Consider the following 54,467-nt stretch of genomic DNA (forward strand, 5'->3'; position numbering starts at 1 on the left):
GACACCCGTCTCGGCGCCCGCCTCGCCGAGCTGCGCGCCGAGCGCGGCTGGTCCCTGGGGGAGCTGGCGGAGCGCAGCGGTGTCAGCCGGTCGACGCTCTCCCGCGCCGAGCGGGCCGAGATCAGCCCCACCGCGGCCGTGCTCAACCGCCTGTGCGCCGTCTACGGCCGCACGATGTCCCAGCTGCTCAGCGAGGTCGAGGCCGAACCCGCCCTGCTGCTGCGGGCCGCCGACCAGCCCGTGTGGGAGGACCGCGCCTCCGGGTTCGTCCGCCGGTCCGTGTCCCCGCCGCACGCCGGGCTGCGCGGCGAACTGGTCGAGGGACGGCTCACCGCGGGCGCCGACATCGCCTACGACCGTCCGCCCGTACCCGGCCTGGAACAGCACATCTGGGTCCTGGAAGGCGCCCTGTCGGTGACCGCGCGGGACATCACCCACGACCTCGGCACCGGGGACTGTCTGCGGCTGCGGGTGTGGGGACCGACCCGGTTCCGGTGCGCGGGGCCGGAGGACGTGCGGTACGCGCTGGCGGTGGTGCTGCCGTGAGGGCGGTCAGGATGGACGAGCGTGAACTACTGGCGATCACGGGCGAGTTGGCGGACCTGCTCACCGACACGGTGGACGGCGGCGCCTCCGTCGGCTTCATGCCGCCGTTCGGCCGCGCGGAGGCCGTCGCCTGGTGGCGGGGGCGCGCCGCGGACGTGGCCGCCGGGCGGCTCGCCGTCTGGGTGGCGCGGGAGGACGGCACCGGCCGCGTGGTGGGCACCGTCAGCCTCGCCTTCCCGGACAAGCCCAACAGCCGCCACCGCGCCGAACTGGTCAAGCTGATGGTGCACCGCACGGCCCGCGGGCAGGGCCTCGGCCGCGGGCTGCTCACCGTCGCGGAGACGGCGGCGGCCACGGCCGGGATCACCCTCCTGCACCTCGACACCGAGACCGGCAGCCCCGCCGAACGCCTCTACGGCTCCGCGGGCTGGACCCGCCTCGGCGCCATCCCCGACTACGCGGCGGGTCCGGACGGCGAGCTGCGCCCGACGACGATCTACTACAAGCGGCTGAGCGGCTGATTGTCAGTGGTGGCGGCTACGGTGCCTGTCATGCCGCACGCCGAAGACGTACGCCGTATCGCCCTGTCCCTGCCCGATACGACGGAGAAGACCGCCTGGAGCATGCCCACGTTCCGGGTCGCGGGGAAGATGTTCGTCACCCTGCCGGAGGACGAGACCTCCATCGCGGTGCGCTGCCCGAAGGAGGAGCGCGACGAACTGGTGCTCGCCGAGCCGGAGAAGTTCTGGATCGCCGACCACGAGGCGCAGTTCGCCTGGGTACGGGCCCGCCTCGCCGCCCTGGAGGACGAGGGCGAGCTGCGGGACATCCTCGCCGACTCCTGGCGCCAGGCGGCCCCGACCCGCCTACTGGACGCCCACCCGGACCTGGGGCGCCCCGAGGCGACCTGAGACGAACCCGGCGATCCGCTCCCGCAGCGACCCGGCGTCGAGCCCATGGGCGGCGACATGCTCGGCCACGGTCCCGTACCGCCGCAGCTCCCGCCGCCCGACGCCGAGCCCGAGCACCCGGTGGGGGACGTCGGCGAGCGCGTCGTTCACGGCGGCCGTGGAGGTGCCCGCGAGGTACGGCTCGACCAGCACGACGTCCGGCGTGGCCGCCCAGACGGCCCGCCGCAGCCCGGCCGCGTCGAAGGGCCGTACGGTCGTCGCGTACAGCACGGTGACATCGAGCCCCTCGGTCGCCGCGAGCACCGCGTCGAGCACCGGCCCCACGGCGACCACGACCCCGGAACGCCCTTCGCGGACGGTGCGGAGCCGCTTGCCGTCGACGGGGACGGCGGTCGTGTTCGACTGCACCGACAGCCGCACATAGACCTTGTCGTCCCCGGCGGCGACCGCGCGCCGCAACAGCGTCTCGGCCTCGTCGGGATGCCCCGGCACATGCACGGTCCAGCCGTCGAGGGTGTCGAGCAGGGCCACGTCCCCGGGCGCCATGTGCGTGTAGCCGCCCGCGGGCCAGTCGAACGACGCCGCGGCACTGACCAGCACCGCGCCCACCCCCTGATGCCCGAGATCCAGCTTGACCTGCTCGAACGGCCGCTCCACCAGGAAGCTGGCGAAGGTGTGCACGACCGGCCGCAGCCCGGTCAGCGCCAGCCCGGCCCCGGCGCCGATGAGCAACTGCTCACGGATGCCGACGTTGACCACCCGGTCGGGGTGGCGCCGCCGCGCCTCCTCGAACCCGTCGGTGCCGATCTCGGCGAGTACGACGGCGACCCGGGGGTCCTCGTCGAGCAGCCGGGAGACGACGGGCCCGAAACGTTCACGCATGGTGTCCATGAGGGGATACAACTCCTTGTCCTGAAGGTCTCGTTGACGTACCCGGCGCCTCAGCCGGACTTGGCCTCCACCCGGGCCACGACCACATGGGGGCGCCCCGGATGCGGCGCGGTGAAGGCGGCGTACAGCGCCTCGTGGTCCCGCCCGTCGACGGTCACCGCCGACCAGCCCGCCGCCTCGAAGCGGGCGGCGATGCCGCCGGGCCGCGCGTGGCTGGCGGAGGAGTTGTCGACGACGACGGTGTGCAGCCGCTCAAGACCCGCGGGCCCCGCGAAGGCGATGGCCTCGTGGTTGCTGCCCTCGTCCAGCTCCGCGTCGCCGACCAGCACCCACACCGCCGGATCGTCCAGCCCCTGCGCCCGCAGCCCCAGCGCGGTACCCACCGCGATCGGCAGCCCGTGCCCCAGCGACCCGCTGCCGATCTCGGCGCCCGGCACCAGCATCCGGTCCGGGTGGTGCCCGAGCGGCGAGTCGTACGCCCCGAACCCCGGCAGCCACTCCACGGGCACGAACCCCTTGGCGGCCAGCACCGCGTAGTACGCCATCGGCCCGTGCCCCTTGGACAACAGGAACCGGTCCCGCCCCTGGTCCGCCATCGTCTCCGGTCCGACCCGCAGTACCCGGTCGTAGAGCACCCACAGCACATCCAGCGTGGAGGTGGCCGCGGGCCCGTGCTTCTCGTCGCCCGTCATCAGCCCCATGAGCCCCGACAGGCGTTCCTTGATGCTTGCCTCGATGATCGCCATAACGCCGATCGTGCAACCTCAACCAAACTTCAGGTCAAGCGCACACCGCCGGAAAATGCCGCGCGCGACCACGGACCCGAGTGCGGTATTGTTTCCCTGCGCGTTTCACCCGGGGGAAACCCCAGGTCAGACGGCAACGGGACGTGGCGCAGCTTGGTAGCGCACTTGACTGGGGGTCAAGGGGTCGCAGGTTCAAATCCTGTCGTCCCGACTCGTGAGAGTCGTAGATGAGGGCCGGTTTCGGAGACATCCGAGACCGGCCCTCGGTCGTTCTCCTCCGTCGCGCGCCGCGGGGAACGCGTGAGCGACGAACGCGGAAGTGTTCGTAGGCAAAGGGTCGCGAACGGGGCGTAGGGCCGTTTTCGGTTGCCTGAGGCATATTGTGTGACGCTCGTCACGCGCTGGTCGGTGGGGAGTTGGTGGGGCTGGTCGCCGCGCAGGTGGGCGTGGCGGAGGGGGCGTCGGGTGGCCCGGAGTGGCGCTGGTGCGTAATCGAACGGATTCGGTGGGTGAGAATCCGGGCCCGGTGGATGCACGATGGCGCACTCCACCACGCCATCACAGGCAGAGGGCGCGAGCCGCGTCCTTCCGGGCCCGTGGGCCCGTTGGCTTATCGAAGGGGCGAAATCCCGTGTCTTTTTCCTTAGGTGGCGGTCAGCGTCGGGGCGATCGCAGGGACGGGCGGGTGTGAGACAGGACGTACTCGAAACGCGTACGGGCGTCACGACGATGACCAAGCTGCCCCTGGACTTCGAAGCCTTCCACCGGATGCACCGCCCGGCGTACGTGGCCTGGGCGAGGACGTACCTGCGACACCGGGCCGATGCCGAGGAGGCCGTCGACTGGGCGTTCGAGCAACTGCTCACGACCTGGCCGCAGGTGCTGGCGAAGGAGAGCCCGGCGGCCTACGCCTGGCAGGTGATGAAGCACCGTACTGTCGATGTCGCCCGGGCCCGCGGCCGACGCGAGTCGCTGATCGAGACCGCCGCCTTCGAGACCGCCGCGCTGCGTGAGGCGGTCGACCCCATAGGGCAACTGGAGGAAAGCCTGAACCTCTTCCAGGCGATCGAGGCCCTGCCCGAACGGCAGCGGGACGTCATCGTGCTGCTCTACAGTCACGGGCACTCCGTCCGCGAGACCGCCGAACACCTCGGCATCACCCCCGCGGCGGTCCGCTCCACCGCCCGCTACGCACGCCGCCGCCTGCAAGAGATCCTCGGCCTGGCCAAGAAGGAACGCGCCGATGACATCGCCCGTTGACCATCTGCTGGGCCGGGCCCGGCTGGTCATCGAGCCCTACACCCTCGCGGAGATCAACGCCGCGGCCGACCGCCTCGCCGCCCGGCGCTGCCCTGCCCTCGACCCGCACGACACGGAGCCCGCGGCCGAGCCGGGGGATGAACAGGACGCCGCGGCGCAGGACCTGCGCACCCTGTGCGAGACGGCCGTCATGAGCGACGGCGCCCTGTCCAGCCTGCGCCGCTTCGTGGCCCGCTGCCTGCCCGAACCGCCCGCGGCGCGCGTGCTGGGCTGCATCCTGCAACTCACCGAACGAGAGGACTCCGCGCGGCTCTGGTGGCAGTACGCGGCAGGCGCCGGAGACAGCGCCGCGACCTACTGCCTGTACCTGCACCACATGGCTCACGGCGAGCGACCCGAAGCGGAGTGGTGGTGGAACACCCAGGCCGCGGCCGTCACCCGCGACCACGGTGAACCGGACGGCGCACCAGCGGAGTCCACGACGACACCGCGTGTCCCGAGGAGGCTGAAAGCCCACGAGCAGGCCCCCGACCTGGCCCTCCGCACGGCACAGGTCAACGCCGTCCTCGACTACGTGCCCGCGGCCGTGGCCTACGTCGACGACGACCTGGACCTGCCGCTGCCCGACCCCGACTTCACCGACCGCATCACCTTGCTGACCACACCGGACCCGGGTCCGCGTCCACGCGGGCCGCAGCCTTCCCCCACCGTGACGGAACGCCGTACCCGCGAGGCGCGTGTCCGTCCCACGGCCGCGACACCGGCCCCCGGATGGCAGTGGCACGACAGCGGGGGTGCCTTCGGCTACCGGCAGCGCGTCGGAAGCATCGCCGCGGAGTGGCGTCGGCAGCAGGCGTTGCGGGCGTTCTGGCGGCACTGCGAGAAGTGCGCCGACTGCGACCCGTCGGGCATCCCCTGCCCGGCCCACCAAGCGCTGTGGTGAGGCCCGGTCAGTCGTGGACGCACAGCGCCCGCAACGCCCGCACGTGCTCCTGGAGCGGGCCCAGGCCGACGTCTCGGCGGCGCTCGTCGACGTGGTCGGGATCGTCGAGGGGATAGGGGCGCAGGGTCCGGGGGTCGATCCGGGTCCCGTAGGACTGCGGCTGCCCCTGCTCGACGGCGCAGTGGTCGGCGACGTAGGCGAGATGGATCGCCGGGCAGCGCCCGTCCGCCGTGGCCCGGGCGATCAGGTCGCGGCAGCTACGCCGGAAGCCGGGGCCGGGGGCGTGCAGCAGGATCATCAGGGCCGCGGTCGAGGCGTGCGGGCCCACCACATCGGCGGTCGGCCAGCCATGGCGGCGCACGATCGTCGCGAGGGCCTCGGCGTTGTCCCGGTGGCACTGGGCGATACGGCGTCGGAGCGCTGGTAGCGGGCTCGCTTCCGCCTGCCGCATCAGTTCCCGGTCCTCGTCGGCTCTGCGCGTCAGCTCGCTGGCGAGCGCGGAAGCGAGGCCGGAGGCCATGGGGGGCGGTGTGGGGGACGGTGTGGGGGGCGGTGTGCCCTTCATAAGGACACCCCGGGTCGTCCCAGGGTGAACCACACGCGCTTGCCGGGGTTCCCGGGCTCGGGCGCCGCCACGCCCCAGTCGTCGGCCAGCGCGGTCACGATGGTCAGTCCGCGCCCCGATTCGGCCGTCTCGTCCACCACCGCGGGTGACTGCGGCAGCGCGGGTGAGCTGTCGGCCACGGTCACGCGCAGGGCGTGCTCGGTGCAGTCGATGATGACGGTGACCGTGTCCGTGGGGCCGTGGCTCGCGTGTCGCACGGCGTTCACGAAGAGTTCGTCGGCCATCAGGACAGCGTTGTCGACCTGTTCGGGTGGCAGCCGGAGGCCCGCGAGGTGCTCGGTGACGGTGCGCCGTACCGTGGCGGCCCAGGACGGGTGGGCCGGGACGGTGGCGCGGTGGTGGAGAGGCTCCTCACCGTCGGCCGGTGAGGGTGACGGCCCCTGGTGCCGTGTCGTGAATGCCGCCATCGGTTCTCCTTTGTGCGCGGTGCGGTGCGGTGGTGGCTGCCCCGAGCCACCCGCCGTTCCGCTGTGCAGCCAGGCGTGTCGCAGGGATGCCTGGTTGTGCGCAGGTCGCTGAGGGGGGTGTGGGTGGCGACGTAGCCGGACGGGGACGGACCGGTGCTGCTCTCACGCACGCGCACACGCGCGTCCGGGCGCGCACCTGGCGCGCCATCAATTCCCTTGCTGGCAAACACAATTGGGTCCCGCTGCGTCCGTGTTGTGGGCCACGTCACGCTAGGCACTATGGCCGCCGGGAGGATCGATACGCAAGCGGCGTTCTGATAATTTCAGAACTACCCACATCGCTCTGTCTGTGTCGTCGACGGCGTGGCACACTTCACACTGTGGCGGCCGTTCCCGGAGGTTGGATGTGAGCGAGAACCGCTCAGGCGGCAGTGCACCCACCGTCCTGCGAATAGTTCTCGGCAAGCGCCTGCGGCAACTGCGCGAGCAGGCGGGACTGTCGTTCGAGGACGCGGCACGCGCCATCGAGGTGACGCCGCTGACGGTTCGCCGGATCGAGAAGGCCGAGGTCGGTCTGCGCATCCCGTACGTGCGGGAACTGCTGCGCGCCTACGGCGTCAGCGCGCTGGAGATCGACGACTTCCTCGCCATGGCCAGGCAGGCCAACCAGCCGGGGTGGTGGTACACGTACCGCGACGTGCTGCCCGACTGGTTCAAGGCCTACGTCAGCCTGGAGAGCGAAGCCAGCGTCATCCGCCTCTACGAACCCCACTACGTCCCCGGCCTGTTGCAGACGCACGACTACGCCACCGCGCTGTTCCGGGTCGGGTTCCCCAACGAGTCGAAGGAGGAGATCGCCCGCCGAGTGGACCTGCGCCTCAGGCGCCAGGACCTGCTCACCAAGCCGGAAGCCCCGGCCATCTGGGCCATCCTGGATGAGACGGTGCTGCGTCGGCCCGTCGGCGGGGCCGAGGTGATGCGGGTGCAGATCGACCGGATACTGGAGGCCCTGGAGCAGCCGAATGTCCGGATCCAGATCATGCCCGTCTCCGTGGGCGCGCACCCGGGTGCCTTCGGCCCCTTCCACCAATTCCGCTTCGGATTCTCCGAACTCCCCGACGTCGTCTACACCGAGAACCTCACCGGCGCGACCTATGTCGACCGGCCGGAGGACGTCGTCACCTATCTCGAAGTAATGGACCGGATGTCCGTGCAGGCGGAGCCGGTCGCGCGAACCAGGGACATCCTGGGCGAACTGCGTAAGGAGTTGTGATCCATGCGATCCGAGGACCCCATCTACAGTGGCATGCCCGCCGCCGACCTGGGAACCGAGGGCTGGCACAAGCCCTGGAGCGGCACGAACGGCGGCAGTTGCGTGGAGGCCAAGCGGCTGCCCGACGGCAGCGTGGCCTTCCGTCAGTCGAAGGACCCCGAAGGCCCCGCGCTGGTCTACTCCCGTGACGAGATGATCTCGTTCCTCAAGGGCGCGAAGGCAGGCCAGGCGGACTTCCTGATCGCCTGACACATCCCGCGGCACACGGAGGGCCTGCCGCCCGCACCGAGGAGGTTTCATCGCCGTGAAGGCAACGGGACGCACGTGCCACCGAGGCCGTGCACACCACCCATTCCTGCCGCTTGCCCTGTCGCAAGGCGCGGCGATGACCCCGCGTCGGCCCCGCAGGCCCTCCCCGTGCCGGACCGGGGCGACCGAGCACCACCACCAGACACCGGCGTTAAGCCGCTAATCCGCGTACGCATGGCAGGAGAGACCCCCATGGCAGACGGCCAGTCCACCCCCGCCCAGAAGGCGTTGTCCAAGATCGACACCACGGTGCCGCACTCGGCCCGCATCTGGAACTACTGGATGGGAGGCAGGGACAACTACGAGGTGGACCGCGTCGCGGGCGACGCCTACCGCGAGGTCGCCCCCACCATCGAGACCATGGCCCGCGCCTCCCGCCAGTACCTGATCCGCGCCGTGACCCTGGTGGCGGGCGAACTCGGCATCCGCCAGTTCCTCGACATCGGCACCGGCCTGCCGACGTACGACAACACCCACCAGGTCGCCCAGCGCATCGCGCCCGAGGCGCGCATCGTCTACGTCGACAACGACCCGCTGGTCCTCCGGCACGCCGAGGCCCTGCTCACCAGCACCCGCGACGGCGTGACGGAGTACATCGACGCCGACCTGCACGAACCCGAGAGGATCATCGACAACGCGCGGCGGATCCTGGACTTCGACAAGCCGATCGCCCTCATGCTCATGGGCATCCTCGGCCACATCCAGGACTACAAGGAGGCCATCTCCATCGTCCAACGCCTCCAGGCCGCCCTGCCCTCCGGCAGCTACTTCGTGCACTACGACAGCACCGACACCGACGAGTCCCTCAAGTCCGCCCAGCAGGGCTACGACGACACCGGCGCCATCCCCTACGTCCTGCGCAGCCCCGAGCAACTCGCCGCCTACTACGAGGGCCTCGAACTGCTGGAACCGGGCATCGTCTCCTGCCCCCTGTGGCGCCCCGAGCCCGGCACCACCCCCGAACCCACGGACATCTACGGCGGTGTGGCCCGCAAGTCCTGAGGGCCCACCATGGTGCGCATGACCTTGGCCACTCCCGTACTGCACACCGCTCGCCTGCGGCTGCGCCCCTTCACCGACGCCGACGCGGACTCCCTCTTCGCGCTGCACAGCAGCGCCCACGTGCTGCGCTACTGGGACTCCCCGCCGTGGGACGACCGGGCCCGCGCGGAGCGCTTCATCGCCATGTGCCGGACGATGGCGGACGACGGCACCGGGGCGCGGCTGGCCATCGACCGTGCCGCTGACGGCGCCTTCGTCGGCTGGTGCGGTCTGACCGGATGGAACCCGGACTACCGCAGCGCGTCGTTGGGTTACGTCCTCGGCGACGCGATGTGGGGCCACGGCTACGCGACCGAGGCCGCGCACGCCCTGCTGCGGTGGGCGTTCGACACACTGGACCTGAACCGGGTCCAGGCCGAGACCGATACGCGCAACCTGGCGTCCGCCCGGGTCCTGGAGAAGGTGGGGTTCGTGCGGGAAGGGACGTTGCGGGAGGACTGCGTCGTGAACGGCGAGGTGTCCGACTCCTGGGTGTTCGGGTTGCTCAGACGGGAGTGGCTTCCGCGCCGCTGAGGCGACGGGCGCCGCCGGGGACCAGGTGTCCGCCGCCTCCCCCTCGGGACAGTGCGCGGTCCGTCCAGACGGGGCTGTGCACGGCCGTTCGGCGGTGCCTGGCACGCGAGACCGGGAACGTCCGCCTGCCGCTGGTCATCGGCCCGTTCGAGGAGCTTGTCAACCCGGCGGCGTGTGGCCGGGCCCGGCGACACGCCGTCGGCGCCCGGCGCGTCCAAGTGACATGCGGGCACCCTGGTCTCACTCACCCCCGACGGGCGACTGCGTCCCGGGTGACCGCGCCGCCCCTCAGGTCGCCAGGCCCGCGTGGGACAGCGCCTGTCGCAGCAGCACCCCGTGGCCGCCCGGCATCTCGCTCTGCAGCGCGGGGGACAGCGCCTCCTGCGGACTGAACCAGACCAGGTCCAGGGCGTCCTGGCGGGGGCGGCAGTCGCCGCTCACCGGGACGATGTAGCACAGCGACACCGCGTGCTGGCGCGGGTCGTGGTACGGCGTGATGCCCTGGGTCGGGAAGTACTCCGCGACCGTGAAGGGCTGCAGGGACGGCGGGACCCGGGGCAGGGCGACCGGTCCGAGGTCCTTCTCCAGGTGGCGCAGCAGGGCGTCCCGGACGCGTTCGTGGTGCAGTACGCGGCCGGAGACCAGGGTGCGGCTGACCGTGCCGTCCGGCCCGATGCGCAGCAGCAGCCCGATGCTGGTGACCTCGCCGCTGTCGTCGACGCGCACCGGCACCGCCTCGACGTACAGGATCGGCATCCGGGCGCGTGCCATCTCGAGTTCGTCCGGGGACAGCCAGCCGGGCGTGGTCTCGGTCATGTCAGACATTGGGTGATCATACTTTCAGGAGGCGTCGCGGGGGGTCGGTCAGGGTTTCACGGCCACCGCGCCGAACTGCGGCACCACGGCGGGGTCCTGGAGACCCGAGCGCCAGGCCGAGCACGACACCAGGCCGGGTGCGAGGAGTTCCAGTCCGTCGAAGAAGGCGGCGACGTCGGCGCTTCCCCGGGCCGTGATCGGTGGCGTGGCGTTCTCGTTCCAGAACGCCATCGCCGCCCGCTGGCCCGCGCCGCCCAGCTCCGGCTCGTACGTGGGATGGGTGAGGGCGAGGTGGCTGCCGGAGGGGAGCGGGGCCATGATCCGGCGGACGATCTCGCGGGCCTCGCCGGTGTCCAGGACGAAGTTCAGGATGCCCAGCATCATCACCGCCACCGGGCGGGTGAGGTCGAGGGTGGCCGCCGCGCGCTCCAGGATGGTGTCCGGGTCGTGCACGTCGGCGTCGACGTAGGCGGTGGCACCCTCGGGCGTGCCGGTCAGCAGGGCGCGGGCGTGCAGCAGCACGATCGGGTCGTTGTCGACGTACACGATCCGGGACTCGGGCGCGGCGCGCTGGGCGATCTCGTGGGTGTTGTCCGCCGTGGGCAGTCCGGTCCCGATGTCGAGGTACTGCCGGATGCCGCGCTCCTCGGCCAGGAACCGCACCGCCCGGCCCAGGAAGCCCCGGTCCGCCCGGGCGACATCCCTGATCAGCGGGAACATCGAGGCGACATGGTCGCCCACCTGCTGGTCGACCGCGTAGTTGTCCTTGCCGCCGATCCAGTAGTTCCAGACGCGCGCGTTGTGCGCCACGGTGGTGTTCAGCCGTGGTGTGCCCTCGACGGGGGTGTGGCTCTCGCTCATGCCGGTCGGTCGCCCTCCTCGGGTCCGTGGCGTTCGTGGTGCCGCCCTCATGATCACCGCGTGGCGCCCACGGCGCAACGGGCCCGGCGGCGGGAGCGCGGGCGGGCCCGGTTAGGGTGAGCGGTCATGCCGTACTCCGAACCGTCGCTGCTCACCTCCTCCGATGCCGCCCATGGCGCCCCCGACATCAGGCTGATCGTCACCGACATGGACGGCACCCTCCTCGACGACGACAAGCGCGCCCCGCGCGAGCTGTGGACCGTACTGGAGCAACTGCGCGAGCGCGGTGTGCTGTTCAGCCCGGCCAGCGGACGCCAGTACGCCACCCTCGCGCGCGAGTTCGAGCGGGCCGCGCGGGGGATGGTGTTCATCGCGGAGAACGGCACCTACGTCGTCCGGGACGGGGCCGAGCTGAGTTCCGACCCGCTCGCCCCGGCCGTCGTCTCGCGGGTCGTCGAGGCCGTACGACGGCTCGGTGCCGAGGGCACCGACGTCGGCGCCGTCGTCTGCGGCAAGCGGTCCGCCTATGTCGAGCGGACCGACGAGGCGTTCCTGGCCGAGGTGCGCAAGTACTACGTCGAGCACCGCGTCGTCGAGGACGTCACGGCCGTCGACGACGACATCCTGAAAGTCGCCCTCTACGACTTCGGGCCCGCCGAGCGGACCACCGCGCCCGCGCTCGCGCCCTTCGCCGACACCCACCAGGTCGTCGTCTCCGGCGAGCACTGGGTCGACGTCATGAACCGCACCGCCAACAAGGGCGCCGCCATACGCCAGCTCCAGCGCGACCTCGGCATCACCCCCGCGCAGACCCTGGTCTTCGGCGACTACCTCAACGACCTGGAGATGCTGGACACCGCCGAGTGGTCCTTCGCCATGGCCAACGCCCACCCGGACGTCATCAGCCGGGCCCGCCACCTCGCCCCCGCCAACACCGACAACGGCGTCCTGCGCACCATCGCCCGCCTGCTGCGGCTGCCCGATCCCGGCCCGCGCTGACGCCGTACCGGGCAGGATGTGCGCAGCACGCCCGCCGAGCACCGCGCCGGACGCCACCGGAAGGAAGCAGCCATGAGCGAGCCCGCCGCCGTCGCCCGCCGCACCCGCGACATCACCTCCGGCCTCGACCCCGCCGACCTGGAGGGCTTCTACCAGGACCTGCACCGGCACCCCGAACTGGCGTTCGCCGAGCACCGTACGGCCGCGCGGCTCGCCATGCGGCTGCGGGCGGCGGGATACGAGGTGACCGAGGGCGTCGGCGGTACCGGTGTGGTCGGTGTGCTCCGCAACGGCGACGGGCCGGTGGTGTGGCTGCGCGCCGACATGGACGCGCTGCCGGTGCCGGAGGCGACCGGGCTGGAGTACGCCTCCACGGTCGACGGGGTGATGCACGCCTGCGGCCACGATCTGCACCTCACCTGGCTGGTGGCGGCGGCCGAGGCGCTCGCCGCCGCCCGGGAGACCTGGTCGGGGACGCTGGTGCTGGTCGGGCAGCCCGCCGAGGAGCACGGCGGGGGAGCGGCGGCCATGGTCGCGGACGGCATCCACGAGCGGTTCCCGCGCCCCGACGCGCTGTTCGGGCAGCACGCGGTGCCGGGGCGGGCCGGGCTGCTGTCGCACACCCCCGGCCCGATCATGTCGTCCTGCGACGACATCGAGGTGGTCGTGCACGGCCTCGGCGGCCATGGCTCGCGGCCCGAGTCGACCGTCGACCCGCTGGTGACGGCCGCGTACATCGTCACCCGGCTGCAGAGCGTGGTCTCGCGCGAGATCGCGGCCAAGGACTCGGCGGTGCTCACGGTGGGGCGGTTCCACGCCGGGTCGCAGGCCAACATCATCCCCGCCGAGGCGCGCCTCGCGCTGAGCCTGCGCACCCGGGACGCCGTCGTGCGGGCGCGGATGCTGACGGCCGTGCGGCGGATCGTCACCGGCGAGTGCCAGACGGCGGGCTGCCCGGCCCCGCCGGAGATCACGGTCCTGGACGCGTACCCCACCACCGTCAACGACGCCGCCCTGGACGCCGAGATCGCCACCGTCCACCGGGAGCTGTTCGGCGCGGACGCCGTCGTCGACTTCGGCCCGGCGATGGGCAGCGAGGACTTCTCGCTGCTGGCGCCGCCAGGGGTGCCGTACGACTACTGGTTCGTGACCTCGACGCCGCCCGCGGTGTGGGACGCGGTGCCCGGCGTGGAGCTGGCGGAGAAGATCGGCCGGGTGCCGAGCAATCACAGCCCGCTGTTCGCGCCGGATCCGGCGGTGCTGGTGCCGGGGGCGCGGACGCTGGTGTCGGCCGCTCTCAGCAGGCTGACGGTCTGAGCACGCCTGACGTCCCCGGCGGACTGACGGCTGGATCACGCCGCCCGGCGCAGGCTGTCCTCCGCGACCTCCTTGTCCAGGGACGCCCGGACCAGCGCGGCGGCGAGCGTCGCCGGTTCGGTGTCACCGGCGAGCTTCGCGACGCGCTCGGGGTCCTTCGGCAGGCCGAGCCGCTCGGCGCCCGAGAGGGCCTTGCCGCCCAGGTAGGGGGCGAACTCCGGCCAGGCGCGCTGGACTTCGCGCAGGAAGATGTCGGCGCCCGCCGGGCCCATCCCCGGCACCTCCCGGAGCAGCCGACGCAGCGCGTCCGGGTCGCCGTCGGCCTCCTCGCGCATCCGGCGCAGGTCACCGCCCCAGCGCTCGGTGAGCAGTTCGGCGCCGTCGCCGAGCTGGGTGGCCGTGCGCTCGTCGTAGCGCCGGTAGCCGCCCCGGCCCAGCGCGTCGACCCGCTCCTGCCAGTCCGCCCGGGCCATCCGCCCAGGATCGCGCAGCCCCGCCTCGTACAGCTCCCGCGCGGCGGCGATGGCGACCGAGGCGCGGATACGGGCGCTCAGCAGGTGGGACAGCACCAGCAGCCGGTACAGCGGCTGCGGGGCGTCCCGCAGCCGGATGCCCGCCTCCTCGGCGTACGTCTCCCCGTGCGCGGGCACCAGCTCGCGCAGCACGCGCCTGTCGTCGGTCACGGCTTCAGGGGGTCGTGGCCGAGGGACATCAGATGGTGCCTGCGGCGGGTCTGCTCGGCCTCGGGCTCGTTCTCGAGGTCCGCCTCGGCGCTGATGGTGTCCACGACCTCGTACATCACCTCGATGTCGTCGTCCGTGAGGTCCATGCGCCGTTTCTGGAGGATGGCGAGGACGTGCTGCCCCACGGGCTCGCCCGCGTGGTCCGGCAGGGGCTCGGTGTCCTCGTCGGCGTCGCTGACCCGCAGCCAGGACGCCAGTTCGTTCGAGGTCATGTTCACCACGCGGTGGAAGTTCTCCCACAGCGTGTCGAGTTCGAGGGCGTCGGTCATCCCATGCCCCTCTCTCTCCGGCGTGCGGTCAGTGCTCGCGGGGCCAGTTCTCCGCGTCGAACATCCAGCGCTGCTTCTCCAGCTCGGCCGTGATGCCGATCAGCAGGTCCTGGGTGACCGGGTCGGGCTTGTCGGTGGCCTCGATCCGCTCCCGCAGGCGGCCGATCGCCGCCCCCAGGGACTCCACCATCACCTCCACGACCTCGTTGTCGCGCACCCAGCCCTCCTTCGGGCCGGGCAGCGTGAAGGCGCTGGCGATGGTCTCCGGGCGGCCGTCCGGCGGCACGCCGAGCGCGGAACAGCGCTCCGCGACGGTGTCGGCGTACTCGCGGGCCGTCGAGACCACCTCGTCCAGCTGGAGGTGGATGGAACGGAACCGCGGCCCCACGATGTTCCAGTGCGCCTGCTTCCCGATGAGGGACAGGCCGAGGAGGTCCACGAGGGTGCTCTGCAACGCGTCCCCGGCGACCTTGCGGGCGTCCTCGGGCAGCGTGCTCTTCACGACAGTCATACCGTGCTTCTCCTTGTGGCGTCGGCTCTGGCGGTACGAAGCAGTTCGCCGCGCTCCTCCTCGCAGGTTCCTCCCCAGACACCCGAGGTCTGTCCGCTGTCCAGCGCGTAGACCAGACAGTCGGTGATCACCGGGCAACGGGCACACACGCGCTTCGCGGCCGCGATGTCCCGCAGCGCCGGTCCGCTGGTGCCCACGGGGAAGAACAGCTCGGGGTCCTCACCCACGCAGGCCGCACTGCGCAACCACTCCATGGGGGCGCGGGTGCCCAGGGCCAAAAAGGGCAAACGCCACGCTGTGCCGTCTCGTCAGGCGAGCACGCCGTCCAGGAAGCGGACCAAGTCGTCGTACACCTCGGCCTTGTTCGTCTCCAGGAACACCTCGTGCCGGGCGCCGGGATAGATCCGCTCGGTCAGCGGGCCGTCCCCGCTCAGCCGTCGCACGCCGTCGCGGCTGCCGGGCAGCGGGACGAGGCGGTCGTCGTCGCCGTGCAGCCAGAGCACCGGCAGCGGGGCCACGGTGCCGCCCTCGTCGACGGTCCGCAGGGTGCGGACGAAGGCCTCCAGCGTCGGCCGCTTCATCGGACCGTGCCAGACCAGGGGGTCCGCCGCGTACGACGGTCCGACCTCCGGGGCGCGGGAGAGCGCGGACGGGCTGACCGGGATGTCGGGGACGTCGCCGTGCCGCTCCGCGTGCGCCAGCAACCGCCCCGGCGTCTCCCAGGCGCCGATCACCGGCCCGGACAGCACCAGCGCGGTGAGCGTGTCGCCGTACCGCTGGGCGTAGCGGGCCGCGATCAGGCCGCCCATCGAGTGCCCGACGAGCACCACGGGGAGGCCGGGGTGCGCGGCGCGGGCCAGCTCCGCGACGGCGCGCACATCGGTGACGACGTCCTCGAAGTCCTCGATCACCACCCGCTCGCCCGCCGAGCGGCCGTGGCCGACGTGGTCGGGCCCGAAGACGGCGGCGCCGTGGGCGGTGAGCACCTCGGCGACCGGCGCGTAGCGGCCGATGTGCTCGCCGTAGCCGTGCACGAGCAGCGCGAGGTACCGGGGCCGGGGGTGCGGCCACTCGCGGGCGGCGATCGTGCCACGGGTGCCGTCGAGGGTGTGGTCCCGGGTGTCGGTCATGTGCTGGCCTCCAGCGGCGTCGTGCGGGCCCCGGCGAACCGCCGGGACCTTCCCAGGTGCTGCCCGGAGGTCTATAGTCCAAAACTAGCAGTGCTAATTAAGGTGCTGGTCAGCGAAGACCGGCGTCGGTCAGGAGTCCCCTCGTGCGCACCGTCCACTTCGCGGCCGCCCGCCGCACCCCCCTCGGCAAACTGCGCGGCGCCCTGTCCGCCGTACGCCCCGACGACCTCGCCGCCGCGGTGATCCGTGGGCTGGTCGCCGAGGTGCCCGCGCTCGACCCGGCCCGCATCGACGACGTCTACTGGGGCGCCGCCAACCAGGCTGGTGAGGACAACCGCAACGTCGCCCGCATGGCCGCCCTGCTCGCCGGACTGCCCGACTCCGTCCCCGGCGCCACCGTCAACCGGCTGTGCGCCTCCGGCCTGGAGGCGGTCACCGCCGCCGCCCGCACCATCGCCGCGGGCGAGGCCGACGTCGTGCTCGCGGGCGGCTCCGAGTCGATGAGCCGCGCCCCCTTCGTACTGCCCCGCCCCGACGAGGCACTGCCGCACCGGATCGAGACCGCCGACACCCGCCTCGGCTGGCGGCTGGTCAACCCCCGGATGGCCGACCTGCACGGGCTGCTGGCCATGGGCGAGACCGCCGAGGAGGTCGCGGACCGCTACGGCGTCTCGCGCGCCCGGCAGGACGAGTTCGCGCTGCACAGCCACCGCCGGGCCGCCGACGCCCGCAAGAACGGCCACTTCGACGCCGAACTCCTGCCCGTCGAGCGCCCCGACGGCGTGCTGGTCGACAGCGACGAGTGCGTCCGCGAGGACACCTCGATCGAGAAGCTGGCGAAGCTGCGGCCCGTCTTCCGCGAGGGCGGCACCGTCACCGCGGGCAACGCCTCCCCGATGAACGACGGTGCCGCGGGCCTGCTGCTGGTCAGCGAGGAGGCGCTGAACGACCTCGGTCTGGAGTCGCTCGGGCGCTATGCCGCCGGGGCGTCCGCCGGGGTCCACCCCGACGTCATGGGCATCGGCCCCGTCCCCGCCACCCGCAAGGCCCTCGCCCGCGTGGGCTGGAGCGTGGGGGACATCGAGGAGGCCGAGTTCAACGAGGCCTTCGCCGCGCAGGCCCTCGCCTGCGTCGACCAGCTCGGGATCGATCCGGAGCGGGTCAATCCCAGCGGGGGCGCGATCGCGCTCGGGCATCCGCTGGGGTGTTCCGGGGCGCGGATCCTGACCACGCTGCTGCACCGGATGCGGCGGACGGGGGCGGGGCGGGGCCTCGCCACGATGTGCGTCGGGGTGGGGCAGGGGAGCGCGGTGCTGGTGGAGCGCCCGTAGTCCGTCCGTACCCGCCCCTTGCTGGCGGGGGTCGCCGTGGGTTCGTCGTGGCTGGCCGCGCAGTTCCCCGCGCCCCTTTGGACGTTGTCCCGCCGCCTTTGGAAAGACCCGCACGGCACCGCAAAGGCACCGCAAAGGCACCGCAAAGGCACCGCAACGAGCCGCTGATCCGAGAAACGGAGCACCCCGTACATGGCAACCCTCTCCGTCGCCGCCATCCTCGCCGAGAACGCCCGGCGCCGACCCGACAAGACCGCCCTGGTGGAGGGCGACCTGCGGCTGACCTTCGCCGAGATGTGGCAGCGGGCCCGCGCCCAGGCCGGGGCCCTGGCCGGACTCGGGGTACGGCCGGGCGACCGCGTCGCGCTGATGGCGCCCAACACCGCGGAGTTCCCGGCGGCGTACTACGCCATCGCCGCGGCCGGAGCCGTGGTCGTCCCCGTCCATCTGCTGCTGTCGCCCGCCGAGGTCGAGCACGTCCTCGAGGACAGCGGCGCGAGCCTGCTGCTCTGCCATCCCGCGCAGGCGGCGACCGGCACCGCCGCCGCCGAGGCCGTCGGGGTCCGGGTGGTCACCCTGGGCGCGGAGTTCGAGCGGCTCGCCGCCGACGCCGCACCCCTGCGCTCGTACGAGACCCGTGACGCGGACGACCCGGCCGTCGTCTTCTACACCAGCGGCACCACCGGCGTCCCCAAGGGCGCCGTGCTCAGCCACTTCAACCTCGTGATGAACGCCACCGTCAACGCCTTCGACGCCAACGACATCCGCCCCGACGACATCGCGCTGGGCGCGCTGCCGCTGTTCCACGCCTTCGGGCAGACGGTGTCCATGAACTCGGTGTGGCGGGCGGGCGCGACGCTGGTGCTGCTGCCGCGGTTCGACGCCGCCCGCGCGATCGAGCTGATGGTCAAGGAGGACGTCAACACCTTCCACGGCGTGCCCACCATGTTCGTCGCGCTGGCCGCCGCGGCGGGCGGTGCGGACGCCCTGCCGGAGCTGCGGGTGTGCGTCTCGGGCGGCGCCTCGCTGCCGGTGGCGGTCCTTGAGCGGTTCGAGGCGGCGTTCGGGGCGCGGATCTACGAGGGGTACGGGCTGTCGGAGACCTCGCCGACGGCGAGTGTGAACCAGCCCTGGTTCGGCGCCCGGCCCGGCACCATCGGGCATCCGCTGTGGGGCGTGGAGGTGGAGATCGCCCGCGCCGAGACCGAGGACCGCATCGAACTGCTGCCGGTCGACGAGCTGGGCGAGGTCGTCATCCGGGGGCACAACGTCTTCTCCGGCTACCTCGGCCGTCCCGAGGCCACGGCGGAGGCGATGGTGGACGGCTGGTTCCGCACCGGCGACCTCGGCACCAAGGACGAGGACGGTTTCCTGAGGATCGTCGACCGCAAGAAGGACGTCATCATCCGCGGCGGCTTCAACGTCTACCCGCGCGAGGTCGAGGAGGTGCTGATGCGCCACCCCGGCATCGCCCAGGTCGCGGTGATCGGCCTGCCGGACGAACTGCACGGCGAGGAGGTGTGCGCCGTGGTCGTCCCCGCGCCGGACGCCGGTGACCTCGACGCCGCCGCGCTCACCGAGTGGGCCAAGGAGCGGCTGGGCAGGCACAAGTACCCGCGGCGGGTGGAGTTCACCGAGGAACTGCCGCTGGGGCCGAGCATGAAGGTGCTGAAGCGGGAGCTGCGGGCGCGGTATGCCGGGGGGTGAGCGGGTGCGGGCTGCGGGGTGACCCGGTGTGGGCCGGAGGGGGTGAGCGGGTGCGGGCTGTGGGGTGACCCGATGGGGCCCGTGGGGTGAGCGGGCGGGCTGTGGGGTGACCCCCGTGAGGGACCGTCTGGCGAGACGGTCCTTACGTCGGCCACATGCATGGGCATAGCATCAGTGTCCGCATGGACACGATGACGCTCTGGCACATCACCGGCTGGGAGTTCGCGGCGCTGGCCGTGGCCGCCCTGCTCGTCGGCTTCTCCAAGACCGCCGTGAGCGGGGCCAACACGGTCAGCCTCGCCGTCTTCGCGGCGGTGCTGCCCGCCCGCGCATCGACCGGGGTCCTGCTGCCGGTGCTCATCTTCGGGGACGTGCTCGCCGTCCTCGTCTACCGGCGGCACGCCCACTGCCCGACCCTGGGGCGGCTGTTCCCGGCGGTGGGGGCGGGCGTGGTCCTCGGCACGCTGTTCCTGGTGTGGGCCGACGACGGGGTGGTGCGCAACTCGATCGGCGCGATCCTGCTGCTGATGGCCGGGGTCACGGTGTGGCGGCGGCGGATGGCCGAGCGGGCGGCGCCGGGACCGGACGCCGTGACCACCAGGGCGGGCCGGTGGAAGGCGCGTTCCTACGGCGTCCTGGGTGGCTTCACCACGATGGTGGCGAACGCGGGCGGCCCGGTGATGGCGATGTACCTGCTGTCGGCGGGCTTCCGGAAGCTGGGCTTCCTGGGCACGTCGGCGTTCTTCTTCCTGATCGTGAACGTCGCCAAGGTGCCCTTCAGCGCCGGGCTCGGGCTGATTGACGGCAACTCGCTGCTGCTTGACGCGGCGCTCGTGGGCTTCGTCGTGCCGGGGGCGTTGCTCGGCAAATGGGCTGTGAACCGGATCAACCAGCGCTTGTTTGAACAACTCGTGATCGCGGCGACGGTCGTGGGCGGACTGCAACTCCTGTTGCGCTAGTTGTCGGCGCTGTCACGCTGCGAGGCCCGGCCCAGCAGTGCGGGCAGGCCCGCGAACGAGTCGATGACATGGTCCGGCGTGCCGCTCGCCGCGCGCTCGGTCTCCGGCAGGTACTTGCCGGTCCGCACCAGCACCCCGGTGAGCCCGGCCCGCTGCGCGGCCAGTACGTCGGACTCGACGTCGTCACCGATCATCAGCGCCGCACCCGGCTCCACGCCCAGTCGCTCCAGCGCCGCCCCGAAGAACGCGGGCGACGGCTTCCCGGTGACCTCGGCCTCCGTCCGCGCCGCCACCTCCAGCCCCACGAGGAAGGCACCGCCGTCCAGCTCCAGGCCGTGCTCCGTGCGCCAGTACAGGTTCCGGTGCATGGCCACCAGCCGGGCGCCGCGCTGGAGGTGCCCGAAGGCCCGGTTCAGCGTGGCATAGCCGAACTCGGGCCCGGCGCCGCCGACGAGGACGACGTCCACGTCGTCGCCCGGGTCGGACACGACGGTCACCCCGGTCAGATCCTCCGCGACGTCGCCGTGGTTCAGCAGCAGACAGCGGGCGCCGGGCAACCGCCGGGCGAGGTGCGCGGCGGTCACGGCGGGTGCGGTCAGGATGTCCTCGGCGTCCACCGGGAACCCCGCGTCCGACAGGGTCCCGGCGATCGAGGCACGGGTACGGGACGTCGTGTTGGTGACCAGGGCCACGCCGAGCCCGGCGTCGCGGATCTCCCGCAACGCCCGCACCGTGCCCGGCAGCGGCTGCCAGGACACGGTGAGGACCCCGTCGATGTCGATCAGGACGGCACGTACTGACTCCATGCCTGGACCCTAGTCATGCGGTGGCCGTTCAGCGCGGTTCGTACGCCTTCGGCAGCCGCATGCCGCGGTCGGCCATGATCTGGCGCAGCCGGTCGGGGTAGTCGGTGATGATGCCGTCCACGCCGAGGTCGATGAGCGCCTCCATGGTGGCCGGGTCGTCACAGGTCCACGGCACGACCTTCAGGCCCCGGGCGTGCGCGGAGTCGATCATCTGGCGGTCGGGGTAGAAGCGGAAGCCGGGGTCGCCGATCTTGCCGTTCTGCGGGAAGCCGTAGTTGGGGGAGAGGGCCCGGACGCCCGGGATGGTGGCGGCGGCCTTCACGAAGTCGCCGTCGTAGTCGTCGGCGTCGATGCCGCCGAGCCACGGGGAGGCGCCGTCCTTGCCGACCTGGAGGAAGTCGTAGTTGGTCAGTGCCACCAGCGGCCACCGGGGCGCCAGCTCGTGCATCGCCTTCAGCGCGCCCCAGTCGAAGGACTGGATGGTGACCTGCCGCTCGATGCCGGAGGCGCGGATCTCCTCGAACACCCGGCGCACGAACAGTTCGCGCGGCGCGGTCTGCTCGGGGGCGCCCGCCTCGACCTTGGTCTCGACGTTCAGGGTGACCTGGTGGGCCCTGTACCGCTTGACCAGGTTCAGGACGTCCTTCAGCTCGACCATCCGGGCGCCCGCGATCCGCTCCTGCCGCGGGTGGCCGGGCAGCTGCTGGTAGCCGCAGTCCATGGTCTTGACCTGAGCCAGCGTCAGATCCTTGATGTACTTGCCGACGTACGGGTACATCGGGTCGCCCGGCGTCACCGGGGCCGTGTCCCGGCACTTCTGCGCGCTGACCTGGCGGTCGTGGGTGACGACGACCTTGCGGTCCTTGGTGACCTGGGTGTCCAGCTCCAGCGTGGAGACGCCGAGCCGCAATGCCTTGCCGAAGCCCTCCAGCGTGGACTCGGTGGTCAGGCCCAGGCCGCCGCGGTGGGCCTGGAGGTCGAAGTGCGTCTTGTGGGGCAGCACTGCCTCGGCGCCGGGGCCGCCCGCCGCCGAGGCGTGCGCGGTGGCCGGAAGCGCCAGCACCGGGACCAGGGCCAGGGCGGCGAGGGCATTTCGTGCGGACATCGCAACCTCACTCATCGGGGACGGGGGGCGACGCCGAGACGTTAGTTCGAGTCGGGCGGAGCCTGAAGACCCTGTGGGTGAGGGGACCATGAACGCTGGCGGAACGCGTGCGCGTAGGGTCCATGCCATGCCCGCGCACGTGCTGATCCTCGGCGGCACCACCGAGGCCCGCGAACTGGCCGCCGTCCTGGCGGCGCGCCCCGGTGTGCGGGTGACGACCTCGCTCGCGGGACGGGTGGCGCGGCCCGGCGCCGTCGCGGGCGAGGTGCGGATCGGCGGCTTCGGCGGGGCCGAGGGGCTGGCCGCCTGGCTGCGGGAGCGGCACGTGGACGCGCTGGTCGACGCCACCCACCCGTTCGCCGAGACCATCACCGCGAACGCGGCACGGGCCGCCGCCGCGACCGGCCTGCCCACGGTGGTACTACGCCGCCCGGGCTGGCGCCCGGGCCCGGGGGACCGCTGGCATCCGGTGCCCTCCCTCACGGCCGCCGCGCGGGCGCTGCCCGGCCTCGGCCGCCGGGTCCTCCTCACCACCGGACGCCTCGGCCTCGCCGCCTTCGCCCCTCTGACGGACCTGCACTTCGTCGTCCGCTCGGTGGAGCCGCCCGACCCACCACTGCCGCCGCACCTGGACGTCGTACTGGCACGCGGCCCGTTCACGTCGGCCGACGAGTCGGCGCTGCTGCGTGACCGCCGTATCGACGTGCTCGTGACCAAGGACAGCGGGGGGGTGGCGACCTCCGCCAAACTCACGGCGGCCCGGGAGCTGGGGTTGCCGGTGGTGGTCGTACGCCGTCCGCCGTTGCCGCGGGGTATGGGGGCGGTGGGGGATGTGGCGGCGGTGCTGGAGTGGCTGGAGGGGAGGGGGCTCGGCCGGACGTGACACCTCAGCCGGAGTTCCCGGCCGGTGCCCGCCCCGTGCTCAGCGCGTCCCGCTGGACGCCAGCGCCCCCACCCGCTCCGGCAGCCCGCTGCTGAGGTCCTCCGCCAGCAGGCGTTTGGCGATGGCGTCGATGGCGGCGTGCAGTTCGGTGTCGGACGGGCGGCCGACGTCCTCCCGTACCCGGTCCTCGAGCCAGGAGGTCCAGGACTGGGTGATGACCTCGGCCTCACGCGCCCCGGCGTCGGTGTGGGAGAGAAGGGTGCCGTCGCGGGTGAGGTAGCCCTCGTCGGTCATGCGGTCGAAGACCGGCAGCAGCACCTCCGGTGGCAGGCGGCGCCGGGCGGCGATCAGGCCGAGGCTGGCGTGTCCGACCAGCCGGTTCAGCAGATGTACCTGCATCACGGCCCAGGCACCGGCCGGATCGAGGCGGGTGTCGGAGTCGCTGACGACGCGGCGCAGGGTGGCCGGGTCGGTACCGCTGATGATCCTGGCGACGGCGGCCTCCAGCACCGGCTGGGAGTCGGCGGCCCGCGGGGAGCCGAAGCCCTCGCCCATGTCGGTGGAGACGAGCCGGGCGCTGTCGCGCAGCCGCACCTCCCTGAGGAACAGCGCGACGACGAACCCGATCGCCGCGACCGGCACGGTCCACAGGAAGACCGTCTGGAGCGTGTCGGCGTAGGCCTCGACGATCGGCGCGGCCACGTCGGAGGGCAGCCCGTGCACGCCCTCCGGGCTGGTCGCGGCCCGGGACACGGCCTCCGGGTCAGCCGCGCCGGTGCGGGCCGCCTCCTCGACCCCGTCGGCGAGGTTCGGGGTGAGGGCGTTGGTGTAGATGGTGCCGAAGACGGCGGTGCCGAAGGAACTGCCCAGCGTACGGAAGAAGGTGACGCCCGAGGTGGCGGTGCCTAGGTCGGCGTAGTCGACCGTGTTCTGCACGGCGATGGTCAGCACCTGCATGCACAGGCCGATCCCGCTGCCGAGCACGAACATGTACAGCGACTCCAGCCAGGTGCCGGTGCCGGTGCCCATGCGGGACATCAGGAACAGCCCGAGCCCCATGACGACCGTGCCGACGATCGGGAAGACGCGGTACCGCCCGGTCTTGCTGACCACGTTGCCGCTGAGGACGGAGGCGATGAGCAGCCCGATCACCATCGGCAGCGTCCGTACGCCCGAGATGGTGGCGGAGTCCCCGTCGACGTACTGCAGATAGGTGGGCAGATAGGTCAGCGCCCCCAGCATCGCGAAGCCGACGATGAAGCTGAGGACCGAGCAGACGGTGAACACGGGATTGCCGAACAGCCGCATCGGCAGCATCGGTTCGGCGGCCCGGAACTCCGCCCAGCAGAACAGCCCGAGGGCGAGCACCCCACCGACGAACAGCCCGATGACGACACCCGAACCCCACGCGTACTCGGTGCCGCCCCAACTGGTCGCCAGGATCAGCGCGCTCGCCCCGACCGCGACCAGCGCGATGCCCAGATAGTCGATGACCGGCCGGACCGCCGCCTTCACCACCGGGATGGTGCGGGCCGCCGCGAACACCACCACGATCGCGATGGGTACGTTGACGTAGAACGCCCAGCGCCATGACGCGTGGTCGGTGAACAGCCCGCCGAGCAGCGGCCCGATGACCGTCGCCACCCCGAACACCGCGCCGATGGCGCCCTGGTACTTGCCGCGCTCCCGCAGCGGGATCACATCGGCGATCAGCGCCATGGAGGTGACCATCAGCCCGCCCGCGCCGACGCCCTGCATGCCCCGCCAGACGATCAGCATCGTCATGTTGGAGGCGAGCCCGCACAGGAACGAGCCCACGATGAACACCACCGTGGACACCTGGAAGACCAGCTTCCGGCCGAACTGGTCGCCGAACTTGCCGACCAGCACCGTCGCCACCGTCTCCGCGAGGAGATACGAGGTGACCACCCAGGACATGTGCGAGGCGCCGCCGAGGTCCGACACGATCGTGGGCAGCGCCGTGCCGACGATCGTCTGGTCCAGGGCGGCCAGCAGCATGCCCAGCATGATCGTCACGAAGACGATGTTCCGGCGGCGCGCGTCCAGCACGGGTGGCTGCGCTGCGGGCGGGGCGGTGCTCTCGGCGACGGTCACGAGGTCACGATCACATCGCCGGACGACACCCGCACGCAGGGACGGGCCGCCCGGGTGCGCCCCCTCGGGCTCGGTCCCCCTGGCTCGGTCCCCCTGGCTCAGTCCCCCTGGCTGGGTCCCCCTGGCTCAGTCCTCCCTGGCTCGGTCCTCCAGGTTCAGTCCTCCCGGGCTCGGTCCTCCCGGGCTCAGTCCTCCGGCGTGTGGCGGCGCAGCAGATAGGTGTCCATGATCCAGCCCTTGCGCTCCCGAGCCTCGGCACGCAGCCGCTCGATCCGCGGGGCCGCCTCGGCGATCGGCCCGGAGACGAGGATCTCGTCCGGCGTCCCTATATAGGCACCCCAGTAGATGTCGATGTCCTCGTCCGCGTACTGCCGGAACGTCTGCCGGGCGTCCAGCATCACCACCACGTCGTCCACCCCCGCCGGGAACCCCTCGGCGAGCCGCCGCCCGGTGGTGATCTGCACGGGCCGCGCCACCCGGTTCAGCCCGGTGCGATGCCGTGCGACGAGCGCGGAGACACTGCTGATGCCGGGCACGACGTCGTACTCGAAGGCGACGCCACCACGCGCCAGCACCTCGTCGAGGATCCCGATCGTGCTGTCGTAGAGCGCCGGATCACCCCAGACCAGGAACGCCCCGCACTCGCCCTCGCCCAACTCCTCCCCGATGACCCGCTCGTAGATGTCCGCGCGGGCCGTGCGCCAGTCGCCCACCGCCGGTGAGTACGCCGCGCCGCCCGCGTCCCGGTCCCGCTCCGGGTCCCGCGCCTCGACCACGCGGTACGTCCCCTCGGGTAGGTGCGCCTCCAGCATGTCCCGGCGCAGCCCGGTGAGGTCGGACTTCGCCTCCCCCTTGTCGAGCAGGAAGAACACGTCGGTGCTCCGCAGCGCCCTGACCGCCTGGAGGGTCAGCTGGTCCGGGTCGCCCGCGCCGATGCCGATGACATGAATCTTTCGCACACCCCGAGTCTGCCGTACGCCACCGACAGTGCCACCACCGGCCAGTGGATCACCGGTCACCGCAGCCGGGGCGCGCGCTCCGCCGCGTCCACCGGGCGCCCCCCGCCCTCCACGTCGTCCGCGAGCCGCCGCGCCCAGCCGACCAGCCCCACGACATCCAGCCCGTACGGCGCCCGCTCCGCCGCCGCCCACTCCTCCACGGCCCCGGCACCCCGTCGCAGCAGCCGCGCCCCGCCGGTCGTGTTCCCCCGGGCCGCGTGCGTGAGCCCGACGGCCAGCTGGGCGAGCCCCCGCCACAGGGCCCGCTCCCGCTCCGGCCCCGACTTCCACGCGTCCTCGAACACCTCGTGCGCGTGGAACGGCTTGCCCGCGTCCAACAGCGCCTGCGCCTCGGCCACGGTCTGCTCCGGCCCGCGCACCACACCCTCGGGCTGCCGCTCCACCCCGTCCGCCCCGTACGGCAGTGGCCGCCCGAGCCCGTCCCGCGGCCTGGCGTTCCGCGCCCGCCCCGCACTGTCCCGATCCCGCGCGTCACTCGTCCGACGCCCCGATGCGCTACTCATACGACGATTGTCCCCCGCACCGACGCCCCTCACCGGTTCCGATGCGCTCCGCCACGTGCGGTAAAGTACCTCCCGCGCGATCACGCGGCTCACCGCGAGGCAGCGCACCGGGACGTGGCGCAGCTTGGTAGCGCACTTGACTGGGGGTCAAGGGGTCGCAGGTTCAAATCCTGTCGTCCCGACTGGAGACAGTCGCAGGTCAGGGCCGGGTTCGGAGACATCCGAACCCGGCCCTTGGTCGTGCGTGGGACCGGCTGAGGACCGGAGTCCTCGACCGGGGTCAGCGGGTCACGACGAAGGAACCGAGACGGGAGACGTCACCGACCCCCCTCACCCCGGGCCACACTCACACCGCACTCCTGTCGTCCCGCGGGGACTTGGTGGACGGCCGCGGGAGAACGCCACCCGAGATGTGAAGCGCCTTGGCCGGACGGCCTCCTTCGGCGAGGGCCCGGCCGAGCGGGGTCGCGGTGTGCCACACGGTGTTGGCCACCCGGCGGCTGACGATCAGACCGGCCTCCCGCAGGACGGCGGCGTGCTCGCTCGCCGAGGCGGCCGACATGCCGAGGTGACGGGCGATCCCCCCGCCCGTCGTACCGTCGGACGCCGCGACCTCCACCAGGACCGCGGCGCGGGTGCGCCCCAGGAGGCGGGCCAGGGCCGCGGGGTCCGACGCCGCGGGATCCTCCGTGAGCAACTGGAGGTCGCGGTTCGCGGGGTAGACCAGCACGGGGTCGAGATCGTCGTCGAGCAGCGTTACGGGCCTGCCCCAGCAGAAGTAGGAGGGGATCAGGAGCAGCCCCCGCCCCTTCAGCACCAGGTCCTGGCGCACGGGGTAGGCCACCTTGAGCACCGGCGGCTCCCAGCGCACCAGCGGATGGATGTTGTCCAGCAGCCGTTCGACGCCCCCCGCGAAGAAGTCCATCACGCGCATGGCGCGTTCGGCCTCGACGACGGCGCGGATGCGGTGCCACGAACGCGACAGGACGTTCTGGTGGTACCGGTACATCGCCGCGCCCAGCGCGCGCATCGCCTTCGCGTCGCCCCCGGCCACCCGCCGCATCCAGGGTGTCTCCCCGCGCTGGGCGGCCAGCAGGGCGAGTTCGGCGCGCAGCCGTGCGCGGTCGACGCTCATCACGGCCTCCAGCGTCGATTCCAGGTCGGCGCCCGCGGGCGGGGTGAGGAAGTCGGGCGAGTAGCCGCGCGGCGGCGCCAGTTGGAGCAGTAAGGAGATCGACGGATCGGGACCGGCGAGGGTCTCGGCCCGCCAGGGGCCGAACACGATGTGGTCCGGAGAGCCGCCGAGCGCGTGCAGGCTCAGCAGCATCTCCCAGACCGGGTCAGGTTGCGGAGCCAGGCGCACCCGGCCCAGATCCTCCGTGGAGAAGTGGATGTGCAGCACAGCGGAACCCCCGTGGTGACAGCTGTTGACGAAGTCTCTCACGCGGGTCTGACAGCCGTGCCTGCCGCGCGTCTGGCCCCCCGCTCGAGTTTTTCGGTCGAGCCCGAAAGTGCGTGCGGGGCGGGGGAGTCGTTGTCACGCTGAGGGCGACCAAGTCGACGGTCCGCGGGTGCGAGACGCCTTCGCGCACGGGGACCGGAAGAGACACCCACGGCACGCGCCACCGTCCTGGACCGGGACGTGGAACCCGGCGCGCTGCCGTCGTCCGTCGGGCCGGGGGGCGCCGCACACGCCCCCGTGCGCCCGCGGGAACTTCGGGGAACGGGTGAGGGGGAGCCGATGCGTGGATTCGGTGCGCCGTCAGGACGGCCGTCAGCGCCAACGGCAGCGCGGTCGTCCGTACGGGCGTCGACGCCAACGGCAGCGCGGGCGTCAGCGCCAACGGCAGCGCGGCCATCCGTACGGCCGTCAGCGCCAACGGCAACGCGGCCATCCGTACGGTCGTCAGCGCCAACGGCAGCGCGGTCGTCCGTACGGTCGTCGACGCTGTTGCCCGTACTGGCAGCGCTGTTGCTCGCCGCGCTCGCGGCGTGCGGGCCGGGACGGGGGACGGCCGGGCCGGACGCCGGTCCGGCACGGGCGCTGCCGCGCCAGGTCACGGCCGAGGAGTCGGCGACCCTGCGCCGGGCCGAACTGGTCCTGGAGCGGCGCTGCATGCGCCGGGCCGGGTTCCGCCTCCCGGCGGTGCCCGAACCGGCGCGGACCGGGCCACCGCCCCCGCCGATGCGCCTCGTCCTCGCCGACACCGCGTGGGCGCGTGCACACGGCTACGGCTCCCTGGTCCGCGCCTCCGGACGGGACGCGGCCCCCCGCGCGGAGGACCCCGTCGACACCTACGTCCGCGGCCTGACACCGCAGCGCCGGGCCGCGGCGCTACGCGCCTGGCAGGGCGGCGGCCGGGACACCGTCGAGGTCACGCTGCCCAGCGGCATGACCACCGGGCGGAGCACCCGCGGCTGCACCAGCGAGGCCCGCGGTGAGCTGTACGGCGACTTCCGCACCTGGTTCGGCGCCGACGCGGTGGACCGCGACATCGTCACGCTGGCCCTGAGCCGGGCGGAGACCGACCCGGCGTTCACCGGGGCGCTGCGCGGCTGGGCGGCGTGCATGGCCGGACGCGGGCTGCCGCACGCCTCGCCGCAGCACCTGCGGGCCGCGCTGGGCGCCTCGGCGACCGAGGCCGAGGAGGTCCGGTACGCCGTCGCCGAGGCCGAGTGCGCCGTCGCCTCCGGCCTCGCGGAGGCCGCCGCGGACGCCGAACGGCGGCATCTGGCCGCACTGCGCGCCCGGTACCGGGCCGACGTCACCAACGCCCGCGCCATGCGGCTGGCCGCCTTGGCGAAGGCGGCACTGATCCTCCGCGGCGAACACCCGCCGCGGCAGACCACCTGAAGGGACGACGTACGACATGAACAGCACGAAGAAGTACATGAGAACCGCCGTGGCCCTGACCGCGGCGGCCCTGATCGGACTCGTCGGCACGGGGGTCCCCGCAGCCGCCGCGCCGGACGCGGGCACCTCCGCGCCCAGGCCGGGAGCACCGACCCCGGTACGGTCCGGCGCCGACCTCAGCGCGGTGGCCGCGGCGGACGCGGACGGGTACCTCTACGCCTTCGACCTCCCGTACTTCGAGGGCGCCTCCTGCAAGTGGGACAGGGACGACCCGTGGTGGGGCGACGACTGCGGCGACTTCAACGACCGGGCCACGTCCGTGTGGAACAACGGATTCCCCGGCTACTACAGCGAGGTCGCGCTGAAGCGTGACATCAACATGGCCACGAACCTGGCGCGGTTCTGCATCGAGGCGGGCAACTACTACGCCGACCTGTCCCTGGGCTACGAGAAGTTCCTCGACGGCATCCACGCCGACAACGCGATCAGCGGCCACTACTGGTTCACCGACGACGCGGACTACATCCACGACCCGCACTACGGCTGCTGACACCCCGCCCGACCCCGGCCACGAACGGCCGGTGAAACGAGGAACCATGTCCATCACGATCAACCAGCGCGCCACCTGGGGGACGTACGCCAGCGCGGAGACCCGGGCGCACGCCACGGCACCCCCCGCGCCGTCCTCCTCGCCCTGGACGGCCCACATGGGAGTGTTCATCCACTACCTCGGGGCCGGAAGCACCAGCGACCTGGAGACGGAGGAGGACTGCCGGGAAGAGATCGCGAACATCTACGCGGACCATCGGCCCAAGTTCGACGACATCGCCTACAACTTCCTCGTCTGCCCGCACGGGCACGTCTACGAGGGCCGTGGATACGAACGCGGTGAGGGAAACGGCGACGCGTACGTCGACGGAGTGGGGCGCAACACCGGCTTCTACTCGATCGTGGGGATGGTGCGCTCCCACGACGCCGTGGGCGAGCCGATGCTGCGCGGCATCAGGAACCTCATCGACCACCTGCGCACCGAGGCCCCCAAGAAGACCGGCGCGATGATCCTCCCGCACGGTCACGACTTCGACACCGACTGCCCCGGCGACCTCGGCATGTACGCCCGCCAGGGCTCGACGATCGACCCGGCCGCGCCGTGGACGGGGGTGGGCGGCGACATCCACGTCTACCGGACGCAGAACTGGGTGAACAAGACCTACGGCGGCGCACCCGGATACATCAGGTGCCCGGAGACCGGCCGCATCAGCTGGTCCACGGTGCTGTCGCTGACCCAGGGGCTCCAGCACGAACTCGGCATCTCGCCCACGGTGCAGAACTTCGGCCCCGGCACCTTCGAGGCGGTGAAGAACCGCCGGAGCATGCCCATCGAAGAGGAGAACGAGAACCTCATACGCCTCTACAACGGCGCCCTGTGGTGCAAGGGCTACTGGGCCTCGACCGACCGGGAACGGTGGACCTCCGACTCCGAGGACTCCCTGGAACAGCTCTACGGCGACATGGGCCTGTCCTACTCGAACGCCGAGCAGGCGTACCGGATGTGGCCGTACGTCCTGCGAGCGCTGCTGCGGATGGACCAGTTCCGCAAGGTCCCCGGCGGCGACGACCACGTCCGCACGATCCAGCAGCGGCTGAACGCCCGCTATGTCGCCGAGATCGGCATCCCCGCGATGAACCCGGTGCCCTGCGACGGCATCTACTCCCGTGACGTCCAGCAGGGGCTCATGATGGGCATCCAGTACGAGCTGGGCATCGCCATGGGCTCCATCAACGGGTACTTCGGACCCGGCACGCAGGCCGCGCTGAAGGGGAAGGGCTCCGGGAACCTGACGGGGGACCTGCGCTACCTGTTCCGTTCCGCCTGCTACTTCAACTCGCCCACGTACACGGCGGGCGGAGAGCGGGGCTACCTCCCGCAGGACATCCCCATCGACGTCCAGACCGGCACCCACGTGGGCTGGCTGATGGCCTTCCAGCAGTTCTCCCAGATCCCCGTCACGGGCCACAACGACTACACCACCTGGGCCCAGCTCCTGGTCTCCTCCGGCGACGTCTCGCGGAACGCGACCGGCTGCGACTGCGTCACGGAGATCACCGCCGAACGCGGACGGCTGCTCAAGGCGAACGGCTACCAGATCGTCGGCCGCTACCTCGACGAGCACCTCGCCCCGGGCGACCCGTACTACCTCGGCAAGGCCCTCAAGCCCGGGGAGCCGCAAACCATCCTGAACGCCGGGCTGAGGTTCTTCCCGATCTTCCAGTACAACGGCACCCAGCTGGAGAACTTCACCTACGACAAGGGCTACGACCAGGGGAAGAAGGCCCACCAGAAGGCCGTCGAGCACGGCATCGGCGCCGGGACGTGCATCTACTTCGGGGTCGACTACGACGCGACGGACGAGGAGATCGGCTCCCACGTGGTGCCGTACTTCAACGGCGTCAAGGCGGGGCTCACCGAGCTGGGGGGCCGTTACACGTTCGGCGTCTACGGCTCCCGCAACGTCTGCATCCGCGTCTCGGAGGAGGCCGGGGCCCGCTGGTCGTTCGTCTCCGGGATGTCCTGGGGCTTCTCCGGGAACCTCGGCTTCCCCCTGCCGCGGAACTGGTCGTTCAACCAGATCAGGGAGTACGACTTCCAGCCGGGCTGGGGTCTGGACCACAACATCTGGCGTGAGGGGGGCGACCCCGGCGTCTCCACCGTCACGTCCTGACCGGACGAGTGAGGAACTCGAAATGATCACCAGACGCGATCTCCTGGGCGTCGCGGCGGGCGCCGGTGTGCTCGCCCTCGCCCCGAACACCCTGACCGCCGCCGCGGCGGGCACCGGGGAACCGGACACCGTCCGCTGGACCGGCACGAGGTCCGCCAACGGCTGGCCGATCGACCCCGACGCCATCGCCGCCTTCCCCGTCGAGGGCTCGGGGGTGTCGGCCCGCCTGCGAGAGGGCGCCGCCGCGGCGGTGCTGCTGCACGTCGCCCGCCGCTGGCACTACGAGATCGGCGCCCTCGACTCCGGTGTGGGCGGCGGCCTCACCGCCCACACCACCCGCCGCGACCTCGGTGCCGACTTCGAGTCGAACCACCTCTCCGGCACCGCCGTGGCCCTCCACCCCACCGCCTACCCGCTGGCCGGGAGCGAGGGGCTGTGGCCCCACCAGGAGGCGATCGTGCGGGACATCCTCGCGGACTGCGAGGGCACGGTCGTCTGGGGCGGCGACCTCACCCCGGTGAAGGTCTCGCACTTCCACCTCGCCGTCCGGCCCGGCGACCGGACGCTGGCCCGGGTCGCCGCCGCGCTGGACACCAGCAGACCCACCGGGGCGCCCCGCGCCCAGACCGCCGGAACGGTCGCCGACCCGGCGGCACCCGCACGCCGGGTCAAGGCCCGCCGCCTTGAGCGCGCCCAGAACCGCTGATCCACCGACCGCGCCCCCTCCGATACCAAGGAGCACGAGAACCCATGACGATGTTCCAGACCCTCCGCAAGGCCGCCGCGCTCGCGGCGACGGCCACTGCCGCGCTGCTGCTCACCTCGACCCAGGCCCAGGCCGCCACCACCCACGGCTGCCCCTCCGGCGCCTTCTGCGTCTACCCGCAGAACACGGGGTGGAACAACGACGTCCCCTCCCACATCTACTGGTCCGGCGTCTACAACCTCAGCAACCAGGTCGGGTCGCACACGGTCTTCAACAACCAGACCGACGGCTGGGTCGTCGATCTGTGCCGCGCCTACAACGGTGTCGACTGCCCCTGGTACATGGGCCCGGGCGCCGCCTCGACCCTCGACATCACGGTCATCAACTCCATCCGCCTCCGCCCCGGCGGCTGACATGGCCTCCGCTCCCCGGGGGCAAGGGGCCGCAGGTCACCGGAAGGGAGGCCCCTGACATCAACCGTGCCTCACCGAGGCAGCCATGGTCCGGCCGTCACGCCTTCCTGTGCGCGGCCGTACTGTCCCGGACCACGAGGGTGGTCGCCAACTCGACCCGGCGGCTCTCCGGTTCCTCACCGTCCATCAGTCTGAGCAGCGTACGCAGGGCGCTGCGGCCCATCTCCTTCAGCGGCTGGCGCACGGTCGTCAGGGCGGGATGGACCCAGCGGGCTTCGGGCAGGTCGTCGAAGCCGACCACGCTGACGTCGTCGGGCACGCGCAGACCGGCCTCGGCCAGCGCCTCGTACCCGCCGATGGCCAGGTGGTCGGAGCAGATGAAGAGGGCGGTCGGGGGTTCGGGCAGGGTGAGGAGCGCCCCGACCTGCTCGGCGCCGCTGGCCCGCTCATAGGTGCCGTGCCGCAGCAGTTCCGGCGACACCTCGACGCCCGCGGCGGCCAACGCCGAGCGGTAGCCCGCGAGCCGGGCTCGGGCATACAGATGGTCGGGCGGACCCGTCACCAGTCCGATGCGGCGGTGGCCCAGCTCCAGGAGGTGAGCGGTCCCCTCGTACGCGCCGGTCCAGTTCGTCGTGCCCACCGACATCACGTCGGGCGACGGGTCGCTCAGCGGGTCGATGACGACGCACGGTACCCGCGCCCGCCGCAGCCGTGTCAGCTGGTCCTCCGTCGGTTCGATCAGGCCCAGGACCACCCCGGCGCTGCCGCGTTCGATGATGCGGTCCACCCAGTCCGGACCCCGGTGCCTGCCGAGGGGCGCGGAGGTGCGCGCCACCGAGACCACCACGTGCACGCCGACCTCGTACGCCGCCGCCTCCATGCCGCTGGCGACGCTGGCGGGCCAGGATCCGTCGAGCCCGCTCATCACCAGGTCGACGGTCCGGACGGTCGGCCCTTCGGCGGGGATACCGCGACGGACGTACCGGTGCTCGCGCAGTGCCGAGTCCACCTTGGCGCGGGTGTCCTGGGAGACGTCGGTCCGGTCGTTGAGGACCTTGGAGACGGTGGAGACCGACACTCCCGCCGTCTTGGCGATCTGGGCCAGAGTGGGGCGCGGCAGCCGGTTGTCGGCTCTCAGAGCGCTACCCGTCGACGTGACGTCGTCATCCAGCACGGTTCAGTCCTTTCGGTGTGACGGCCAGCGCCTCGCCCACCGACGGCCAGGCACGCAGCCGTGCCGCTTCCGGTCCGACGGCGGCCGTGAGCGCTTCGGCCATCGCCTCGTCGAGGAGCGGCTCGATGTGCACGCGGCGATCCGTTCGTGCGGAGGCCACGGCGGCCGTCACCATGGCGAGGCTGAGCACGTTGCGGTGCACCTCCCCGGTGGGCGTGACGCCGGTGCGCAGTGCGTGGACGAACTCCGCGAGCGCGCCCGCGAGTCCTTCCGGAGGACAGTCGTCGTTCCCGGTCCCGCTCTCCGGCAGGAGTCCGCCCTCGGCCTCGTGAAGTGCGGCCTCGGGCGGGCGCTCGCCGTCCCAGACGGCCGACCCCAGCTCGGCGCTGAGCCGCCAGGCCCCGTTCCATGAGGTCTCCAGGCCACCGCTGCACCAACTGCCGTTGTAGACGTACCTGATGCCGTCGGCCATCTCGAAGACGGCCGTGGCGGCGGCGTCACCCGCGTACCAGCTCCATGAGGGGTTGTACTCCTCGCAGCGGACCGACACGGGATCGGCGTTCAGGAGCCAGCGGGCGGTGTCGAACGGGTGGATCGCCATGTCGAGCAGGAGCGGATGGGCCATGCTCTCGCGGAATCCGCCGAAGTGCGGCGCCCGGAAGAAGTCGGTGGTGAGAATGCCCGGTCGGCCGAGCCGTTGCGCGCGGTCCCGGAAGGCGGCGAGGTGCCGGTTGTACCGCCGCGACTGGCTGACCATGAACAGTTCGCCCGCCGCCTCGGACGCGGCGGCCAGCCGCAGCGCCTCGGGCACCGTGGCGGCCACGGGTTTCTCCCCCAAAACGGGCAGTCCGAGGGCGAGTGCTTGCAGGGTCACGGGCAGGTGGGCCTCGGGCACCGTCACGTCCACCACGGCGTGGGGCCGGGTTGCCGTGACGAGCGTGGCGAGGTCGTGACCGGTGGGCGTTCCCGGCACGCCCACCCGGTGCACGAGCGCCTCGGCATGGGCGGGCACGCGGTCGACGACGCCCGCGAGTTCGGTGTCCGGCGAGGCCAGGATCGCCCGGAGCCAGACACGGGCCATACGGCCAGCTCCCACGACCAGGAGGCGCAGCGGACCGCCGTCGGACGGGAGCGTTCTGAAGGCCTGGGATGTCACGCCTGTTCGCCGCCCGGTTCGAACCAGCCGGGTTCGCTGTGGACCAGCCTGGGGACCGACCGGTCGGCGTCGGGCGCCGACCAGCGCACCGCGTTGGCGATGACGCGGCGGACGTGGGGGTGGTGGTAGACGGGGTAGTCCTGGTCTCCGGGACTGAAGTAGAAGATCTTTCCGTGACCGCGCCGGAAGGCGCAGCCGCTGCGGAACACCTCGCCGCCGCTGAAGGAGCTGAGGAAGACCAGTTCGTCGGGGACGGGTATGTCGAAGTACTCCCCGTACATCTCCTGTTCGTCGATGACGAACGGGTGGGGCACTCCGGCCGCCACGGGATGTGTGGGGGCCACCGTCCAGACCACTTCGCGGTCGCGTCCGCTGCGCCAGCGCAGTGTGCAGGTCGTGCCCATGAGCCGGGTGAAGATCTTCGACCAGTGCCCGGAGTGCAGCACGACCAGGCCCATTCCGGCCAGCACCCGGCGGTGCACCCGCGTCACCACCTCGTCGGACACCTCGCGGTGCGCCAGGTTTCCCCACCACGTCAGTACGTCCGTCCGGGCCAGCACGTCCTGCGTCAGCCCGTGTTCCGGCTCGTCCAGCGTCGCGGTCCGCACCTCGGCCGTCTCGCCCAGATGCTCGGCGACGGCCCCCGCCACCGCACCGTGTATGCCCTCCGGGTACCGCGCGGCGACCTCGGGGTTGCGCTGCTCGTGCCGTCCTTCGTTCCAGACGGTGACCCGCAAGGGTCGAGGTGTGGCTGATGACATGGCTTCTCTTCCCCGGTGCGGTACGGGCCACGAGCGACGGCAGGCCTCGCGGAGGGTGCCGTCACCGACTGGATGCGCTGCACGCATACCGGCCGTCGAAGGCGGTGACTTCGACACAACCGGTAGGGGGGCCAGGAAATCACAGGGGGACGACATCAGGACATCGGAGGCGGCGCGGACGACCCGCCCGGCGTCCGACGGAACGAACCGCGGGCACGGGGTCGTTGGCGTTGCGGCCCCTGTCATGACGTCCGCCGCCTCACATGCGGCAGCGGCTGGCCCACAGCAACCCACGCTCGGTCAGCGCGCGCACCTGCGGGGTGTCGAAGTCGTCGGGTCCGCGGCCGAGGACCGAGGCGAAGATCCGGCCGCGTCCCCATGTCCTGGTCCATACCGCCGGTACGGACGAGACCCCGGGGCGGCTCTCATCGCCGTCGAAGGTGATGGTCGCCAGGATGTCGATCAGGGGATCGTTGAGCGGCCAGTACCGCTCGCAGGTGGCCTCGAAGTCGGACAACCCGCTGATCACCGGGTGGTCGGCGTGCTCCGCGGCCAGTCGCACCCAGTGGCGGTCGGACTCCGACGGGTCGAGCTGTAACCTCCCGCCGACGAGCAACTGGTAGTCGAAGTTCTCCCGGAAGGCGTCCACGAACCCGGTGTGCCAGCCCGCGAGTCCCATGCCGCCCCTGACGGCCGCCCGCAGCCCGGCGCTCTCCCTGGGCGTGATCTCGCCCCCGGGCCAGCACTGCACCACCAGATCCGTCTCGGCCAGGAACTTCTCGTCCTCGTAGACCTCGAGGCAGTCCTCGACGACCACCTCGAACCCGTGCCGGTCGAGGAACGGCAGGAAGAGGTCAGTGGTCTGGACGGGGCGGTAGCCCTCCGGACTGCCGCGCACGATCAACGCCCGTCGTCTGGCATAGCTCATAGCGCTCCATCGGTCCTCTCGACAGGGCCGGGAAAAACGGACTGCACGCCGCGCCGAAATGTTGCGCGAAAACCAGTAACACTCGGATGGACGGGACTGTAGGAACCGGCCGGTTCGCCGTCAAGAGATCCCGCACCGCCCATCCGGCGGGCCCGTGTTCCGGCTTGTCCCCGCGGTCGGCGCAGGGGAGGGTGCCCATCGGCGCACCCGAATCCGAGCGAAAAACGTTTCGAAACTTCGCTCTTGCGCTTCGTGCCCCCGCCCAGCAACCGTAGAGACGGCGAAGGGCGCCGTGGAAGGGCGGGCGGACCTGGTGGCACACCATGCCGGGGGGAGGAACCGTTCGTACGGCCCCTCCCCGGGACTACCTGAACCACCCCGTCGACGACGAACCGCCCGTCGCCGTGGGCGAGTTCGGCGACCAGCACAGCGACGGCGACCCGGACGAGGACGCGACCACGGCGACCGCGGAGTCCCTGGGAGTCGGCCAGGTCCAAGGCGGCACCGGCTTCCGCCCCCGGGGACGGTGCCGCCGTACGCGCGGCGCGACAGGGGCCCACGGCCGCCGCGTCCTCCGTCCGCCGCCCGGTCGGCACCGGCACGGGTCTTACCTGGCGGAACGGTGTGCGCCAGCCCTGCAGGGCGCGGCATCATGGCGGTCATGCTGATCGCTCATGAGGGTAGTTCGCCGACCGTCCACCCCACGGCCTATGTCGCTCCGACCGCCACGCTGTGCGGGGACGTGCGCGTGGGTGCCGGGTGCCGGGTGCTGTTCGGCGCGGTCCTCACCGCCGAGGGCGGTCCGGTGGAACTGGGCGAGGACAGCATCGTGATGGAGAACGCGGTCCTGCGGGGCACCCGACGGGATCCCCTGATCCTGGGACGGCAGGTCCTGGTGGGTCCCACCTCCTACCTGACCGGCTGCCGGGTCGAGGACGAGGTCTTCCTGGCCACGGGCAGCCGCGTCTTCAACGGAGCGCGGATCGGGACCCGCAGTGAGGTGCGGATCAACGGCGTCGTGCATCTGCGCACCGTGCTGCCCGCCGACTCGATGGTGCCGATCGGCTGGGTCGCCGTCGGTGACCCGGTCCGTATCCTTCCGGCGGGGGACCACGACGGGATCTGGGCCGTGCAGAAGGACCTGGACTTCCCCGGCTACGTCTTCGGCCTGGACCGCCCGGCCGACGGCGAGAGCCTGATGCCCGCCCTCTCCGAACGCTTCGGCCGCAGCCTCGGCCGCCACCGCGACGACCAGCAGCTCTGACCCCCGCCCGGTGAACTCACCGGACGGGGCCCCTCGGGCGCCAGTGAGTCGACGGGATCCGCACGACGTACGACAGCGGCTGTTCACGGCCGTGCGCCGATAGGGCTGCTCACCGAGGCCGCGGATGACCAGGCACTGCTCTGCGTCGTCGACGACGCACAGTGGCTCGACCAGGCGTCGGCGCGTGCCCTCGCGTTCGCCGCCCGCCGTCTGGACGCGGAGGGCATCGCCCTGGTGATGGTCATGCGTGAGGCCGACGAGGTCTTCGCGGGGCTGCGGGACATGCTCGTCGAAGGGCTGGGCCACGAGGACGCGCACGAACTGCTGCGCCTGGCCGTCCCCGGCGCTCTCGACCGGCGGGTACGGGACCAGCTGATTGCGGAGGCGGGTGAGGGCCCGGACGAGAGCGGACGTGGGCACGGACAGTGGGCACGCCCTTCCCGCCGAGCCCCCCAGGCACACCGCACCCCCCGTCCGGCACCCGGGCTCTCAGTCCGGCCCGCTCCACTCGAACGGGAAGTGCTTGCTCGACTTCCCCGAGCGCTCCCAGGAGAAGCCGTACGCGTCGGCGCGGTCGGTGGTGGCCCGCCCCCAGGTGGCGGTCTGGCCGGGGCCTACCTCGGCGCCGGGAGCGTGGAGGACCTGTACGCGGGCGCCCTCCGGAGTGGTCGGCCCGGTCAGCGCCTCGGCACTCGCCGACACCCGGCCGGGGATCTCGGCGCGCCAGGCGCCCAGGTCCTCGTCGATCTCGACCCGGACGGGAGCGAACTCCATGCCCCGCATCTCGGGGCCGAAGATCGCACCGAACTCAGCGGGCCACCCGCCCGCCGCACCGCCGAAGATGCTCTGCAGGGCGGCGCGCTGCTGGTCGTCGGCGCGCTCGTCGAAGAAGACCGCGGCGTACGCGTCGGTGTGCTCGCGGGCCCAGACGCTGCCCACGAAGGAGCCGAGCATCAGGACGTTGAGATCGTCCAGCCGCACGTCGCCGAAGTTGCCGCTGCGGATGTGCCAGGCCAGCACGCCCTCGCAGTCGCCGTAGGTGGGGGGCTGGGCGAAGGTGCAGGGGCACGGAATGGCGCACTTGCACACGTCGAACCAGTCGCCGGTCAAGTGCCAGCGCGTACCGGTGGTGGTCTGCTGTGTCATCTCGCTTCCCTCCTGACGAGCCCGGAGGGACTCCTCGGGGACGGCGAGACCGTGTGTCCCGAGTCCGTTCTCGGGATGGCGAGACGGCCTCCCTTCCAGCGTGCGCCTCACCGGCCCGGAATGCGAACGGCTACATCGAGGGCATCCGGAGGCCGGGCAGCAGCCAGTCCTGGAAGGGCACGAGTGCGGCCAGGACCAGGAAGGCGACCCCCACCGCCCAGGTGAGCCACGGGCCCCACCGCCACAGCTTCTCCAGGAAGACCACCCCTGCCAGGGCGGCCATGGCGGCCACGTTCATCACACCGAGCGGGACGAGGACGACCATCAGGCCCCAGCAGCAGCCCACGCAGTAGAGCCCGTGATGCGCCCCCACGCGCAGATCGCGGGCCCACGGCCGGAAGCGCGCGTACCGGACCAGGTGCGACAGCGGATTGCGGCAGTGCAGCAGACATACGCGCTTCAGCGGCCCGAACTGGTACAGCCCCGCGAGCAGGAACGCGGCGGCGCCCAGCCAGCGGCCCGCGTCGGGACGGCCGTCCACCAGTCTCGCGGTCGCCGCCAGTGCCCCGTACGCGACCAGGCCGAACGCCGCCCAGGCGAGCAGATAGCCACCGGCGAACTGGGCGATCCGAGCGGCGCGGGCGGCGCCGACCGACTGTCGGCCGATGGCCCGCGCCCAGGTGATCGCCACCGGGGCCATGGACGGGAACATCATCGCCACCATCATGGTCACCCAGAGGACCAGGAAGACCGGCAGCGCCAGACCCATCGTTCCCGGTTCCATGGGCATGTCGCGGGACTGGGCGACGGTCAGCACCCATGCCAGCCCGGCGAGCAGGAGCATGAGGACCCACGCCGCGGCGAGATCACGCCACGGGAGGGCAGTGCCCGGCTGTGGTGGGGCGATGCGGGGATGCGGCATGTGTTCCTCCCGGGGCGTGTCCGTTGCCCCGCCGCGACCGTGGGACGACGCGTCGGCCCGACGTTTCCAGGAGATCACAGATGCGTGCGCCGGAGAAGCCGGGGTCATCGCCGCGGCTGAGCACGTGGAGACCCGGAGGGCCTGTTCAGGAGCGTCAGCGCGGCCGTGGTCAGTGCGGTTGTCGCCGAGGGCAGCGCTATCGGCAGGTGCGGCGCGAACTCGGGGGAGTGGTTCGGCGGCAGGGCCGCGAGGCGCTCCGCCGCTCCCGAGCCGTCGGCGGCGGCCCACTGCCGCGGGCCCACCACGCCGACCATCCAGTAGCCCAGCGGAATCCCCGCGCAGCCGTGGATCTCCCGTCCGGCGTCCCCGTACAGGCCGAAGTCCTCGGTCGCCATCGACGGACCCCACGGCACGACCCGCTCCGCGCCGAGGGCCTCCCGGTGCGCCTCGCGCGTCAGGGCGGTCACCTCCGGGTCGGCCACCGTGAGCGGCGACCGTGAGACGACGGTGATCTCGGGCTCGCGCGGGCAGCCGGAGGCGGCCGACTCGGCCCGTACGACGCGCTCGACGGCGGCGACCGCACGGTCCAGGGAGGCCTGGGACAGCGCCCGTACGGTGAGGCCGAGCCGGGCTGTGTCCGGCACCACGCCGCTGTGCGTTCCGGCGTCGATCCGGCCGACGGTGACCGTGACCGGGTCGGCGGGCGCGCTCTCCCGGGGCACCACACCGTGCAGGCGCAGCACCGCGGCGGCCGCGGCGAGCACGGGGTCCACGCTCAGGTGCGCGGCCCCGGCGTGACCGCCCCGGCCGTGCAGGGTGACGTCGAGCTGGACGCTGCCCGCCAGCACGGGCGGCCCGTACCCGTGGGCGACCATGCCGCCCAGCAGCGGGGCGGTGTGCTGGGCGAGCACCGCGTCGGGGCGGCCGAAGCGGGCGTACAGGCCGTCCTCCAGCATGGCCCGCGCGCCGGTCAGCGTCTCCTCGGCGGGCTGGCCGAGGACCACCACCGTGCCGTGCCAGTGCGGCCGGGCGCGGGCCAGCAGCGTCGCGGCCCCGAGCAGCGCGGCGACGTGCAGGTCATGGCCGCAGGCGTGCATGTACGGGCCGTCGGCGGCGTACGGCAGGCCGGTGCGTTCGCGGACCGGCAGGGCGTCCAGTTCGGCGCGCAGGTACACGCGCGGCCCGTCGCCGTGGGTGAGGACGCCGACCACGCCGTGACCGCCCACGCCCCGGGTCACCGCGTACCCCTCGGCCGCCAGCGCCTCGGCGAGCCGGGCCGCGGTGCGGGCCTCCGCGCCGGAGGGCTCCGGATGCCGGTGCAGGTCCATCGCGAAGACGGTGAGCGGACGCAGCACCGCGTCCAGCCGCTTCAGGACGGGTGTGTGCCTGCCGGAGGGGACGATCGCCGCTGTGCTCACCCGCCCATGGTCCAGGGCGTCGGGGGCGGCGCGCTGTCAGGGCGCTGTCACGGCACGACAGTGCCCTGACAGCCGGTCACCGCCGGATGCGTCAGTGCGTACCGGTCCAATGAACGGGCCACCCCCGGGAGGAGCCCGGCGGTGTTCCCCACCTCAAGGAGTGATCATGGCTGACAAGTCGACCCTCGCCGCCCTCGCCGACGAGATCCTGGAGCTGGAGTCGGAGACCTTCGAGATCTCGGACTACTCGGACGCCAGCGAGGTCGTGCTCGCCGGTTCCACGAGCTGCTCGTCCACCTCCACCTGCTCGTCCACCACCAGCACCACCTCCTGCAGCGCCTGATCCGGGCCCGCGGCAGACACGGCGTCCGGTCCCGCGGCCGGACGCCGTCCCGTGCCTCCCGGTCAGGGGAACGGGTGCGGGACCCGCCGGATCTCCGCGTCCGTCAGGTCCGTCTCGCGCAGCCCGCCCCGCCGGGCGGCGGTCCGCAGCCGCGGCATGAGCGGCGCCCGCTGCCGCGACCAGCCGAAGTCGATCGGCAGCAGCCCGGGAGCCAGCACGCACACCGTCCGCAGGCCCATGCGCAGTTGCTCCGGCGTGGTCTGGTCGACGACGATCACGTCGAGCCCGGCCCGCGCCAACTCCTCCACGCACAGGGCCACGTCGTCCACGAGGTCGCCGGTGCGAGGACGGCCGTGGGCCTCCCACGACGCGTACACCTCGGCCATCGGCCGTACCGCCCGGGGCTCGTGGTACGGCGCCACGTGCGCCGCCATGTCCGGCAGCCCGTACAGCTGGGCGTGGTCCTTCAGGTGCCGCACCCTGGTGAAGTCGGCCGCCATCGCCTCCAGTTCGCCGCGCCGCTCGCGTACCTGGCCCGGCAGGTGCGGGATGTACGTCAGCACCTCCGACAGGGCGCCCTCCAGCGCCGCCGCCGGGTCGAGGGAGGCACCGGCGCCGAAGGAGTACAGGCCCTCCCCGCCGTCCCGGCGCACCGCGAGCCCGGTGACGACCGGCACCGCGAGGTCGACGCGGTTGTCGTAGGCGTGGACGTCGTAGCCCTGGAGCGCGGCCCGGTCGACCATGGCGCGGACGGTGGGGTCGGCGACGGTGGTCAGGTCGATCTCCGTCAGCGGGGTGCCGCCGTACCAGGCCAGCAGGAACGCGTCCCGTTCGATCAGCTCGAGCAGCCCGCCGAGGACCGCCTCCTCCAGGCAGCCGCCGATCGCACAGCCGTTGGAGCACTCGAAGACGAAGTTGTCCGCGGCCAGGCCCGCGCTGTAGTGCACCAGCCGGGCGGGCACCAGCACCGCCCGCCGGTCGCGCAGCGAGTGGCCCCACACCCAGGGGATCGGCCGGTCGGGGTCGAACGGGTCGACGAGCGGGTCGTCGCGGTAGGTCTCCGGCGCGTAGAGGCCGCAGCTCGCCGGGTCGAGCGCGTCCTCGCCGAGCGCCCGGTACGACGCGGTCAGCAGCCGTGTGCCGCGCCGCCGGTGGGTTCCGGCGTAGCGTTCCAGGCCCTCCAGGAAGGCCAGGTCGCGGCTGGCGGCGAACCCGTTGGCCTGGCCGCTCCAGGTCACGTCGGTCAGTCCCGCGTAGCCGCGCATGAACACGCTGCCCGCGACCGGGGCGGTGGTCGGTGAGGTGACGTTGAGCCAGGTCCCGGCGCCCAGCAGGCCGGTGACCGGGTTCGCCAGCGCCGCCGGGGCCAGCGGGTAGGACGACGCGGGCCGCAGCCGGTAGGTGTCCTCGGCCGGTTTCGGGCGGCTCGTCAGGGCGAGTTCGGCCGCTTCCCTGCTGTCCGTTCCGCCGGGGCCGCAGTGCGGGCACAGCGGGTCGGCGTACAGCGGGAACGTGCGGACCGTCAGCGTCGCCACGTCCAGGCACGTCACCTGCGGCAGCGCCCGGTCGGCCGGGGTCGCGCCGGGCGGCACCGGCGGGGGCGAGCCGGTGACCGCCTCGTACAGGGCGTGCACCGCGTCGGCGACGAACGCCGGGTGCCGCGGCCAGTGCGGGGCGAAGCTCCACGGCGAGCCGGTCTCCAGCGCGTCGCGTTCCGTGCGCGACCGCAGCCGCTGCCAGCGCAGGGCGAGGCAGGTCCCGCAGGCCCGGGCGTCGGGGTCGCCGCCCCATGGCCCGACCAGCACCTCACGGGACGTCAGATGCACCAGGGCGGTGGGCCGCACCGCCGCGTGCGGGTCGTCGCGTACGTCGCGGGCGCCGAGCGGCACCACCTCGGGCGCCCGGCCCGGGGCGCACCGCCCGGCCAGCGCCGACCGCAGCCGGAGCCGGGCCTCCTCCAGTGGTACGCCGGTGTGTGCGGCGGTCGTCGTCATGCGCGGTTGCTCCAGCGGAAGGTCTTCAGGCCGACGGCCGCGAAGACGGCGGTGAACGCGAGGAGCGCGCCGCAGCCGACGGCGATGTCACCGAGACCGCCGCCTCCGGTCAGCGCGGCGGAGACCGCGTCGTTGAAGTAGCGCAGCGGCAGCGCCCGGGAGAGGGTCTGCAGCCAGGACGGCATCATCTCCAGCGGCAGGAACGAGCCCGACAGGAACGCCATCGGCACCATCAGGCAGTTCGCGATCGCGGCGACCGCCTCGGGTGTGTCGGCGTACGAGCCGATGATCACGCCCATCGACAGGAACGCGGTGATGCCGAGCAGCAGCACGGGCAGCGCCAGCGGCCACCGGGCGTCCAGCTCCAGACCGAACAGCGGCAGCAGCGCCACCGCGACGAACACCACGGCCTGGACGACACCGACGGCGAGCGCCAGCACGTAGCGGGAGGCCAGCACGGTCGGCAGGCTCGTCGGCGTCATCCGGATCAGACGCAGCAGGTCGTCCCGGCGCCACTGCATCAGGGTGAACGCGATCCCGAACACCGCCGCGTTGCCCACGCCCCACGACAGCACGCCGGGCGCGGTGTACGCGATGTACGGGCGGCCGGTCTCGGCCACCTCCTGACCGCTGAAGATCAGCCCGAACACGACCAGGAAGATCAGGGGGAAGGCGAAGGTGAAGAAGAGGGTCGCCGCGTCCCGCACCTGGGCCCGGTATCCGGCCGCCGCCAGTGCCCCGTACGCGCTCATGCCCGCCGCTCCTGGGCCGGGGCCGTGCCGTGCGCGGCGTCGGCGGTGAGCCGGAGGTAGACGTCCTCCAGCGTGGCGGTGCGGGTCTGCACGCCGTCCAGGCCACCGCGGGCGTCGAGCGCGGACAGCACCTTCCCGGACACGGCCGTCTCCAGGACGAGGCTGCCGCCGCGGACGGCGGCACGGTCCACGCCCGGGACCGCCTCGGCCTCCGCGACGGTCATCCGGTCCGGCGGGAGCAGCACGGACGTCGCCGCGCCCGCCGCGTCGACCAGTTCGCGCGGTGAGCCCAGCGCGGCGATCCGGCCCTCGACCAGGATGGCCACCCGGTCGCAGAGCAGCTCGGCCTCGTCCAGGTGGTGCGTGGTGTACACGAGGGTGCGGCCCGCGTCCCGCAGGTCGCGCAGTACGTCCCACAGGTCCCGGCGGGCCTGCGGGTCGAGGGCGGCGGTGGGCTCGTCGAGGAAGACCAGCTCGGGGTCGTGGACCAGCGCGGAGGCGATGGCCAGTCGTTGGCGCTGCCCGCCGGAGAGGTTCTCCACCCGGGTGTCCCGCTGCTCGGTCAGCGCCACGGCCCGCAGTGTGCGGTCGGCCGCCGCCCGGTCCGCGCGGTACAGGGCGGCGACGGTCGCCAGGTGCTCGTAGGCCGTCTGCCGTACGAAGAAGGCCGACGACTGGGTCTGCACCCCCAGGCGTGGCAGCAGCGCGGGGTCGCGCGGCCAGGGGGCGGCGCCCAGTACGGAGACGGTGCCGGAGTCGGCCTGCCGCAGGCCCTCCATGATCTCCACCAGCGTGGTCTTGCCCGCGCCGTTGGGCCCGAGCAGACCGAAGAACTCGCCCCGGGCGACCCGCAGGGACACCTTGTCCAGGGCCTGGCGGGTGCCGTAGCGCTTGCTCACCTCACTGACCTCGATGGCGGCGCTCGCCGCCCGGTCGCCGGGGTCCGCCGGCACGGTTTGCGTCTCCGTCATCAACAACTCCTCGCAACAGGCACGTTCTCAGGGGGTGAGCAGGACCAGCGCGGCCGTCACCACGGCGGCGGCGATCACACCGACCAGGACGGACGAGCCGATCCCGTAGGCCAGGTACACCTTGCGCGCGTGGCGCGGGTAGTCGGCCGCGGCCTGCTCGCCGCGCAGCCGCAGTCTCAGGTAACGCCCGCTGTCCGGGGCGAGATCGCGGGCGCCGAGCAGCTGGGAGACCATGGTGTAGCCGTCCAGCGGGGGCAGGGGCAGCAGGTTGACCAGCGTCTGCGCGCTGCCCAGTACCAGCAGCCCCGACAGCACCCGGCGGGTGGGATCGCCCGGCTCCAGCAGGACCCACCAGACGCCGAAGGGCAGCAGGAACAGCAGGTTCGCGACCGCCCCCGCCGCGGCGATCACCCACTGGTGCCGACGGCGGCGCAGGAAGCGGTAGTCGCCGATCCGGCAGTACATGATGGCGACCGGCAGCCGCCAGCGCAGACCGATCTCGCGGACCGTGCCGCCGTAGTGCCGGGCCGCGACCCCGTGCGCCAGCTCATGGCCCGCCGTGCTCAGCCACAGCAGCGTGCACACCGCGAGCAGGGCCACCGGCTGGTGGAACAGCCACCAGGTGTCGCGCAGCACCGGTCCGGGCCTGGCGGCGAGTACGGCCTCCAGGGTCAGGCCGAGCGCCAGCAGGGGAAGCAGGACCGCCCGGCGCAGCAGCGGACGCAGCACCTGGTGCAGGCGCCCGGTGGTGGCCTGCGCGTCGGCGACCAGGCGCAGGCTGCCCCGGTAGAGGGTGCCGGAAAGGGGCGGGGTGGGCGGCGGGGCGGTCACCTCGCGGGCGGGGGCCCCGGCGAGCAGCCGTCTGCTGCCGAGCAGGCCCAGCAACTGCCGCCAGTTGGCCTCGCCGAGGCGCCGCCCGAACGCCGCCGCGTACTCCCCGCCGATCTCCTCCAGGCCGCGCGTGCCGTCCAGGCGGGAGATGAGGAAGTACTCCTTCGGCCCGACCTCGAAGCAGGAGCCGTCCGCCGGGTCCCTGATCAGGTGCACGGTGGCCGGGCCGCGCAGCAGCGGCGGGCTGAACACGATGCCGGGCCGCAGCCGGGGACGGTGCGCGGACACCTCGGTCCGCTCGGCCGTCACGAGACGGCCCCCGCCGTGGCGTCGGACCGCAGCACCCGGCCCAGCACATGGGACAGGTACGCCTCGTCGCGGATCGTCACATGGAGCCGGTTGTTGGTCATGTGCATATACGGCGAGAGCAGCAGCGGCAGGGCGACGGCCGGGTCCGTGACCCGCTCGTCGCGGGTGCCGTCCCAGGAGCGGAAGACCAGTTCGCCCGCCTCGGCGAGCGCGGTGGCCCGCTCCCGCAGCTCACGGCAGTGCGCCGCCCAGCCGCGCAGGAACACCGGCAGCCCGTCGAGCCGGTCCGTGGCCACGGCCCGCCGGATCTCGTGGAACCGGCGGCCCAGCCGCGGCGCCATCTCGGCGTAGGAGCGGTCGTACTCGGCGGAGCCGATGAAGCCGGTCCCGGGGAAGGCGCGGTGCCAGAACTCGTAGTAGCGCTGGAGGTAGTCGGCGAGTTCGTCGTCACCGGGCAGGAAGCAGCCCGCCATCACCATCATCAGCTGCGCCGACGTCCCCAGCAGCACGGTCCGCAGGTGCAGGTTCATGCTCCCCAGCGCCTCGATGACCAGGTCACTGGAGTGCGCGAAGTGCCACTCGGCCAGCGCCACGCCCGCGGGCCCGCCGTACTTGCCGTACTCGGGCTCGTACGGTTCACAGGAGCGGGAGTTGTTCGGCCGCAGCCGCATCCGGCCGTCCTCGCCCATGAACCGCCCGCGGTCGCCCTCCGGGAACTCGATCTCGAAGAGGGTGTTGTAGAACTCGTTGAGGAAACCGGAGTCGACCTCGTAGAGCGCGGGCCGCGCGCGCAGGAAGGCGTCGACGGCCTCCTCGGCGCGGCGGCGCACCTCGTCCGCGGCCTGTTCGGTCACGGGCCGCAGCCGCAGCCGGACATGCGGGCCCTCCAGCCAGTAGTTGATGAAGAAGTGACCGGCCAGCAGCCCGTCCTGCTTCAGACCGGCGACCAGCGGGCCGACGCAGTGCACCAGCAGGGGCTGCGGGTTGGCGGCGTAGAAGATGTGCGTCGCCTGCCACGCGCCGGGGGAGGGGGTCAGTTCGGACACGGGGCGCTCTCCTGGGGGCGTCGGGTAGGGGTGGTGAAGGTCTCCACGGACAGTTCGGCGACGTGGCTGCCGCGTTCGGAGACGACGTGCAGGCCGTCCTCGGCGGGCAGCGTCTCGCGCAGTTCGACCCGGTCGTCCGGCGACGTGACCAGCGCCTCGAAGGCCGTCAGGGACAGCGGGCTGTCGAAGTCGACGTACTGCGGTTTGGCGCCCGCGCCGCCCCGGGGGCCGCGGGAGACGGTGGCGAACACCCGGGCGGGCAGCCCGTGCAGGCGCCGCCACCGCCGCCAGGCCAGGAACGCCTCCTCGCCCGGGGTGCCGGGCGTACTCCGCGGCAGCGACCCGGCGGTGGTGAACCAGCCGCGCCGCGCCAGCACCAGGTTGCCGTGCCGGACCCGGGGGCGGCGGGTGACGCCCTGCCGTTCCGGGCCGTGCGGCACCCCGGCCCACACGTCCAGCGGCGCCATCGAGGTCGGCGACAGCAGCAGCAGCGTGCGCGGGATCTCCGGCAGGGCGAGCGGCACCAGGTAGCCCAGGTACACCGGGATCACCTCGCGGCCCAGCCGCCCGGACCGCAGCACCAGCCGGTCCTCGGCCTCGTCGTGCTCCAGGCGCAGGTCGTCCAGGCCGATACGGCACTCCTCGGGGACCGTGCTGGTCTCGCCGGGGCACACGATCTGGTAGTCGGTGAGGCGGCCGTGCAGATTGAGGTTGCTGGTGACGGGCCCGCCGGTGAGTTCGGCGAGGACCGCGCCCGGCGGGGTGAACTCGGCGGCCTGCTCCCGCAGCGCACCGCTGACACCCGGCCCGGCACCGTCCCAGACGTGCGTGAAGCGGCTGAAGGGGAACGACAGCCCGCCGTAGGAGCGGTTGAGCACCAGCAGCCGCTCACCGTTCTCGGCGGCCACCTGCAGATGATGGCTCTGCGGTGTGAACGGCGCCCGCAGACCCCCGAGTTCGTTGGCGACCTCGGTGAGGTGCTCGTCCTCGAGGAGGAGATCCCCCTCACCGGTGTGCCGCTCCCACAGCTCCCGCATCCGGCCGATGAACGCCCGCCGCCCCCGGTCCAGGGCCCTGATCTCGCCCAGGCCCAGCCAGTTCTCCTCCGCCACGTACTCACCCCGCGCGTCGAAGGGCACGCGCTTGGCGGTGAAGGACAGGTACTGGTCGAAGAAGTCCTCGTGGAAGTCGTGCACCAGCCCGAGCAGGTCGTCGCACCGCCCGCCGCGCCCGTAGCGGGCCAGGAAGAACCCCTTGAACGTCAGCCGCTGCGGCGCGGTCAGGTCGAACGCGGGCAGCACCCGCTCCACCGACCGCAGCGCCCCGCCGTCGCCGCCGGTCACCGCGTCCACCCCGCACACCACGTCGTCGCCCGCGTCGGCGTCCTCGTACAGCAGGGTCTGCGGCAGGGCGGCCTCGTCCGCGCCGAGCCGCCGCCGCGCCTCGCCCAGACACTCGCGCAGACGGCGCAGCAGCCGCGCCCGCCCGGCCGTGTCCGCGTCCGTGAACGCCTCCACCAGCGCGGCGGCGGCCCCCAGGTCGGCGGCGAGTGCGTCCGCCCAGCCGCGCCCCAGTCCGCGCAGGGCGTCCTGGAAGGAGCGCAGCGGATCGGGGCTGTGCACGTCGGTGTCCAGGCACGGGACGCGGATCATGCCCAGTTGCAGCAGCGCCGCCACATACGACTCACCCAGCGCCGCGTCCGCGCCGTACTCGGCGCACAGCCAGTCCACCAGCTCCCGGTAGCGCAGGTCCTCCCGCTCGCCGAGCAGGGCGATCAGCCGGTCCAGGGTGCCGCTGCGCCGCAGGTAGAACAGCCGGTCCCTGACCGCGTCGAAGGTGACCGCGGCGTCGTCGTCGCCCGGGGTGACCCAGCGCCGTACGTACCGCACCCGCTGCTCGTCGCTCTCCCAGCCGGAGGCGAGCCGCACCGGGAGGTCGGCGCGCGGCCCGGGGGAGGCGAGGATCTGCTCCGCGAAGCGGGCGAGCACGACCACGTTCAGCCGCACCCGGCCCCGCCAGGCCGCGCGTACCCGCACGGACGGGTCGTCGCCGTCGGTGAAGGTGCCGAGGGCGACACCCGTGAACGTACTGAACGGACTGGTCTTGCACACCGTCCGGTACAGGTACGACAGCACCGAACGCTCCACCTTCCGCAGCCGCTTGTCCGGACGCTCGCCCGCGTCGAGCCGCAGATAGGGCTCCAGCCGTCCGGCGAGCGTCGGTGAGGCGAGCAGCAGCCCGCCGCGCAGCCGCTCCTCGCCGAGCAGCGCCCGCAGCGCGGCGCGGTTCCGGGCGAGTTCCCCGTCCAGCAGCCCCCCTCCGGCCGAGCGCAGCCGCTCCAGCGCGCCCCTGCCCTCGACCCACTCGCCGGTCCGCTCGGCCACGGCCGCGTCCAGCGCCCCGATCAGGCCGAGCGCGGACGCGGGCTGCTTGGGCAGACGGTTGTTGAACAGGTCCCGGCGCAGCGCCAGCAGGTCACGGCGGCGCCCGTCATCGGGGAACGCCTCCTCGGCGGCCGGGACGAGCGCGTGGAGCACCTCGCTCAACTCCGAGCCGGTCTCGCGCAGTTCCTCCTCCGCGCGCAGGACGTCCTCCGCCCAGCGCACGGTGTCCGGACAGCGTAGGCCGCGCAGCGTCTCGACCGGCAGTCCGGCCACCCGCAGGAGGAAACGCCGACCGGGCTGCCAGATGGTTGTCGCAGTCATGGCGGGCCCCCTGTCAGGCGATCTCGGAACGGAAGTCGGCGGGCCCCGGACGCTCGTTGCCCAGCAGCATGATCAGCAGGGGCGCTTCCCCCGACCCGGCCAGCCCCAGCTCCTCGATGTAGGAGATGTTGTCGAAGCCGAGGGCGACACCCGCGCCCAGTCCGAGGGCCGCCGCGGCGGTGTAGAAGGTCTGCGCGATCGCCCCGACGGTGGCGTTGACCAGCCGGTAGCCCCGGTCGCCGACGGCGTCGAGCACCGCCGACATGCGCACGGCGGGCACGAGCACGGCACCGGCCTGTTCCAGGTTGTAGTTGGACAGGAAGTAGTTCCGCTGCAGGAACGGCCCCGGCGCGCCCGGCACCACCAACCGCAGTGTGTGCGTGCCGGGTTCGTAGGCGTACGCGCCCGGCTCGATGCCCTCGACGTGGTTGACGAAGGCGTACAGCCGGGCCAGCGCCGGGGTGCCCTCGGGTTCGGCGTCGCTGTCCAGCCGGGTGCCCGCGCAGGCGGCGAGCGCCGTGGCCAACTGCGGTGCCGTCACCGGGACGCTGGCGTCGAAACGGCCGAAGCTGCTGCGGCGCGCCCGCAGTGCCGAACGCACGCTGGTGCCGGGGAAACCGGCGGGCGGCAGCGCCACCGGCGCCGCACCGTGCGGTGGCCGAGGGGGCGCGCACCCGTCCAGCGCGCCCGCGGGGGGACGGTCGGCCGCGTGCCCGGCCGTCGCGCGGTGCACGCGGCGCAGGGTCTCGAAGCCGAGCACGGTCCTGGACCGCTCCTGGTCGCGCAGCCGCACCGCGGCACCGGCCGGGGCGTCGGTCGTCAGCGGGGCGGTCCGGGGGGTCTCCCACCGCAGGGGTACGACGGCGAACAGCCCTTCCTCGTCGTCCCCCAGGCCCAGCAGCCGGGCCAGCCGCGCCTCGTCGAACCACAGGGCGGGCGCCAGCCGCAGCCCGCGGGCGCGCGCCCAGACGCGCCAGGTCTGCACCAGGGCGCCCACGTCCATGCTCACCGCGTGGAAGGAGAAGCTGTTGTACTTGAACGCGTTCTGCCAGTACTTCACGCCCACGACCAGGTACTGGTCGGTCGCCTCGCCGTACGCCCCCAGCGCCGCGCCGACCTCGCCGCTGACATCGCCCGCCAGCAGCCGCCGCATGGCGTGCAGGGGCGGCGCGTAGTGGTGCACGCCGGGCACGAGCGGTCCGCCGGGGCCCGACACCCAGTACACGCTCACCGGGTACAGGCCGCCTCCGGAGGCGGTGCCCCTCGACCAGTTGGCCTGCGGGTAGTGGGGCAGCGCCCCGAGGTCGGTGTTGGCCTGGACGCCCAGGCGCCTGCCCACCAGCCCGTAGGAGTCCTGCAGCATGCCGGACAGCAGGGGCAGGGTGAAGGGCTGGTCGGCCGGGGGCGCGGCCCCGGGCAGGCAGCCCGCCGTGACCGTGGCGTGCGCCGGGTAGTCCGTCTCGGGCAGCGGGAACGACTCGGCGCCCGGGTAGTGCTTCGCCTTGCGCGGCCGGTCCGCCCAGTCGGGCACGAAGTCAGCCGGGTCCATCGGGACGCGGCCCCGATGCAGGATGGCTGTGGCGTAGTCCTGGGCGTAGCCCACGGGAGTCTCCTCTGCTGTGGCGCGGGGGCTCGGTGCGGTGCGGGTCGGTACGGTCACGGGAAGGGGTGCGGTGCCGGGTTGAGGTCCGCCGCCGTCAGGTCCCGCTCGCGCAGGCCCGCCTCCCGCAGGGCGGTGCGCAGCCGGGGCATGCCGAGGGCCCGCTGCCGCGACCAGCCGAAGTCGATGGGCAGCAGCCCGGGGACGAGGACGCTGACGGTGTGCAGCCCCAACCGCCGCTGCTCGGGCAGGGTCTGGTCCACCACGACCACGTCGAACCCGGCGCCGGTGACCGCGGCGGCACACCGCTCGAGGTCCTCCCGCAGATCGGCCGACGCGATCGCGCCGCGGGCGTCGGGCCAGGCGAGGTCGGCGACCGCGAGCGGCGGCCGGGTGGGCTCGGCGCGCAGCAGGAAGTCGGCGTGCGCGCCCATCTCCGGGATGCCGTAGAGGAGCGGGTGGTCGTGCAGCGCCGTCACCCGGGTGAAGTCGGCGGCCATGGCGCGCAGCCTGGCCTCCTCGCGTTGGGCGCGCCCCGGCAGGTTGACCGCGTCGGTGGCGATCTCGCACAGCGCCGCCTCCAGCGCCGCCTCCGGGTCGAGCCCGGCGCCCGCGCCGAAGCACATCCGGCCCAGCCCGCCGTCCATCCGCTCCGCGACCCCGGTGACCACGGGGACCGGGAAGGTGACGCGGGTGTCGAAGAACCGGGCCCGGTACCCGTACATCGCCAGCCGGTCGACCATGTGCCGGGTGGCGGGCCGGGAACTGGTGGCGGGGTCGATCTCGGGCAGCGGCTGCCGCCCGTACCAGGCCAGCAGGAAGGCGTCGCGTTCGACGACCTCCATCAGACCGAAGTAGACGGCCTCCTCGACACAGCCCCCCGAGGCACAGCCGTTGGAACTCTCCTGCACGAACCGGTTCTCCAGACCGGGCGCGTGATAGTACGTCAGCACCTCCGGCACCAGCCGGGGCGCCTGGTCGCGCAGGGACCAGCCCCACACCCACGGGATCTCCCGCCGCGGGGAGAACGGCACCACGTGCGGGTTCTCCCGGTGGAACGCCTCCGAGTAGAGCCCCACGCGCCGCGGGTCGACCGCGTCGTCCCCGAACTCCTCCAGCGTCCCCGTCACCGTCGTCCGCTTGCCGCGCGCCCGCATCCCCGCGTACCGCTCCAGCCCCTCCAGCACGCCGACGCGGGCGCTGGCGGTGAACGAGTCGGTGTGCCCGCCCCAGAACGTCTCGCGCAGGTAGGCACCGGAGCGCATCGAGAAGCAGCCGATGGCCGCCGACGTGGACGTGGACGACACGTCGTACACGACGGACGGGCCGAGCGCCCCGCACACCGGGTTGGCGAAGGCCGCCACGTCGATGCCGTACGCCTCGACCTCGCGCAGCCGGAAGGCTCCCGGCGCGTGCTTGGGCGCCGAGGCCAGGGTGATCGTGGCGCCCTCGGCCGTGTCGGGCACGGGCCGGGAGCAGTCCGGGCACTGGGGATCGGCGACCAGGGGATAGCGGCGCACCGACAGCGACCGCAGATCCAGCACGTACACGTCCGGGAACGGCACGCCGACGGGCCTGGCCCGCGCCCGGACCACCAGCGCGGCCAGGGCGTCGGCGGCGAACGGGACGGCGTAGGGCCACGGCCCGCACTCCTGTGTCGCACCGCCCAGTTCCAGGGCGTCGCGCAGCGCCACCGAACGGACCGCCTGCCAGCGCCTGGGCAGACACTGCGGGCAGGGCGACACACCGTCCCCGGGGAGGGGACCGACGACGGCCTGCCGCCCGTACAGGTACACGGGCACGGCCCGCCGCGCACGGTCACCGCCGGTTTCGGCGAACGCGTCACCGAAGCCGAGCGCACGGACCGACACGTCGATGTCGTCGCGCCCCT

54 protein-coding genes and 2 tRNA genes (2 of these 56 cut by a window edge) are annotated in these 54,467 nt (G+C 72.7%); 24 read left to right on the forward strand and 32 right to left on the reverse strand.

Annotation, left to right across the window (positions count from 1 at the left end; all coding sequences use genetic code 11):
* The 3 genes in view from ACFVQG_RS06650 to ACFVQG_RS06660 are tightly spaced (at most 30 nt apart) and all read left to right on the forward strand, a layout consistent with a single transcriptional unit that may run on beyond the window.
* On the forward strand, window positions 1-546 hold the 3' portion of the coding sequence (locus ACFVQG_RS06650; protein ID WP_383377555.1) for a helix-turn-helix domain-containing protein. The gene continues 33 nt to the left of window position 1, outside the view; the window shows 546 of its 579 coding nt (coding positions 34-579); its start codon lies off the left edge, out of view; the stop codon is at window positions 544-546.
* Window positions 547-557: 11 nt separating this feature from the next.
* On the forward strand, window positions 558-1,067 hold the full coding sequence (locus ACFVQG_RS06655; RefSeq protein ID WP_383377975.1) for a GNAT family N-acetyltransferase: 510 nt from the start codon (window positions 558-560) through the stop codon (window positions 1,065-1,067).
* Between the two features lie 30 nt (window positions 1,068-1,097).
* Window positions 1,098-1,457 carry an MmcQ/YjbR family DNA-binding protein gene (locus tag ACFVQG_RS06660; RefSeq protein ID WP_383377557.1) on the forward strand — a complete coding sequence of 120 codons (360 nt, stop codon included), beginning with the start codon at window positions 1,098-1,100 and terminating at the stop codon, window positions 1,455-1,457.
* Here the strand turns inward: ACFVQG_RS06660 and ACFVQG_RS06665 are convergent.
* Both ACFVQG_RS06665 and ACFVQG_RS06670 read right to left on the reverse strand, forming a co-directional pair.
* A complete protein-coding gene (locus ACFVQG_RS06665; protein ID WP_383377559.1) occupies window positions 1,413-2,348 on the reverse strand; it encodes a transketolase family protein in 936 nt (311 codons plus the stop codon). The genes ACFVQG_RS06660 and ACFVQG_RS06665 overlap by 45 nt on opposite strands.
* A gap of 50 nt (window positions 2,349-2,398) precedes the next feature.
* Window positions 2,399-3,094, reverse strand: a complete 696-nt coding sequence (locus ACFVQG_RS06670) for a transketolase (RefSeq protein ID WP_383377561.1) — start codon at window positions 3,092-3,094, stop codon at window positions 2,399-2,401.
* A gap of 137 nt (window positions 3,095-3,231) precedes the next feature.
* Here ACFVQG_RS06670 and ACFVQG_RS06675 point away from each other — a divergent pair.
* The 3 genes from ACFVQG_RS06675 (at window position 3,232) to ACFVQG_RS06685 (ending at window position 5,297) form a co-directional block, all read left to right on the forward strand.
* Window positions 3,232-3,305 (forward strand) — tRNA-Pro (locus tag ACFVQG_RS06675).
* Window positions 3,306-3,823: 518 nt separating this feature from the next.
* Window positions 3,824-4,354 (forward strand): RNA polymerase sigma factor, encoded by a 531-nt coding sequence (locus ACFVQG_RS06680; RefSeq protein WP_383377977.1) that lies wholly within the window; start codon window positions 3,824-3,826, stop codon window positions 4,352-4,354.
* A complete protein-coding gene (locus ACFVQG_RS06685) occupies window positions 4,338-5,297 on the forward strand; it encodes a hypothetical protein (RefSeq protein ID WP_383377563.1) in 960 nt (319 codons plus the stop codon). Before ACFVQG_RS06680 ends, ACFVQG_RS06685 begins: the two co-directional genes overlap by 17 nt.
* A 7-nt stretch (window positions 5,298-5,304) precedes the next feature.
* Here the strand turns inward: ACFVQG_RS06685 and ACFVQG_RS06690 are convergent, their stop codons facing one another.
* Both ACFVQG_RS06690 and ACFVQG_RS06695 read right to left on the reverse strand, forming a co-directional pair.
* Complete coding sequence (locus ACFVQG_RS06690; RefSeq protein WP_383377565.1) at window positions 5,305-5,817, reverse strand: DUF6624 domain-containing protein; 513 nt, start codon at window positions 5,815-5,817, stop codon at window positions 5,305-5,307.
* A 41-nt stretch (window positions 5,818-5,858) separates the two neighbouring features.
* Entirely contained in the window at window positions 5,859-6,329 is a 471-nt protein-coding gene (locus ACFVQG_RS06695; RefSeq protein WP_383377567.1) for an ATP-binding protein, read from the reverse strand.
* Between the two features lie 406 nt (window positions 6,330-6,735).
* On the opposite strand from ACFVQG_RS06695, the gene ACFVQG_RS06700 reads away from it, so the two are divergent.
* The 4 genes from ACFVQG_RS06700 (at window position 6,736) to ACFVQG_RS06715 (ending at window position 9,486) form a co-directional block, all read left to right on the forward strand.
* On the forward strand, window positions 6,736-7,602 hold the full coding sequence (locus ACFVQG_RS06700; protein WP_383377569.1) for a helix-turn-helix domain-containing protein: 867 nt from the start codon (window positions 6,736-6,738) through the stop codon (window positions 7,600-7,602).
* 3 nt (window positions 7,603-7,605) lie between these two features.
* Window positions 7,606-7,851: a DUF397 domain-containing protein gene (locus ACFVQG_RS06705; protein WP_383377571.1), complete on the forward strand. Its 246-nt coding sequence runs from the start codon at window positions 7,606-7,608 to the stop codon at window positions 7,849-7,851.
* A gap of 252 nt (window positions 7,852-8,103) precedes the next feature.
* On the forward strand, window positions 8,104-8,913 hold the full coding sequence (locus ACFVQG_RS06710) for an SAM-dependent methyltransferase (RefSeq protein WP_383377573.1): 810 nt from the start codon (window positions 8,104-8,106) through the stop codon (window positions 8,911-8,913).
* A gap of 18 nt (window positions 8,914-8,931) precedes the next feature.
* Window positions 8,932-9,486, forward strand: coding sequence for a GNAT family N-acetyltransferase (locus ACFVQG_RS06715; protein WP_383377575.1), 555 nt, complete (start codon window positions 8,932-8,934; stop codon window positions 9,484-9,486).
* Window positions 9,487-9,774: 288 nt separating this feature from the next.
* On the opposite strand, the gene ACFVQG_RS06720 is transcribed toward ACFVQG_RS06715, so the two are convergent.
* A complete protein-coding gene (locus tag ACFVQG_RS06720; RefSeq protein ID WP_383377577.1) occupies window positions 9,775-10,311 on the reverse strand; it encodes an NUDIX hydrolase family protein in 537 nt (178 codons plus the stop codon).
* A 39-nt stretch (window positions 10,312-10,350) separates the two neighbouring features.
* Window positions 10,351-11,163 (reverse strand): SAM-dependent methyltransferase, encoded by an 813-nt coding sequence (locus tag ACFVQG_RS06725; protein WP_383377579.1) that lies wholly within the window; start codon window positions 11,161-11,163, stop codon window positions 10,351-10,353.
* Window positions 11,164-11,289: 126 nt separating this feature from the next.
* Here ACFVQG_RS06725 and ACFVQG_RS06730 point away from each other — a divergent pair, with 126 nt between their 5' ends.
* Together ACFVQG_RS06730 and ACFVQG_RS06735 are read left to right on the forward strand one after the other, a co-directional pair.
* The gene (locus tag ACFVQG_RS06730; protein WP_383377581.1) at window positions 11,290-12,162 is read left to right on the forward strand and encodes a Cof-type HAD-IIB family hydrolase; all 873 of its coding nucleotides are present in this window, start codon (window positions 11,290-11,292) and stop codon (window positions 12,160-12,162) included.
* 72 nt (window positions 12,163-12,234) lie between these two features.
* Entirely contained in the window at window positions 12,235-13,479 is a 1,245-nt protein-coding gene (locus ACFVQG_RS06735) for an amidohydrolase (protein WP_383377583.1), read from the forward strand.
* A gap of 35 nt (window positions 13,480-13,514) precedes the next feature.
* Here ACFVQG_RS06735 and ACFVQG_RS06740 read toward each other — a convergent pair whose 3' ends face one another.
* Genes ACFVQG_RS06740 through ACFVQG_RS06760 form a run of 5 tightly spaced genes read right to left on the reverse strand, consistent with a single transcriptional unit; the run spans window position 13,515 to window position 16,132 of the window.
* Window positions 13,515-14,162, reverse strand: a complete 648-nt coding sequence (locus ACFVQG_RS06740; protein ID WP_383377585.1) for an endonuclease — start codon at window positions 14,160-14,162, stop codon at window positions 13,515-13,517.
* Entirely contained in the window at window positions 14,159-14,491 is a 333-nt protein-coding gene (locus tag ACFVQG_RS06745) for a DUF3140 domain-containing protein (protein WP_383377588.1), read from the reverse strand. Before ACFVQG_RS06745 ends, ACFVQG_RS06740 begins: the two co-directional genes overlap by 4 nt.
* A 28-nt stretch (window positions 14,492-14,519) precedes the next feature.
* Entirely contained in the window at window positions 14,520-15,002 is a 483-nt protein-coding gene (locus ACFVQG_RS06750; RefSeq protein WP_383377590.1) for a Dps family protein, read from the reverse strand.
* Window positions 14,999-15,256: a WhiB family transcriptional regulator gene (locus ACFVQG_RS06755; RefSeq protein ID WP_383377979.1), complete on the reverse strand. Its 258-nt coding sequence runs from the start codon at window positions 15,254-15,256 to the stop codon at window positions 14,999-15,001. The genes ACFVQG_RS06750 and ACFVQG_RS06755 overlap by 4 nt, the downstream gene beginning before the upstream one ends.
* Window positions 15,257-15,310: 54 nt before the next feature.
* Window positions 15,311-16,132 carry an alpha/beta hydrolase gene (locus ACFVQG_RS06760; protein ID WP_383377592.1) on the reverse strand — a complete coding sequence of 274 codons (822 nt, stop codon included), beginning with the start codon at window positions 16,130-16,132 and terminating at the stop codon, window positions 15,311-15,313.
* Window positions 16,133-16,275: 143 nt separating this feature from the next.
* Here ACFVQG_RS06760 and ACFVQG_RS06765 point away from each other — a divergent pair, with 143 nt between their 5' ends.
* The 3 genes from ACFVQG_RS06765 to ACFVQG_RS06775 all read left to right on the forward strand — a co-directional run bounded on the left by ACFVQG_RS06765 (window position 16,276) and on the right by ACFVQG_RS06775 (window position 20,129).
* Entirely contained in the window at window positions 16,276-17,463 is a 1,188-nt protein-coding gene (locus ACFVQG_RS06765) for a thiolase family protein (protein WP_383377594.1), read from the forward strand.
* A 192-nt stretch (window positions 17,464-17,655) separates the two neighbouring features.
* Window positions 17,656-19,170: a long-chain fatty acid--CoA ligase gene (locus ACFVQG_RS06770; protein WP_383377596.1), complete on the forward strand. Its 1,515-nt coding sequence runs from the start codon at window positions 17,656-17,658 to the stop codon at window positions 19,168-19,170.
* Between the two features lie 182 nt (window positions 19,171-19,352).
* The gene (locus tag ACFVQG_RS06775) at window positions 19,353-20,129 is read left to right on the forward strand and encodes a sulfite exporter TauE/SafE family protein (RefSeq protein ID WP_383377598.1); all 777 of its coding nucleotides are present in this window, start codon (window positions 19,353-19,355) and stop codon (window positions 20,127-20,129) included.
* On the opposite strand, the gene ACFVQG_RS06780 is transcribed toward ACFVQG_RS06775, so the two are convergent.
* Both ACFVQG_RS06780 and ACFVQG_RS06785 read right to left on the reverse strand, forming a co-directional pair.
* A complete protein-coding gene (locus ACFVQG_RS06780; RefSeq protein WP_383377600.1) occupies window positions 20,126-20,935 on the reverse strand; it encodes an HAD-IIA family hydrolase in 810 nt (269 codons plus the stop codon). The two genes, ACFVQG_RS06775 and ACFVQG_RS06780, sit on opposite strands and share 4 nt — an antisense overlap.
* Window positions 20,936-20,963: 28 nt before the next feature.
* Window positions 20,964-22,040, reverse strand: a complete 1,077-nt coding sequence (locus ACFVQG_RS06785; protein ID WP_383377602.1) for a glycerophosphodiester phosphodiesterase family protein — start codon at window positions 22,038-22,040, stop codon at window positions 20,964-20,966.
* Between the two features lie 127 nt (window positions 22,041-22,167).
* On the opposite strand from ACFVQG_RS06785, the gene ACFVQG_RS06790 reads away from it, so the two are divergent.
* A complete protein-coding gene (locus ACFVQG_RS06790; protein ID WP_383377604.1) occupies window positions 22,168-22,923 on the forward strand; it encodes a cobalt-precorrin-6A reductase in 756 nt (251 codons plus the stop codon).
* Between the two features lie 39 nt (window positions 22,924-22,962).
* Here ACFVQG_RS06790 and ACFVQG_RS06795 read toward each other — a convergent pair whose 3' ends face one another.
* The 3 genes from ACFVQG_RS06795 to ACFVQG_RS06805 form a co-directional block, all read right to left on the reverse strand.
* Complete coding sequence (locus tag ACFVQG_RS06795) at window positions 22,963-25,038, reverse strand: MDR family MFS transporter (protein ID WP_383377606.1); 2,076 nt, start codon at window positions 25,036-25,038, stop codon at window positions 22,963-22,965.
* Window positions 25,039-25,223: 185 nt separating this feature from the next.
* Window positions 25,224-25,997, reverse strand: a complete 774-nt coding sequence (cobF, locus tag ACFVQG_RS06800) for a precorrin-6A synthase (deacetylating) (RefSeq protein ID WP_383377608.1) — start codon at window positions 25,995-25,997, stop codon at window positions 25,224-25,226.
* Window positions 25,998-26,053: 56 nt separating this feature from the next.
* Entirely contained in the window at window positions 26,054-26,560 is a 507-nt protein-coding gene (locus tag ACFVQG_RS06805) for a DUF309 domain-containing protein (RefSeq protein WP_383377610.1), read from the reverse strand.
* 108 nt (window positions 26,561-26,668) lie between these two features.
* Between ACFVQG_RS06805 and ACFVQG_RS06810 the strand changes: the two genes are divergently transcribed.
* A tRNA-Pro gene (locus ACFVQG_RS06810) sits at window positions 26,669-26,742 on the forward strand.
* Between the two features lie 164 nt (window positions 26,743-26,906).
* Here the strand turns inward: ACFVQG_RS06810 and ACFVQG_RS06815 are convergent.
* Complete coding sequence (locus ACFVQG_RS06815; RefSeq protein ID WP_383377611.1) at window positions 26,907-27,962, reverse strand: MarR family transcriptional regulator; 1,056 nt, start codon at window positions 27,960-27,962, stop codon at window positions 26,907-26,909.
* A gap of 549 nt (window positions 27,963-28,511) precedes the next feature.
* Between ACFVQG_RS06815 and ACFVQG_RS06820 the strand changes: the two genes are divergently transcribed.
* Genes ACFVQG_RS06820 through ACFVQG_RS06840 form a run of 5 tightly spaced genes read left to right on the forward strand, consistent with a single transcriptional unit; the run spans window position 28,512 to window position 33,256 of the window.
* The gene (locus ACFVQG_RS06820; RefSeq protein ID WP_383377613.1) at window positions 28,512-29,414 is read left to right on the forward strand and encodes a hypothetical protein; all 903 of its coding nucleotides are present in this window, start codon (window positions 28,512-28,514) and stop codon (window positions 29,412-29,414) included.
* Window positions 29,415-29,430: 16 nt separating this feature from the next.
* Window positions 29,431-29,964, forward strand: coding sequence for a hypothetical protein (locus tag ACFVQG_RS06825; RefSeq protein WP_383377615.1), 534 nt, complete (start codon window positions 29,431-29,433; stop codon window positions 29,962-29,964).
* A 46-nt stretch (window positions 29,965-30,010) separates the two neighbouring features.
* Window positions 30,011-32,137 carry a glycoside hydrolase domain-containing protein gene (locus tag ACFVQG_RS06830; RefSeq protein WP_383377617.1) on the forward strand — a complete coding sequence of 709 codons (2,127 nt, stop codon included), beginning with the start codon at window positions 30,011-30,013 and terminating at the stop codon, window positions 32,135-32,137.
* Window positions 32,138-32,159: 22 nt separating this feature from the next.
* A complete protein-coding gene (locus ACFVQG_RS06835; RefSeq protein WP_383377619.1) occupies window positions 32,160-32,843 on the forward strand; it encodes a hypothetical protein in 684 nt (227 codons plus the stop codon).
* Window positions 32,844-32,887: 44 nt separating this feature from the next.
* Window positions 32,888-33,256, forward strand: coding sequence for a hypothetical protein (locus ACFVQG_RS06840; RefSeq protein WP_383377621.1), 369 nt, complete (start codon window positions 32,888-32,890; stop codon window positions 33,254-33,256).
* Window positions 33,257-33,353: 97 nt separating this feature from the next.
* Here ACFVQG_RS06840 and ACFVQG_RS06845 read toward each other — a convergent pair whose 3' ends face one another.
* The 4 genes from ACFVQG_RS06845 to ACFVQG_RS06860 all read right to left on the reverse strand — a co-directional run bounded on the left by ACFVQG_RS06845 (window position 33,354) and on the right by ACFVQG_RS06860 (window position 37,275).
* Entirely contained in the window at window positions 33,354-34,376 is a 1,023-nt protein-coding gene (locus tag ACFVQG_RS06845) for a LacI family DNA-binding transcriptional regulator (RefSeq protein WP_383377981.1), read from the reverse strand.
* Window positions 34,377-34,419: 43 nt separating this feature from the next.
* Window positions 34,420-35,511, reverse strand: a complete 1,092-nt coding sequence (locus tag ACFVQG_RS06850) for a Gfo/Idh/MocA family protein (RefSeq protein WP_383377624.1) — start codon at window positions 35,509-35,511, stop codon at window positions 34,420-34,422.
* Window positions 35,512-35,582: 71 nt separating this feature from the next.
* Window positions 35,583-36,323: a ThuA domain-containing protein gene (locus ACFVQG_RS06855; RefSeq protein ID WP_383377626.1), complete on the reverse strand. Its 741-nt coding sequence runs from the start codon at window positions 36,321-36,323 to the stop codon at window positions 35,583-35,585.
* A 283-nt stretch (window positions 36,324-36,606) separates the two neighbouring features.
* A complete protein-coding gene (locus tag ACFVQG_RS06860) occupies window positions 36,607-37,275 on the reverse strand; it encodes a ThuA domain-containing protein (protein ID WP_383377628.1) in 669 nt (222 codons plus the stop codon).
* 661 nt (window positions 37,276-37,936) lie between these two features.
* On the opposite strand from ACFVQG_RS06860, the gene ACFVQG_RS06865 reads away from it, so the two are divergent.
* Window positions 37,937-38,539 carry a gamma carbonic anhydrase family protein gene (locus ACFVQG_RS06865; protein WP_383377630.1) on the forward strand — a complete coding sequence of 201 codons (603 nt, stop codon included), beginning with the start codon at window positions 37,937-37,939 and terminating at the stop codon, window positions 38,537-38,539.
* Between the two features lie 489 nt (window positions 38,540-39,028).
* Here ACFVQG_RS06865 and ACFVQG_RS06870 read toward each other — a convergent pair whose 3' ends face one another.
* The 3 genes from ACFVQG_RS06870 to ACFVQG_RS06880 all read right to left on the reverse strand — a co-directional run bounded on the left by ACFVQG_RS06870 (window position 39,029) and on the right by ACFVQG_RS06880 (window position 42,025).
* A complete protein-coding gene (locus ACFVQG_RS06870; protein ID WP_383377632.1) occupies window positions 39,029-39,685 on the reverse strand; it encodes a DUF1326 domain-containing protein in 657 nt (218 codons plus the stop codon).
* Window positions 39,686-39,815: 130 nt separating this feature from the next.
* Window positions 39,816-40,607 carry a DUF2182 domain-containing protein gene (locus ACFVQG_RS06875; protein ID WP_383377633.1) on the reverse strand — a complete coding sequence of 264 codons (792 nt, stop codon included), beginning with the start codon at window positions 40,605-40,607 and terminating at the stop codon, window positions 39,816-39,818.
* A 104-nt stretch (window positions 40,608-40,711) separates the two neighbouring features.
* Window positions 40,712-42,025 carry an amidohydrolase gene (locus ACFVQG_RS06880; RefSeq protein ID WP_383377635.1) on the reverse strand — a complete coding sequence of 438 codons (1,314 nt, stop codon included), beginning with the start codon at window positions 42,023-42,025 and terminating at the stop codon, window positions 40,712-40,714.
* A 166-nt stretch (window positions 42,026-42,191) separates the two neighbouring features.
* Between ACFVQG_RS06880 and ACFVQG_RS06885 the strand changes: the two genes are divergently transcribed.
* Window positions 42,192-42,368, forward strand: coding sequence for a thiazolylpeptide-type bacteriocin (locus tag ACFVQG_RS06885; RefSeq protein ID WP_053760578.1), 177 nt, complete (start codon window positions 42,192-42,194; stop codon window positions 42,366-42,368).
* Window positions 42,369-42,430: 62 nt separating this feature from the next.
* Here the strand turns inward: ACFVQG_RS06885 and ACFVQG_RS06890 are convergent, their stop codons facing one another.
* The 8 genes in view from ACFVQG_RS06890 to ACFVQG_RS06925 are tightly spaced (at most 53 nt apart) and all read right to left on the reverse strand, a layout consistent with a single transcriptional unit that may run on beyond the window.
* A complete protein-coding gene (locus ACFVQG_RS06890; RefSeq protein WP_383377638.1) occupies window positions 42,431-44,362 on the reverse strand; it encodes a TOMM precursor leader peptide-binding protein in 1,932 nt (643 codons plus the stop codon).
* Window positions 44,359-45,114, reverse strand: coding sequence for an ABC transporter permease (locus ACFVQG_RS06895; RefSeq protein ID WP_383377640.1), 756 nt, complete (start codon window positions 45,112-45,114; stop codon window positions 44,359-44,361). The genes ACFVQG_RS06890 and ACFVQG_RS06895 overlap by 4 nt, the downstream gene beginning before the upstream one ends.
* Window positions 45,111-46,085 carry an ABC transporter ATP-binding protein gene (locus ACFVQG_RS06900; protein WP_383377642.1) on the reverse strand — a complete coding sequence of 325 codons (975 nt, stop codon included), beginning with the start codon at window positions 46,083-46,085 and terminating at the stop codon, window positions 45,111-45,113. The genes ACFVQG_RS06895 and ACFVQG_RS06900 overlap by 4 nt, the downstream gene beginning before the upstream one ends.
* Window positions 46,086-46,112: 27 nt before the next feature.
* A complete protein-coding gene (locus ACFVQG_RS06905) occupies window positions 46,113-47,225 on the reverse strand; it encodes a peptidase M50 (RefSeq protein ID WP_383377644.1) in 1,113 nt (370 codons plus the stop codon).
* Window positions 47,222-48,262 carry a lantibiotic dehydratase C-terminal domain-containing protein gene (locus ACFVQG_RS06910; RefSeq protein ID WP_383377983.1) on the reverse strand — a complete coding sequence of 347 codons (1,041 nt, stop codon included), beginning with the start codon at window positions 48,260-48,262 and terminating at the stop codon, window positions 47,222-47,224. The genes ACFVQG_RS06905 and ACFVQG_RS06910 overlap by 4 nt, the downstream gene beginning before the upstream one ends.
* A complete protein-coding gene (locus ACFVQG_RS06915) occupies window positions 48,259-50,976 on the reverse strand; it encodes a lantibiotic dehydratase (protein ID WP_383377646.1) in 2,718 nt (905 codons plus the stop codon). Before ACFVQG_RS06915 ends, ACFVQG_RS06910 begins: the two co-directional genes overlap by 4 nt.
* Window positions 50,977-50,989: 13 nt before the next feature.
* Window positions 50,990-52,579, reverse strand: a complete 1,590-nt coding sequence (locus tag ACFVQG_RS06920; RefSeq protein ID WP_383377648.1) for a nitroreductase family protein — start codon at window positions 52,577-52,579, stop codon at window positions 50,990-50,992.
* A gap of 53 nt (window positions 52,580-52,632) precedes the next feature.
* Window positions 52,633-54,467 carry the 3' portion of a TOMM precursor leader peptide-binding protein gene (locus tag ACFVQG_RS06925; RefSeq protein WP_383377985.1) on the reverse strand. The gene runs 34 nt beyond the window's last position, so only the last 1,835 of its 1,869 coding nucleotides appear in the window; its start codon lies off the right edge, out of view — the gene reads right to left on this strand; its stop codon occupies window positions 52,633-52,635.

Origin of the sequence: Streptomyces sp. NPDC057877 (assembly GCF_042796855.1) — a bacterium.
In the GTDB taxonomy this organism is placed as follows: domain Bacteria; phylum Actinomycetota; class Actinomycetes; order Streptomycetales; family Streptomycetaceae; genus Streptomyces.

What these genes read in the sequence shown, in the direction of transcription:
- ACFVQG_RS06830 (WP_383377617.1), top strand. Translation starts at nt 30,011, where the DNA reads ATGTCCATCACGATCAACCAGCGCGCCACCTGGGGGACGTACGCCAGC.
- ACFVQG_RS06870 (WP_383377632.1), bottom strand. Translation starts at nt 39,685, where the DNA reads ATGACACAGCAGACCACCACCGGTACGCGCTGGCACTTGACCGGCGAC.
- ACFVQG_RS06865 (WP_383377630.1), top strand. Translation starts at nt 37,937, where the DNA reads ATGCTGATCGCTCATGAGGGTAGTTCGCCGACCGTCCACCCCACGGCC.
- ACFVQG_RS06850 (WP_383377624.1), bottom strand. Translation starts at nt 35,511, where the DNA reads ATGGCCCGTGTCTGGCTCCGGGCGATCCTGGCCTCGCCGGACACCGAA.
- ACFVQG_RS06745 (WP_383377588.1), bottom strand. Translation starts at nt 14,491, where the DNA reads ATGACCGACGCCCTCGAACTCGACACGCTGTGGGAGAACTTCCACCGC.
- ACFVQG_RS06760 (WP_383377592.1), bottom strand. Translation starts at nt 16,132, where the DNA reads ATGACCGACACCCGGGACCACACCCTCGACGGCACCCGTGGCACGATC.
- ACFVQG_RS06885 (WP_053760578.1), top strand. Translation starts at nt 42,192, where the DNA reads ATGGCTGACAAGTCGACCCTCGCCGCCCTCGCCGACGAGATCCTGGAG.
- ACFVQG_RS06670 (WP_383377561.1), bottom strand. Translation starts at nt 3,094, where the DNA reads ATGGCGATCATCGAGGCAAGCATCAAGGAACGCCTGTCGGGGCTCATG.
- ACFVQG_RS06915 (WP_383377646.1), bottom strand. Translation starts at nt 50,976, where the DNA reads ATGACTGCGACAACCATCTGGCAGCCCGGTCGGCGTTTCCTCCTGCGG.
- ACFVQG_RS06680 (WP_383377977.1), top strand. Translation starts at nt 3,824, where the DNA reads ATGACCAAGCTGCCCCTGGACTTCGAAGCCTTCCACCGGATGCACCGC.
- ACFVQG_RS06860 (WP_383377628.1), bottom strand. Translation starts at nt 37,275, where the DNA reads ATGAGCTATGCCAGACGACGGGCGTTGATCGTGCGCGGCAGTCCGGAG.
- ACFVQG_RS06725 (WP_383377579.1), bottom strand. Translation starts at nt 11,163, where the DNA reads ATGAGCGAGAGCCACACCCCCGTCGAGGGCACACCACGGCTGAACACC.
- ACFVQG_RS06655 (WP_383377975.1), top strand. Translation starts at nt 558, where the DNA reads ATGGACGAGCGTGAACTACTGGCGATCACGGGCGAGTTGGCGGACCTG.
- ACFVQG_RS06835 (WP_383377619.1), top strand. Translation starts at nt 32,160, where the DNA reads ATGATCACCAGACGCGATCTCCTGGGCGTCGCGGCGGGCGCCGGTGTG.
- ACFVQG_RS06825 (WP_383377615.1), top strand. Translation starts at nt 29,431, where the DNA reads ATGAACAGCACGAAGAAGTACATGAGAACCGCCGTGGCCCTGACCGCG.
- ACFVQG_RS06770 (WP_383377596.1), top strand. Translation starts at nt 17,656, where the DNA reads ATGGCAACCCTCTCCGTCGCCGCCATCCTCGCCGAGAACGCCCGGCGC.
- ACFVQG_RS06790 (WP_383377604.1), top strand. Translation starts at nt 22,168, where the DNA reads ATGCCCGCGCACGTGCTGATCCTCGGCGGCACCACCGAGGCCCGCGAA.
- ACFVQG_RS06840 (WP_383377621.1), top strand. Translation starts at nt 32,888, where the DNA reads ATGACGATGTTCCAGACCCTCCGCAAGGCCGCCGCGCTCGCGGCGACG.
- ACFVQG_RS06685 (WP_383377563.1), top strand. Translation starts at nt 4,338, where the DNA reads ATGACATCGCCCGTTGACCATCTGCTGGGCCGGGCCCGGCTGGTCATC.
- ACFVQG_RS06750 (WP_383377590.1), bottom strand. Translation starts at nt 15,002, where the DNA reads ATGACTGTCGTGAAGAGCACGCTGCCCGAGGACGCCCGCAAGGTCGCC.
- ACFVQG_RS06730 (WP_383377581.1), top strand. Translation starts at nt 11,290, where the DNA reads ATGCCGTACTCCGAACCGTCGCTGCTCACCTCCTCCGATGCCGCCCAT.
- ACFVQG_RS06875 (WP_383377633.1), bottom strand. Translation starts at nt 40,607, where the DNA reads ATGCCGCATCCCCGCATCGCCCCACCACAGCCGGGCACTGCCCTCCCG.
- ACFVQG_RS06735 (WP_383377583.1), top strand. Translation starts at nt 12,235, where the DNA reads ATGAGCGAGCCCGCCGCCGTCGCCCGCCGCACCCGCGACATCACCTCC.
- ACFVQG_RS06710 (WP_383377573.1), top strand. Translation starts at nt 8,104, where the DNA reads ATGGCAGACGGCCAGTCCACCCCCGCCCAGAAGGCGTTGTCCAAGATC.
- ACFVQG_RS06720 (WP_383377577.1), bottom strand. Translation starts at nt 10,311, where the DNA reads ATGTCTGACATGACCGAGACCACGCCCGGCTGGCTGTCCCCGGACGAA.
- ACFVQG_RS06890 (WP_383377638.1), bottom strand. Translation starts at nt 44,362, where the DNA reads ATGACGACGACCGCCGCACACACCGGCGTACCACTGGAGGAGGCCCGG.
- ACFVQG_RS06690 (WP_383377565.1), bottom strand. Translation starts at nt 5,817, where the DNA reads ATGGCCTCCGGCCTCGCTTCCGCGCTCGCCAGCGAGCTGACGCGCAGA.
- ACFVQG_RS06705 (WP_383377571.1), top strand. Translation starts at nt 7,606, where the DNA reads ATGCGATCCGAGGACCCCATCTACAGTGGCATGCCCGCCGCCGACCTG.
- ACFVQG_RS06900 (WP_383377642.1), bottom strand. Translation starts at nt 46,085, where the DNA reads ATGACGGAGACGCAAACCGTGCCGGCGGACCCCGGCGACCGGGCGGCG.
- ACFVQG_RS06785 (WP_383377602.1), bottom strand. Translation starts at nt 22,040, where the DNA reads ATGTCCGCACGAAATGCCCTCGCCGCCCTGGCCCTGGTCCCGGTGCTG.
- ACFVQG_RS06715 (WP_383377575.1), top strand. Translation starts at nt 8,932, where the DNA reads ATGACCTTGGCCACTCCCGTACTGCACACCGCTCGCCTGCGGCTGCGC.
- ACFVQG_RS06780 (WP_383377600.1), bottom strand. Translation starts at nt 20,935, where the DNA reads ATGGAGTCAGTACGTGCCGTCCTGATCGACATCGACGGGGTCCTCACC.
- ACFVQG_RS06805 (WP_383377610.1), bottom strand. Translation starts at nt 26,560, where the DNA reads ATGAGTAGCGCATCGGGGCGTCGGACGAGTGACGCGCGGGATCGGGAC.
- ACFVQG_RS06665 (WP_383377559.1), bottom strand. Translation starts at nt 2,348, where the DNA reads ATGGACACCATGCGTGAACGTTTCGGGCCCGTCGTCTCCCGGCTGCTC.
- ACFVQG_RS06775 (WP_383377598.1), top strand. Translation starts at nt 19,353, where the DNA reads ATGGACACGATGACGCTCTGGCACATCACCGGCTGGGAGTTCGCGGCG.
- ACFVQG_RS06895 (WP_383377640.1), bottom strand. Translation starts at nt 45,114, where the DNA reads ATGAGCGCGTACGGGGCACTGGCGGCGGCCGGATACCGGGCCCAGGTG.
- ACFVQG_RS06755 (WP_383377979.1), bottom strand. Translation starts at nt 15,256, where the DNA reads ATGGAGTGGTTGCGCAGTGCGGCCTGCGTGGGTGAGGACCCCGAGCTG.
- ACFVQG_RS06695 (WP_383377567.1), bottom strand. Translation starts at nt 6,329, where the DNA reads ATGGCGGCATTCACGACACGGCACCAGGGGCCGTCACCCTCACCGGCC.
- ACFVQG_RS06660 (WP_383377557.1), top strand. Translation starts at nt 1,098, where the DNA reads ATGCCGCACGCCGAAGACGTACGCCGTATCGCCCTGTCCCTGCCCGAT.